General features: G+C 64.9%; 39 protein-coding genes and 6 pseudogenes. 14 read left to right on the forward strand and 31 right to left on the reverse strand.

The window, feature by feature from the left end:
• Positions 1–123: 123 nt before the first annotated feature.
• Positions 124–426, forward strand: a pseudogene (locus H0X91_RS28350) (IS3 family transposase); the annotation flags it as partial.
• 1 nt (position 427) lies between these two features.
• On the opposite strand, the gene H0X91_RS28355 reads toward H0X91_RS28350, so the two are convergent.
• Both H0X91_RS28355 and H0X91_RS28360 read right to left on the reverse strand, forming a co-directional pair.
• Complete coding sequence (locus tag H0X91_RS28355) at positions 428–1054, reverse strand: hypothetical protein (RefSeq protein ID WP_154817459.1); 627 nt, start codon at positions 1052–1054, stop codon at positions 428–430.
• A complete protein-coding gene (locus tag H0X91_RS28360) occupies positions 1042–1731 on the reverse strand; it encodes a hypothetical protein (RefSeq protein WP_062885747.1) in 690 nt (229 codons plus the stop codon). The genes H0X91_RS28355 and H0X91_RS28360 overlap by 13 nt, the downstream gene beginning before the upstream one ends.
• Before the next feature lie 327 nt (positions 1732–2058).
• Between H0X91_RS28360 and H0X91_RS28365 the strand changes: the two genes are divergently transcribed.
• Entirely contained in the window at positions 2059–2580 is a 522-nt protein-coding gene (locus tag H0X91_RS28365) for a fasciclin domain-containing protein (RefSeq protein WP_376698123.1), read from the forward strand.
• A 164-nt stretch (positions 2581–2744) separates the two neighbouring features.
• Here the strand turns inward: H0X91_RS28365 and H0X91_RS28370 are convergent, their stop codons facing one another.
• Positions 2745–4265, reverse strand: a complete 1521-nt coding sequence (locus H0X91_RS28370) for a cryptochrome/photolyase family protein (RefSeq protein WP_062885745.1) — start codon at positions 4263–4265, stop codon at positions 2745–2747.
• A gap of 74 nt (positions 4266–4339) precedes the next feature.
• On the reverse strand, positions 4340–4900 hold the full coding sequence (locus H0X91_RS28375; protein WP_063625718.1) for a DUF2878 domain-containing protein: 561 nt from the start codon (positions 4898–4900) through the stop codon (positions 4340–4342).
• A 412-nt stretch (positions 4901–5312) separates the two neighbouring features.
• Here H0X91_RS28375 and H0X91_RS28380 point away from each other — a divergent pair, with 412 nt between their 5' ends.
• Entirely contained in the window at positions 5313–6272 is a 960-nt protein-coding gene (locus H0X91_RS28380) for an alpha/beta hydrolase (protein WP_042973677.1), read from the forward strand.
• A gap of 85 nt (positions 6273–6357) precedes the next feature.
• Here H0X91_RS28380 and H0X91_RS28385 read toward each other — a convergent pair whose 3' ends face one another.
• Positions 6358–7329, reverse strand: a complete 972-nt coding sequence (locus tag H0X91_RS28385; protein WP_009687760.1) for a MerR family transcriptional regulator — start codon at positions 7327–7329, stop codon at positions 6358–6360.
• Positions 7330–7603: 274 nt separating this feature from the next.
• Here H0X91_RS28385 and H0X91_RS28390 point away from each other — a divergent pair, with 274 nt between their 5' ends.
• Positions 7604–9133, forward strand: a complete 1530-nt coding sequence (locus H0X91_RS28390; RefSeq protein WP_196433557.1) for a cryptochrome/photolyase family protein — start codon at positions 7604–7606, stop codon at positions 9131–9133.
• 125 nt (positions 9134–9258) lie between these two features.
• Here H0X91_RS28390 and H0X91_RS28395 read toward each other — a convergent pair whose 3' ends face one another.
• From H0X91_RS28395 to H0X91_RS28455, 13 genes are all read right to left on the reverse strand, one after another.
• Positions 9259–9963, reverse strand: coding sequence for a sigma-70 family RNA polymerase sigma factor (locus H0X91_RS28395; RefSeq protein WP_062886088.1), 705 nt, complete (start codon positions 9961–9963; stop codon positions 9259–9261).
• A 116-nt stretch (positions 9964–10079) separates the two neighbouring features.
• Entirely contained in the window at positions 10080–10811 is a 732-nt protein-coding gene (gene folE, locus H0X91_RS28400) for a GTP cyclohydrolase I (protein WP_021157777.1), read from the reverse strand.
• Between the two features lie 99 nt (positions 10812–10910).
• Positions 10911–11807: a hypothetical protein gene (locus H0X91_RS28405; protein ID WP_230391146.1), complete on the reverse strand. Its 897-nt coding sequence runs from the start codon at positions 11805–11807 to the stop codon at positions 10911–10913.
• A gap of 518 nt (positions 11808–12325) precedes the next feature.
• A complete protein-coding gene (locus H0X91_RS28410; RefSeq protein ID WP_080465583.1) occupies positions 12326–12496 on the reverse strand; it encodes a DUF2256 domain-containing protein in 171 nt (56 codons plus the stop codon).
• A 102-nt stretch (positions 12497–12598) separates the two neighbouring features.
• Positions 12599–13132 carry a chalcone isomerase family protein gene (locus H0X91_RS28415; protein WP_046546927.1) on the reverse strand — a complete coding sequence of 178 codons (534 nt, stop codon included), beginning with the start codon at positions 13130–13132 and terminating at the stop codon, positions 12599–12601.
• A gap of 1 nt (position 13133) precedes the next feature.
• On the reverse strand, positions 13134–14351 hold the full coding sequence (locus H0X91_RS28420) for an SAM-dependent methyltransferase (protein WP_062885741.1): 1218 nt from the start codon (positions 14349–14351) through the stop codon (positions 13134–13136).
• Entirely contained in the window at positions 14348–15202 is an 855-nt protein-coding gene (locus H0X91_RS28425; RefSeq protein ID WP_196433552.1) for a DUF1365 domain-containing protein, read from the reverse strand. Before H0X91_RS28425 ends, H0X91_RS28420 begins: the two co-directional genes overlap by 4 nt.
• Positions 15199–16503, reverse strand: a complete 1305-nt coding sequence (locus tag H0X91_RS28430; RefSeq protein ID WP_059698581.1) for an NAD(P)/FAD-dependent oxidoreductase — start codon at positions 16501–16503, stop codon at positions 15199–15201. Before H0X91_RS28430 ends, H0X91_RS28425 begins: the two co-directional genes overlap by 4 nt.
• A gap of 92 nt (positions 16504–16595) precedes the next feature.
• Positions 16596–17216, reverse strand: a complete 621-nt coding sequence (locus tag H0X91_RS28435) for a lipocalin family protein (RefSeq protein ID WP_009687747.1) — start codon at positions 17214–17216, stop codon at positions 16596–16598.
• Complete coding sequence (locus H0X91_RS28440) at positions 17213–18313, reverse strand: SAM-dependent methyltransferase (RefSeq protein ID WP_059698585.1); 1101 nt, start codon at positions 18311–18313, stop codon at positions 17213–17215. Before H0X91_RS28440 ends, H0X91_RS28435 begins: the two co-directional genes overlap by 4 nt.
• Complete coding sequence (locus H0X91_RS28445) at positions 18310–19143, reverse strand: DUF1295 domain-containing protein (protein ID WP_196433553.1); 834 nt, start codon at positions 19141–19143, stop codon at positions 18310–18312. Before H0X91_RS28445 ends, H0X91_RS28440 begins: the two co-directional genes overlap by 4 nt.
• A gap of 154 nt (positions 19144–19297) precedes the next feature.
• Positions 19298–20032 carry an anti-sigma factor gene (locus H0X91_RS28450; RefSeq protein WP_021157767.1) on the reverse strand — a complete coding sequence of 245 codons (735 nt, stop codon included), beginning with the start codon at positions 20030–20032 and terminating at the stop codon, positions 19298–19300.
• Complete coding sequence (locus H0X91_RS28455; protein WP_062911597.1) at positions 20029–20640, reverse strand: sigma-70 family RNA polymerase sigma factor; 612 nt, start codon at positions 20638–20640, stop codon at positions 20029–20031. The genes H0X91_RS28450 and H0X91_RS28455 overlap by 4 nt, the downstream gene beginning before the upstream one ends.
• Before the next feature lie 250 nt (positions 20641–20890).
• Between H0X91_RS28455 and H0X91_RS28460 the strand changes: the two genes are divergently transcribed.
• Entirely contained in the window at positions 20891–21460 is a 570-nt protein-coding gene (locus H0X91_RS28460; protein WP_062885734.1) for a lipocalin family protein, read from the forward strand.
• Between the two features lie 290 nt (positions 21461–21750).
• On the opposite strand, the gene H0X91_RS28465 is transcribed toward H0X91_RS28460, so the two are convergent.
• The 3 genes from H0X91_RS28465 to H0X91_RS28475 all read right to left on the reverse strand — a co-directional run bounded on the left by H0X91_RS28465 (position 21751) and on the right by H0X91_RS28475 (position 23600).
• Complete coding sequence (locus H0X91_RS28465) at positions 21751–22410, reverse strand: carbonic anhydrase (protein ID WP_062885733.1); 660 nt, start codon at positions 22408–22410, stop codon at positions 21751–21753.
• A gap of 207 nt (positions 22411–22617) precedes the next feature.
• Complete coding sequence (locus H0X91_RS28470; protein WP_006482390.1) at positions 22618–23103, reverse strand: hypothetical protein; 486 nt, start codon at positions 23101–23103, stop codon at positions 22618–22620.
• Positions 23104–23225: 122 nt separating this feature from the next.
• Entirely contained in the window at positions 23226–23600 is a 375-nt protein-coding gene (locus H0X91_RS28475; protein WP_125333444.1) for a hypothetical protein, read from the reverse strand.
• Positions 23601–23743: 143 nt separating this feature from the next.
• On the opposite strand from H0X91_RS28475, the gene H0X91_RS28480 reads away from it, so the two are divergent.
• Complete coding sequence (locus H0X91_RS28480) at positions 23744–24094, forward strand: helix-turn-helix domain-containing protein (protein ID WP_012493794.1); 351 nt, start codon at positions 23744–23746, stop codon at positions 24092–24094.
• A 1378-nt stretch (positions 24095–25472) separates the two neighbouring features.
• On the opposite strand, the gene H0X91_RS35050 is transcribed toward H0X91_RS28480, so the two are convergent.
• The 3 genes and pseudogenes from H0X91_RS35050 to H0X91_RS35060 all read right to left on the reverse strand — a co-directional run.
• Positions 25473–25919, reverse strand: a complete 447-nt coding sequence (locus tag H0X91_RS35050) for a LysR substrate-binding domain-containing protein (RefSeq protein ID WP_230391147.1) — start codon at positions 25917–25919, stop codon at positions 25473–25475.
• A gap of 1 nt (position 25920) precedes the next feature.
• Positions 25921–26391, reverse strand: a pseudogene (locus H0X91_RS35055) (LysR family transcriptional regulator); the annotation flags it as partial.
• Positions 26392–26398: 7 nt separating this feature from the next.
• Positions 26399–26799: pseudogene (locus tag H0X91_RS35060) on the reverse strand (3-hydroxybutyrate oligomer hydrolase family protein); the annotation flags it as partial.
• 307 nt (positions 26800–27106) lie between these two features.
• Between H0X91_RS35060 and H0X91_RS28500 the strand changes: the two are divergent.
• A pseudogene (locus tag H0X91_RS28500) lies at positions 27107–29069 on the forward strand (phosphatase PAP2 family protein).
• Positions 29070–29297: 228 nt separating this feature from the next.
• On the opposite strand, the gene H0X91_RS28505 reads toward H0X91_RS28500, so the two are convergent.
• Together H0X91_RS28505 and H0X91_RS28510 are read right to left on the reverse strand one after the other, a co-directional pair.
• The gene (locus H0X91_RS28505) at positions 29298–29576 is read right to left on the reverse strand and encodes a hypothetical protein (protein ID WP_062885731.1); all 279 of its coding nucleotides are present in this window, start codon (positions 29574–29576) and stop codon (positions 29298–29300) included.
• Positions 29570–30058: a hypothetical protein gene (locus H0X91_RS28510; protein WP_230391313.1), complete on the reverse strand. Its 489-nt coding sequence runs from the start codon at positions 30056–30058 to the stop codon at positions 29570–29572. The genes H0X91_RS28505 and H0X91_RS28510 overlap by 7 nt, the downstream gene beginning before the upstream one ends.
• A 278-nt stretch (positions 30059–30336) precedes the next feature.
• Between H0X91_RS28510 and H0X91_RS28515 the strand changes: the two genes are divergently transcribed.
• The 3 genes from H0X91_RS28515 (at position 30337) to H0X91_RS28525 (ending at position 32763) form a co-directional block, all read left to right on the forward strand.
• Positions 30337–30654, forward strand: a complete 318-nt coding sequence (locus tag H0X91_RS28515) for a co-chaperone GroES (protein ID WP_006482399.1) — start codon at positions 30337–30339, stop codon at positions 30652–30654.
• Positions 30655–30734: 80 nt separating this feature from the next.
• Complete coding sequence (gene groL, locus H0X91_RS28520) at positions 30735–32357, forward strand: chaperonin GroEL (protein WP_006482400.1); 1623 nt, start codon at positions 30735–30737, stop codon at positions 32355–32357.
• A gap of 118 nt (positions 32358–32475) precedes the next feature.
• A complete protein-coding gene (locus tag H0X91_RS28525) occupies positions 32476–32763 on the forward strand; it encodes a hypothetical protein (RefSeq protein ID WP_043205962.1) in 288 nt (95 codons plus the stop codon).
• A gap of 94 nt (positions 32764–32857) precedes the next feature.
• On the opposite strand, the gene H0X91_RS28530 is transcribed toward H0X91_RS28525, so the two are convergent.
• Positions 32858–33763, reverse strand: a complete 906-nt coding sequence (locus H0X91_RS28530) for a manganese catalase family protein (protein WP_006491398.1) — start codon at positions 33761–33763, stop codon at positions 32858–32860.
• 486 nt (positions 33764–34249) lie between these two features.
• Between H0X91_RS28530 and H0X91_RS28535 the strand changes: the two genes are divergently transcribed.
• Positions 34250–35557: an Nramp family divalent metal transporter gene (locus tag H0X91_RS28535; RefSeq protein ID WP_196433554.1), complete on the forward strand. Its 1308-nt coding sequence runs from the start codon at positions 34250–34252 to the stop codon at positions 35555–35557.
• 95 nt (positions 35558–35652) lie between these two features.
• Here the strand turns inward: H0X91_RS28535 and H0X91_RS35350 are convergent, their stop codons facing one another.
• Positions 35653–35934, reverse strand: a complete 282-nt coding sequence (locus H0X91_RS35350; RefSeq protein ID WP_006485830.1) for a hypothetical protein — start codon at positions 35932–35934, stop codon at positions 35653–35655.
• A gap of 629 nt (positions 35935–36563) precedes the next feature.
• Between H0X91_RS35350 and H0X91_RS28545 the strand changes: the two are divergent.
• Both H0X91_RS28545 and H0X91_RS28550 read left to right on the forward strand, forming a co-directional pair.
• Positions 36564–40707, forward strand: a pseudogene (locus H0X91_RS28545) (CheR family methyltransferase).
• A gap of 181 nt (positions 40708–40888) precedes the next feature.
• Positions 40889–41893 (forward strand): chemotaxis protein CheB, encoded by a 1005-nt coding sequence (locus tag H0X91_RS28550; RefSeq protein ID WP_196433555.1) that lies wholly within the window; start codon positions 40889–40891, stop codon positions 41891–41893.
• A gap of 30 nt (positions 41894–41923) precedes the next feature.
• On the opposite strand, the gene H0X91_RS28555 is transcribed toward H0X91_RS28550, so the two are convergent.
• From H0X91_RS28555 to H0X91_RS28565, 3 genes are all read right to left on the reverse strand, one after another.
• Complete coding sequence (locus H0X91_RS28555; protein ID WP_196433556.1) at positions 41924–43216, reverse strand: Nramp family divalent metal transporter; 1293 nt, start codon at positions 43214–43216, stop codon at positions 41924–41926.
• 82 nt (positions 43217–43298) lie between these two features.
• Positions 43299–43814, reverse strand: coding sequence for a hypothetical protein (locus tag H0X91_RS28560; RefSeq protein WP_058903748.1), 516 nt, complete (start codon positions 43812–43814; stop codon positions 43299–43301).
• A 63-nt stretch (positions 43815–43877) separates the two neighbouring features.
• On the reverse strand, positions 43878–44480 hold the full coding sequence (locus tag H0X91_RS28565) for a TetR/AcrR family transcriptional regulator (RefSeq protein ID WP_006485824.1): 603 nt from the start codon (positions 44478–44480) through the stop codon (positions 43878–43880).
• 418 nt (positions 44481–44898) lie between these two features.
• Between H0X91_RS28565 and H0X91_RS28570 the strand changes: the two are divergent.
• A pseudogene (locus H0X91_RS28570) lies at positions 44899–45056 on the forward strand (sel1 repeat family protein); the annotation flags it as partial.

The raw sequence follows: 45056 nt of genomic DNA on the forward strand, positions 1-45056 counted from the left end.
CCGTTGCAAATACATTGAATACCAGGCCCCGGAAAGCGCTCGGCTGGAAGACGCCGGCCGAAGCTCTCGACGAGTACCTGAAATCTGTTCAACAATTTAGTGTTGCGACGACCGGTTGAATCCGCCCAATACGCGAGTCACGAGTTCCAGCGCAAGCTGAGCGCCTACGGCATGCGCTGCTCAATGAGTCGCAAGGGAAGCTGTTGGGACAATGCCCCAACGGAAAGCTTCTTCAACAGCTTGAAGAACGAACGGGTTCACGCCACGCGCTACCGGACGCATCAGGACGCGAAGGCCGATCTGTTCGAATACATCGAAGTGTTTTACAACCGCACTCGTCGTCATTCGTCGCTCGGCTTTGTGTCTCCGGAAAGGTATCTTCAGGACTGGATCAACGCTCAGCAGACCAAGAATGCGGCTGCATAACTCAGGACCGTTGGAAGGCGAAAAACCGAGGGAAGCTCACCCGTGCAACCGCCACGGGTTTGCCTATAAGCGTTTCCAGCGTCGTATCTCCAGACACAGATGTTGGCGCTCCGAGCACATTGTGCAGATTCCGGACGGCGATCTGCCAGCTCCGTCGTGTTTCATCTGCGGACATGTCGCGACGGTACACATTGATGGCCATCAACGTGTGATCCGGCGCGAAACTGAACCATATTTCGCTCACGGGTGGTCCATTCGAGCCGAGCGTTTCTGCAGGCACGCCTCGACAGCGCAGGTAGCGCAAGCCTCGGGACAATTCGAGGCACTGCGCCTTGTATCGCGACATTCTTTCCAGCACTTCTGCTTCCGTACTGCGATCGAGCTGCAGGCCAAACGCAGGACGGTGGGCGGCCGCTGATACACCTCTCTCCTGCAAAATCGCTTTGTTGCGAATCGACAGCACCGTTCGGGAATCGACGGAATCAACTGGACACTTCACGCCAAGCTCGGTGAGGAGCCGTCGCCCTTGCGTCGTGTGCAACCAGCCGATCCCGGCAACACTCACGGAGAGTGCCGCAGCGACCCACGCGATCACGTGGGTCCTTCGCACCGCCGTCAGCCCGTACATGATGATGCAACCGTCGGGGGAAGATACACGGGGCCGCCGGGTGTGGCGCTGATGATGGTATTACGCAGGTTGAAGAGGGTGGGTACCGCACTGAACTGGAATTTTGTGCCGACCGGGATGCCGGCTGAGTTTTTCTCGGTAAGCGTGTACGTTCCATTCGTCGTCGACGTCAGTGCGGCAAAGTCCGCGGCCGAGAGCTTGCTTTGCAGCGTCGCGACGAGATCCACCATGAACTGGTCGAACACGCAGCCTGGAACGCCGACGTCGTTATGGGCAGTCGTCATGTCTTGGCACATCTCCGGTTGGGAGTCGATGTCTCCGGCGACCTTGACGGGGCCAGGGTAGGTGTACGGACCGCCGAGGAGCGATTCAAACTGCAACGTGAGACATGCTTCAAGCCGTGCGGGGGTGTCATGGGCTGCACTGCTGTGGCTCGCATTACCTGATACGGCCGCAAAATAGGGCGCTTCGACCGGGTCCGCCAAAAGGCCTGCGACAGCCGCATTGACCACGCCGGCCACTACGCCGGGGGCAGCCGAATCACCGCCGAGCGCGGTCCAGATGGCCAGATTCTCCGGATGTTGTGCTGCCACGGGAGCAATGTCATCTCCGCCTCCGCAAGCGCTGAGCGCGAACGGCGCCGCTGCGGCAACGACGATACCGATGAAAAGCTTCATGAGTTGTCTCCTCTGAATGCCATCGCGACGCCATTTCCCGAGGTGGGACACCGAGCACCTTGGCTGGATGACATACGCAGATACGGTGGCCGAGCGAGAACGGATGCAGTGGCGATTGAAGATGGGCAAGGTTTTCGACACCCTTGAGATGCCCTGGATCGCAGATCTGTCCGCGATGAAGTGTTCGACCTTGCATCCGCTGCGCGGCTCGACTCGTATCTCCGATTGCTTCCAACCACGGCGGCAATTTTGCGGAGTACTAAAATGAAATCTTTCAGCAAAGCAAAACTGGGTGGCGTGGCGCTCGCCCTTGCATTCGCAACGTGCATGTACGCGCCGGCCACCGAGGCAGGATCCATGTCGATGGAGCAGACGGTCGAGGTGGGTGGCGCCGCGATGTACCCGTCGAGGAACATCGTCGAAAACGCGATGAATTCTCATGACCACACGACGCTGGTCGCAGCGGTCAAGGCGGGCGGGCTGGTCGACACATTGTCGAGCAAGGGGCCCTTCACGGTATTTGCACCGACCAACGAAGCATTCGCCGCGTTGCCGGCCGGCACGGTGCAGACGTTATTGAAGCCGGAGAACAAGGCTGTGCTCGTCAAGGTGTTGACGTATCACGTCGTATCCGGACGACTCACGGCATTCGACCTTGCCAGGGCGGTCGAGCAAGGCGGCGGCAAGGCAACGCTGAAGACGGTCGAAGGCGATTCCCTGATCGTCAGCCATGGCCCGAACGGACTAGCCGTCACCGACGACAAGGGCAATGTCGCGCACGTCACGATCGGCGATGTCATGCAGTCCAATGGCGTGATTCACGTGGTCGACTCCGTGCTGATGCCCTGATACTTCAGCCTGTACCTGGAGGAAGGCGTGATGTGCGGAAGCAGGCCGGGCGCGCTCGCACGTCACGTCGTTCTCGGTATGTCGTCGGGGCGCCCCCGTCGCACGGTCGAGCCCGAACGTTTCAATCGGCGATTCGTGATTCGATTCCGGATGGCAATCGAGGGTCACTTCATTTGGTTCTGTGTATTCAGGATATCTACCGAACTGAGGGCTCGCGCGCGTGCATCCTGGTGATCCACGATCGGAAAGGGATAACTTGCGCCGAGCGCGATGGATGCTTCTTGCAGCGCTTCAGCGGAAGCGGTCCATGGGCTGTGGACCGTTTCGGCGGGGAGTGCAGATAGTTCGGGCACCCACCGCCGCGTGTATTCGCCTCTCGGGTCGAACTTTTTCCCCTGCAAAACAGGATTGAAGATTCGAAAATACGGGGCTGCGTCGGCGCCGCTTCCTGACACCCATTGCCACCCGGCGGGATTGCTTGCCTCGTCCGCATCAACCAGCGTATCCCAGAACCATGCTTCGCCCTCGCGCCAGTCGATCAGCAAGTGCTTGGTGAGAAATGACGCTGTCACCATGCGCACGCGGTTGTGCATCCAGCCCGTGTACCAAAGCTCGCGCATGCCGGCGTCTACCAGCGGATATCCTGTTTTCCCCGTTTGCCACGCGCGAAGCGCCTTGGCATCGGTGCGCCACGGCATGGCGTCAAACTGACGCCGAAAATTGAACTGATGAAGGGGTTTGCAGTGATAGAGCAGGTAATACGAGAATTCTCTCCATCCGAGTTCACTGAAGAACTTGCTCAACGACTCATTTTTGGCATCGTCAATGCGAACAACTCGCCTGCTTCGCAGGGTGTCTACCGCTGATAACGTTGCGTACCACACCTGCCGGGCCGAGATATTTCCAAAGCGAAGATAGGGAGAAAGCCGGCTCGTCGCTCGAGCGGCCGGAAAATCTCGAGCGCCGGCATAATCGGAAAACGAGTTTTCAATGAAGGCCTCGAGTTGATGCCCGGCCGCTTCCTCGCCGCATCGCCAGGTCGCACGCAGACCCTCCGCCCAGTCTGGCGTCGAGGGCTGCAGTGCAAGTTCAGGAAGCGTACGGACGTGTGCGCTGATGTTCTTGGAGACGGGAAAGAACGTGACCCGAGCCGGCGCCGACAGCGGGCACGGCGGGAAAAAATTGTCGCGGCGAGCGGCTTTCCAGTAAGCGCTGAATACCTGGAACGGCAAGCCTTCGCGCGTGGCCACTGTCCAGGGTTCCCGCAAAAGGTGGCCATTGAATGTCGACACGTCGATGCCGCGCGCGATCAGGTCTTTCTTGATCGATGCATCCATTTCCGTTTGCGCTTTCGAGTAGCGGCGATTCCAGCAAACCATCGCCGCCCGGGTTTCGACGGCGAGGTGCCTGATGGCTTCGTGTTCGTTACCGCGAAGCACGAGCAGCGAGCCGCCGAGAGCGGAAAGCGAGCCGTCGAGTTTTTTCAACGACTCGTGCAGCCACCACTTTTGCGCGCCTCCCATGGGACGCCCGAGCGTCGGGGCAGGGTCGTAGACGTAGACGCAAACAACAGGATGGCCGGTGCTGACCGCATGAGAGAGTGCGGGATTGTCGCTGAGTCGTTGGTCATCCCGAAACCATACGATAACGGGGCGGGATTCATAAGGCAGTTCGGAGCTTGTCATGTGTGGTGCCCGAGAAGGTACGTTGGCAATTTGAACGGGATCGGAGATAAAGCTGGCTTGCGACGCTTCCGGCTCTATCCGGCGCGGGCGTCATTCATGTCGCCTGCGCCGATTGGCGGAGGAGAAGGGGGCGTTACGCCATCCCAATGGCTTGCAATCGCAAGCGCGGCCGGCAAGATGAACGCCCAGCCGGTTGCGAGAACGGCGAGCGCTGCAGCCGGATCGGTGAAATGAACGGCCCCCAGCGCCGCACCTGCGCGAAAGGATGCGGGGCCTGCGAATGCACCGACGAGCGCCGAGATGAGCGGTCGCGCCCGAAGCCAGTGCAGCAAGGTATTGAGTTGAATCGCGAACAGCGCCCACAGCCCCGCGAGCCAGTACGGCGCTGTGCCTTTGAGAAGAACGCCGTTCGGGTACACGAGCAGGCCGGAATGTGCAACGGTGCTGTCCCATAACCATCCGGACACCGTGACCGTGATGACAATCCGCGCCTCGGATGCTGGCCGACGCGCGAAGAGAAGATGGCCGGCTGTCGCGATCAGCGCGTAGGTGACGCCCCACGCCGCGTGATGCGATGCGGCAGTCATCACGCATACCAGCCATCCTGTCTGGGTCGTCGCGAGATAGACGTACACGCGAGCGGTACCGGACTTTCGCGTGCTCGACGTCAGTTGATTCGGCGCGCTTCTCATGATCGCTCGCGCGGGATCGGTAACGGCATGCTCGCCGCGCCGCCATGTCGACGTTGCATCTCGGGGTAAGTGGCAGGTAGAACGTTCATGGCAGTCGGCTCTCACTATCGTCGACTAGCGGACTCGCCACCGGACGTTTGCTTGGCAGCGAGCGGTGGTCGGCATTCCGCGTTGTTCACAACTCCCTTCCACATACGACTCTCCGTTGCGGACGGATGCACGCGCGTACGGAAGACCTGGATGCCGTTAAGGGGGAGCGGCTGCCATGCGATGCATGCATCCGCTTGCGCGCAAGCGCCGTAAACCACATACCAGGCGGCGGATGCGGCCGGAATCGTCAGGTATGGGGATCTCCATGAACATGAAAGCCGGACTCGTCGTCCTGTCGGTGCTGCTCGCGGCCGGTCTCCTCTCCGCGTGCAGCCCGGTGCGGCTCCTGAATGCGCTGACGCCGAGCTACACGTTCAGTCTTTTCGCAGGTATCCCGTACGGATCCGGCGAACGCCAGGTGCTCGACGTCTACTTGCCCACGCGCGTCTTGCATCACTGGCCGGCCGATGCGAGCGCGGGCGCCCCTGTGGTCGTGTTCCTTTACGGCGGAAGCTGGCAGTCCGGCGAGCGCAAGGACTATCTGTTCGTGGGCGAGGCGCTCGCGTCGAGGGGTTTTGTTGCCGTCTTACCCGACTACAGGACGTATCCGGCGACTACCTTTCCCGGTTTCGTCGACGATGCGGCGCAGGCGGTCGCGTGGGCACGCGAGCACGCGGTTGCGTTCGGCGGCGATCCACGTCGCCTGTTTCTGATGGGGCATTCCGCGGGTGCGCAGATTGCCGCATTGCTTGCGACCGACGGCCGCTATCTGGCGGCACAGGCGATGCGGAAGAGCGATATCGCCGGCGTGATTGGCCTGGCCGGGGCTTATGATTTCCTGCCGCTGCGCGATACCACGCTTGAAAGGATATTCCCGCAGGAAGTGCGTGCCGTGAGCCAGCCAATTCGGTTCATTCAGGGTACGGAGCCGCCGATGTGGCTGGCCACCGCGGAGAACGACACCGTGGTCGAGCCCGGCAACACGACCCGCTTCGCGCGAGCATTGCAAGAGATGGGCGACACCGTCGTGGTCATGCGTTACGGGAACGTGAGCCATGCATCGATCGTCGGTGTTCTGGGCGCGCCGTTGCGAGGGATGGCGTCAGTGCTCGACGATCTCTCCGCGTTCGTGGATGGCGTCGCGAAGGCGTCCAATGGTGGAACCACGGGCAGGCCGCCGACGTCGCCTGCCGCAGCGCCTCGTTCTTCGGTTTCGGCTCAGTGATCGATGCAAGCCCTGCATTGCACGCGAAAGAGCATCGCCACCTGCCGTCGTGGGCAGGTCGGAACAGCCGGCGGCGTGTGCCGCGCTACAGCGCCTTCAGTTCCGGCGTCGTCCCGCCCAATCCCTCTTCGCGAAGAATGACGGCAAGCGCCGTCTCGAGCAATTCGGCTGCCCGGTTCGCTGCGTCTCCAAGGTGGCGGTGCAGCAGCGCATCGGCCGGCGATCGAGACACGCATTCGTCGCTGTATCGCTCGAACGCACTGAGCTGCATGATCAATTCGGAGAGATGACGCGGACACTCGCATTTGACGGTGGTGGACAGGCCGCTGAGCGACGCGAGCGTCGCCTCGTCGAAGCGTCGCCGCGTGCGCAGCCAGAGCCCGCGATCCGCGTCATTCGACTGGCGCGACTTGACGACGGCTTGCGCCAGTTTCGAAATGATCGATATCGGGTTGGTCTGGCCTTCCGTCGACCGGAACAGCTCGAACCCCGACAGACGCGCCAGCTCGACCGCCTCTGCCGTGCCGAACCCGTATACGACGGCCACGGCGTGCGCGTTGAGCTGTTGCGCCACGGCAGCGAGCTGCGAAACGACATCCTCATGGAGCGACGTGGTCGTCGCGATGAGGGCATCGACTGACGTACCCGCATGCGCGCTCGTGTCGTCGAGCGAGTCGATTCGCGCGGCGATCCGGATTCCCATTCGCTCTATCGCGGATTCCGGAATCGAAAGCGCGCCGACGACCGCGAGGCTCACACTTGCCTCGTGAAACACCGGGTCACGCGTATTCGTCAACGACAACGCCTCGAGTTCCTCGCGGCTCAGGCTGGCGATCGAGCCGATCGCGTGGCCCTGATTGACGAGCGTTTTCAGCAATCGAATTCGCTGGACGTCGTCGTCCGAGTACAGTCGTTGTCCGGACGGCGTTTTGGGCGGCGCAACCACGCCATAGCGCCTTTCCCAGATTCTCAGCGTGGCTGCCGGCATGCGCGCCAGGCGCGCGGCCTCGCCGCTGCGATAGCGATGGGGCGTATCGCGATCCTTGCGAGGGGGCATCGTTGCTCTCCTGAAGTTGACGTACTGTTGTCTCAGGATTGTACGCAGTTTGCGTGAAATACGAAGCAGGAAAGTGATTCAATATACGTATTTTCGTCCGAAAAGGTGGTTCGCGAAGCGCGAGCCGGCTAAAATGCTGGGAAGCGGTACCGCTCCGTGTTGCGAGGTCGGTCAGGACGCGCGCGGTGCCGCGCGTACGGAGGGGCAAGGTGTTTCGTTCGACGCGCGGGTGTCTCGACAACCCAGGCGGCGATCATCAATCGCGAAGCGTCCCATGAAGACTTTAAGGCTTGTCCTCGGCGATCAGCTGGACCCGAATCATCATTGGTTTTCCGATGTCCGGGCCGAAACGATCTACGTGCTGATGGAAGTTCGGCAGGAAACCGACTACACGCTCCATCACGCTCAGAAGCTGATTGCGATCTTTGCGGCGATGCGCCGCTTCGCGAGGCTGTTGCGCGATGCGGGCCATCGCGTGCACTACATCGAGATCGACGACCCGCTCAATCGTCAGGCCATTCCCGCCAACCTGGACAGTGTCGCCGAGCTTCACGGCGCGGCGTGCATCGAGTATCTGCTGCCGGACGAATGGCGGGTCGACCAGCAGCTGAGCGCCTATGCGGCAGCGGCGAGCGTGCCGGTTCGCGCGGTCGATACCGGTCATTTCCATACGACGCGCGACGAAGTCGCGCAAGTGCTCGGAGCCGGCCGATCATGGATCATGGATCGCTTCTACCGGAGCATGCGCGTGCGGCATCGCGTCTTGCTCGACGGGGAAGGGCGGCCTGCAGGCGGGCAGTGGAACTACGATGCCGAGAACCGCCAGGCGTGGTCCGGCTCGCCCGCGGAACCGGCCGACTGGCGTCCGCATCACGATCATCGCGCGCTGTGGCAACAGATCGTTGCGGCGGGCGTGCGCAGCTTCGGGGAGCCGTCGGCCGGCGACTTCCGCTGGCCCGTCGATCGCGCCGAAGCGCTCGCCTGCCTCGACGCCTTCATCCGGGATGCGCTACCGTTTTTCGGGCAGTTCCAGGACGCGATGCACGGGAGCGCGCGGCGCCTGTTCCACTCGATGCTGTCGTTCGCGCTCAATGTGAAAATGTTGAATCCGCGCGAAGTCGTCGCGCGGGCCGAGCAAGCGTATCGCAGCGGCGCGGCGCCGCTTGCCGCGGTCGAAGGGTTCATCCGGCAGATACTGGGCTGGCGCGAGTTCGTGCGAGGCGTGTACTGGGCACGCATGCCGGGCTATGAAAACAGCAATGCGTTCGGTCATCGCCGCCCGTTGCCGCATTGGTTCTGGGATGGCCGCACGCGAATGGCCTGCATGTCGCATGCGCTGCGGCAGTCGCTCGAAGACGCGCATGCGCATCACATCCTGCGGCTGATGGTGATCGGCAACTTTGCGCTGCTGGCCGGGCTGGATCCGCACGACGTGCATGAGTGGTACCTCGGTGTCTATATCGATGCGTTCGAATGGGTCGAGATGCCGAACACGCTCGGCATGAGTCAATACGCCGACGGCGGGGCAATGGCGACCAAGCCCTACGTTTCCAGCGCCGCGTACATCCATCGGATGAGCAATTACTGCAAGGGCTGCGCGTACGACCGCAATGCTCGAACCGGCGCGCGCGCATGCCCGTTCAACGCGCTGTACTGGGACTTTTTCGACCGGCACCGCGGCGCGCTGCAGCACAACAATCGGATTGGAATGGTCTATCGGCAGCTCGCGCGCTTTGATGACGAGGCGCTCGAAGCGATTCGCATGCAGGCGGACAGCGTGGTGCGGAATATCGAATCGCTGTAGGCCGTTCCGTCATCTGCCGCCGCCGTCGAAAACGGAGCGTGCGAAGCATGCATGTGCGGTGTGGATGCACCCTTCGCTTCGGATCGCCAATGATCTCTGCTCGAACCGCGAAGCGATTCGCGTGCTCATTGCTCGAGATACATCCTGAGTCGCATCAGGCTGCGGCGAATCCAGCTCTTCATCGTGCCGAGCGGCACCTGCATGCGTTCGGCCAGCTCCGCATACGACGCGCCGCCATGAAACGCTTCCCGCAGCACATACGCCTGCCGTTCGCACAGATGCGCGAGCCCGCGCTCCAGACGCAGGCGCTCCTGGCTCGCCTGAGCGCCGAGGTCGGGTGTCGGGTTTTCGTCGGGGATCGACAGCGCCAGTTCGTCGTCGAGCGGAAGCTCGCGGTGTTGCCTGATCCGGTCGATGGTCCGATTGCGTGCGAGCGTCATCAGCCATGTCATTGCCGTGCCGCGTCCGGCGTCGAATGAATCGGCGCGACGCCACGCCGTCGTGAACACGTCCTGAAGCAGGTCTTCCGCTTCGTGGCCGTCGCGGATCATCCGGACGATCACGCCGTACAGCCGCGCCGCCGTCAATCGATACAGCTGCGCGAACGCGTGCTCGTCGCCGGCGGCGACGCGAGACAGCAATTGGTCGAGTTCCGCATGCGCGTCAGGTGCTTCGTCGGGCTGAACGACCGCATCTGCGGTGAATTCGGTTCTGCCGCCCGGGCGCGACCTCGCGCGAGACGCGTCCCGGCGTTGCTGCCTGCCTGAATGCGGCTTCGTCGATCGACCCTGGCCGGACGACGGGCGGAGCGAATCGTGCGAGCAGTTCATCGGGAACTCCGTATGGCTTTGCGCTTCCTGCTGTTGCGCGCCCGCGGTGACGAGCAGGCGCGGCTCATGGCCGGGCACGGTGCCGTCGCATTCGTCGCGAATGCCTGTCGCGCGCATTACGCATTCTTTCCGGACAACAAGGCGAGAAACTCTCGGCGAAGCGATGCGTCCGCGAGAAATTTCCCGCGCATCACGCTGTTGGTCATTCTTGCCTGGTCGTCCTTGGTGCCGCGCCAATGCATGCAGAAGTGCTCGGCCTCGAGTACGACGGCAAGCCCGTCGGGCGAGATGCGCGATTCGAGGAGATCGGCGATCTGCTTGACCGCTTCTTCCTGGATCTGCGGGCGCGTCATGACCCAGTTCACGAGCCTTCCGTACTTCGACAGGCCGATCAGATTCGACGCGGCGCTCGGCAGCACGCCGATCCAGATGCGGCCCATGATCGGGCAGAGATGATGCGAGCAGGCGCTGCGCACGCGCAGCGGCCCGACGATCAGCAGCTCGTCCAGCCGCTCGACGTTCGGAAATTCGGTGACCGACGGCGCCGCGTCGTAGCGGCCCGCGAACACCTCGCGGATGAACATCTTCGCGACGCGCCGCGAGGTTTCCCGGGTGTTGTGGTCGTTGTCGACGTCGATCACGAGCGAGCGAAGCACCGCTTCCATTCCCTGCGCAACTTCGTTCTGCAACGCCTCCAGTTCGCCGTCGCGCAGGTGCGCGGCGATGTTGTCGTTTGCATGGAAGCGCACGCCCGCGTTCTCGAGCCGACGACGGATGATGTGCGACAGAGGAATGCCCTCGTCGATCGCAGTCAAGGTGTGCTCGGGAGCGTCGATCAGATTGCCCATTTCGGTTCGTTTCTCGAGGTTAGGGGGTCATGCGATGGATCGCGACAGAGGTGATGATTTGCCTGTGTTTCCTGGATAAAAACCGGGCGAACGCCGTCGCTATTTCGACGACGCGCCGACGGGGTGGCGCTCACCTGGCGTGCGCGGGCGTGCATGGCGGCCCGGCAGCGTCACCGGAGATCCGGTCCTGATCGCGCACGACGGACCCATTGGCGTTGCCGGGGCCCAGCCGCCGACGTTCCGGCGGAACCGCAACATCGGGTCGTTCGCCGTCGGCTTCGCCGCGAGCATGACGGCGGCGGACTGTTGCAACCTGGCCAGGACGAACGCCTGGTCGACGCGGCCGCCGACCGAGTGAAACAGATGGAACCCTGCAAGGCGGATCAACGCGAGGGCCTGCACGCTGCCGTACTCATAGATGATCGCGGCCGCGCGGACACGGCGCGCCTGTGCCAGCAACACGAATTGAATCGCCAGAGCCATATGCAACGACGAGACCTCGGCGATCAGGGCGTCGACAGCCGGGCCCGGCTGTCGTAGCGCGCGCGGCACCGACTCGACGCGCTCGCTGACGTGCAGGCCGGCTTGCTCGATCGTTTCGTCGGATACAGTCAGCCAGCCCGTGACGAGTAGCGTGGGACACACGCGAGCCGCAACGGTGTTCGATCGCCGTTCGGGCAGTGCGCCGTGCAGGCTGGCGCTTGCACACCGGTCGGTCACCTGTGGCGAGCGGTGCCGGCAGCGTTGGCCGCGCTGCAGCGCAGCGACTCGCAAGCGCGCTGCAATCGGCCGGTCGGGCGCCGCACCGGCGTAGTGTGACGGTCTGCGTGCCGGGGCGACGGACACGCGCACCACCATTGAAGCCGGACACGCCGGAAGCCGGCGCGGCTTGATGTCGTGATTGCGTGTTGGCACGGGGCCTCCCTCGGTCGATTCATGCGTCACAGCTGGATTGTATGCAAATTTTCCGGAAAGTGAAGCGGAAAAGTGATTCATTAAATAATTTGTACCGAAAGTTTGTGCGTTAGGTCCTACGTCAGCATCGGGAAATTGCGTTTTCACCACGTGAACGCTCATTTTTATAAGCGTATTGCGTGTCTGTAGTGCATACGAAACGACTTTCGGGGTCAATGGGATGCTGACCAAGATTGGTCAAGATGGACCAGGAAGTACGCAGGAAGGCAGGCGATTTCGATGCAAGAATCGATCGTGTCTCACATTTGTGAGTCGATACTACGGGATCCGGCCTGCGGCCGCTCGCGCCAACGAACATGACCGGGCGTTCACGCAAGCGTCGGGCAACGGGGACAGGCCGGAGTGAATAGTCTGAAGGCAACCGGGCATGCAGCAATCCAGACGGCCGCGAGGAAGTGGGGCGCTCTCGCGAGCGCGCCTGCGCGCACCGGTGCCGATCGATGCCGGTTGCCCGAAACAGGGGCGAGCATTCCGTCTCGGCTCAAGCGAAGCGCTATCCAGGCCCGCGCGCTGCTCGCGACCGGCTCATCAACGCGAAGTCACCGACGTGCAGCGTTTGTTTTCATGCTGGAACGCGGCCGCCGATTCCGACGGCAACGCTCGGAGCAATATCGGACTTCGTCCCACGCGGCTTTCCATTTCTTTCTCCAGCTGAAAGGCAAGCCGCAGGTCTCGCATGTCTTCTCAGGCAAGTGCATCTTGTTGACCATGGCGAATCACGCGTCGAGAAGGATCCTGGCGAACTGTCCGGTCGAGCAGCGCTGCCGGCGTCGATACGTCGATACATCGGACCATCGCCGCTCACCGTCGAATCAGCGCGCATCGTCGCCCAGCAACTGACGGCGCAACGACTTTGCCCGCGTGCGTGGGTCGAGCCAGATCGAGAAGAATGCGCGCGCGAACGCCGGGTCGGTCACGTCGGCCGTGAGGCGGCCGTTGGTGTAGAAGCGTGCACCGCGCTCGGGCACATACACGCCGCACAGCACGTCGCCGCGTGATACGTCGGTGAAAGCCCGTTCGATATCGCGGCGCCAAGCATCGAGCGTCGTCGCCGGCAACGGCGCGGGTGCGAGTCTCTCGATTTCGTCCATGCCCGTCGAGACGAGCCGCTCGCCTTTCACGTCGTGACGGTAGGCCAGCGACAACGCAAACGGCGTGTCGAACGCGCCGGGGGGCCGGGGCGCCCACAGCTGGGCGTCGTACAGGCAGATGCCCAGTATGCAGAACCGGCCGGATCCGATTAGTCGCGCCGATGCGATGTCGTCGACACAGCTCGCGCCGGCGAACAAGGGGGCAGCCAGCGCCGCGGCCGCGACTGCGGCGAGCATCGCAAGCCGGCGCCGCATGTCAGCCGCCCGACGACACGATGAAATGCATCACGTCGGTCCGCCGCTCGGCAAATCCCGCTTCGCAATAGGCGAGATAGAGCCGCCAGGTGCGAATGAACGTCTCGTCGAACCGTTGCGCGCGCACCGAGTCGATGCGCGCCTCGAACGCGGCCCGCCAGGTGCGCAGCGTGCGCGCGTAGTCGTCGCCGAACCCGAGCACCGGTTCGGCGGCCAGGCCGGCCCGCCGCGCGGCATCGATGAAACGCTCCGGGCTCGGCAGCATCCCGCCGGGAAAGATGAACTCGCGAATGAAGTCGCTTGACGTGCGGTACGCGTCGAATAGCGACTCGATGATCGTGATCGATTGAATCAGCGCGCGAGCACCGGGCTTCAGGCGCTGCCTGAGCGTGTCGAAATACACCGGCCAGAACGTTTCGCCCACGGCCTCGAACATCTCGATCGACACGATCGCATCGTATTGGCCGTCGACGTCGCGATAGTCGCGCAATTCGAGCGTGACCCGATCGGACAGCCCGGCGCGCGCGATGCGCTCGCGGGCCAGTGTGTATTGCGCCTGCGAGATGGTGACGCCATGCACGCGTATGCCTTGCCGTGCGGCATGCACGGCGAAGCCGCCCCAGCCGCACCCGATCTCGAGCACGCGCATGCCCGCGCGCAGGCCGAGCGAATCGACGATGCGCTGATACTTCGCCGTTTGCGCGTCGGCGAGCGAACGCTGCGTGTCGCCGTCGAAGCATGCGCTCGAATACGTCCACGTGTCGTCGAGCCACAACCCGTAAAAGTCGTTGCCGAGATCGTAGTGCGCGTGGATGTTGCGGCGGCTGCCGGCCCGCGTATTCATCCTCAGCCGGTGACGCAGCGCGTACCAGACGCGTGCCAGGCGGCCACCGGTCACCGTCTTCGCGATCACCGGCTGATTGCGGATCGCGAGGCGCAGCAGCGCGACGAGTTCGGGCGTGTCGATCCAGCCGGCGCGATACGCTTCCGCGAATCCGATGTCGCCCGCGCGCAGGATCGCACGGCACGCCCGCCAGTCGCGGACCTGCAGCGTCGCGGCCGGCTGGCAGTGCGGATCGCCGAACACATGCTGCGCGCCTTCGGGCGTTACAAGCGTCAGGTGGCCGTCGCGGATTTGTCGTAGAAGCGCGATGAACAACCGGGCCGAGAGCGGCATCGCCGGTTGCGATGCGGGAGACAGCAGGCGCAGCAAGGTCATGGACGAGCCTCGTGATCGGACATCGCCGAGCGGCCGCGTGGCGACGCGCCCGGCGAACGGGACAATGGCGAATCGGCAGCGGCAGAACGGCCGGGGGGCGTCTTGCCATAGAACGGCACGCGCGCGAGCCACAGCCGCAGCGCTTGCCAATGAATGCGAATGACGACGTTGATCGCGTTCAGCGGCTGCCGGGCCAGCGCGCGCCATGCGCGTGCCGCCGTCAGCGGCGCAGACCGCATGCCGATTGCCGTGCGCAGCAGCAGACCGTCGTCGTCGCGATAGTCGATCGCCACGCTCAGATGGTCGCCGCACTGACGCACGCGAAACGCGTAATCGCCGACGATGTCGCAAAACGGCGAGACATGAAACGTCTTGCGGCAGACGAGCACGGTGTCGGCGTCGATCGGTGCGTGACGCATCGCACTCAGCAGGTAGCCGTGGTGCGCACCGAACGTGTTGCGCACATCGGCGTACAGCGCGCGCAGCCGGCCCGCGCGGTCGTAGCAGTACCAGAAGCTCACCGGATTGAATGCGTAGCCGAAGATGCGCGGGATCGTCTGCAGCCAGATCGGGCCGTCGGCGGGAATGCCGGCGCGCGCGAGGACATCGCGCATCCACGGGCCGAGCGCGCGGCCGTCGCGCGGGCCGTAGTCGCGGGAAGCGAGCGCAAGCGGGGCCCGGCGATCGATGCCGAACCAGCCGACGTCGATCTCGTCCAGCCGCTCGACGTCGCAGCAGACCTGGAATATCGGGTACGCGAACGCATGGCGCACCGGCCGCAGCCGTTCATGCATCACGGTGCCGACGAGCAGCCGGGCGGCCGTGCCGTCGCGGGCAAAGGGCGCGTTCATGGGCGAGCCCAGGACGGCGCGATGCCGAAGCTGCGGGCGACGCGCAACGCCGATTTCAGTCCATCCTCATGGAACCCGTAGCCCGTCCACGCTCCCGCAAACCACGTATTGCGCCGCCCTTGCAGCATCGGCAGGCGATGCTGCGCATCCACGGCCGCGAGATCGAGCAGCGGGTGTTCGTAATCGTAGCGGCCGAGCTGGGTGTCGGGCGCGGGCTCGTCGACCGGATTCAACGTGACGACGACCGGCGAGCGGAACGGCAACGGCTGCAACTGGTTGAGCAGGTAGCTCACGCACACCGGCGATTCGCCGCCCGTGCGCCTCGGCCGGCCGCCCAGATAGTTCCATGCCGACCACACGCGCCGTCGGCGCGGCAGCAACGCGGTATCGGTATGAAGCACCGCGACGTTGTGCTGGTAACGCACGGCGCCGAGCACGTCGCGCTCGGCCTTGCTCGCATCCGCGAGCAGCCGCAGGCTGGTCGGCGCATGGCACGCGAGCACGATCGCGTCGAAACGCTCGTGACCGGCCGTATCGGTCGCCACCGTCACGCCCGCGTCGTCGCGCCGTATCGCGCGGACCGGCGTATTCACGCGCACGTCGTCGAGCGTCGCGGCGATGCGCTCGACGTACTGCCGCGCGCCGCCCGCGACGGTGCGCCAGGTCGGCCGGTTGTTGACCTGCAACAACGCGTGATTCAGGCAGAAGCGCAGGAACGTCGCCGCCGGAAACCGCAGGATGTCGTTGGCCGCGCTCGACCAGATGGCGGCCGCCATCGGCAGCAGGTAGTGATGCTGGAACGATGCGCCGTAACCGCCGGCCGTGAGCAGTTCCCCGACCGAAAGACGCTGCCGGCTCGCCGATTCGAGGTGATCTTGCGCGGACGCGTTGAAGCGCAGGATGTCGCGCAACATGCCGAGAAAGGTCGGCGAGAACAGGTTGCGGCGTTGTGCGAACACCGTGTTCAGGTTGCTGCCGGCCCATTCGAGCCGGCCGCCGTCGACCGAAACCGAAAACGACATGTCGGTCGAATGGGCGGCCACGCCCAGTTCGTCGAACAGCGCGATCAGGTTCGGATAGGTCCGGTCGTTGAACACGAGGAATCCCGTGTCGACGGGGTGGCGTGCGCCGTCGAGGTCGACGTCGACCGTGTGCGTGTGACCGCCGAGATAGTCGGCGGCCTCGAACAGCGTCACACGGTGACGGCGGGCCAGCAAGTACGCGCTGGCCAGGCCCGCGATGCCCGCGCCGACGACGGCAATCCGCCGGCCGGGCAGCGACATTGTAAGTTCCGGGTGCATCGCGAATGGTCTCCGTCAGTCACAAGTGCAGGTTCGGGAATCACATGTGCTCATATACGTCGCACCGCACGCGGCGGATGCAGGCGCGGTTGTCATTCGCGATCGCCGGGCGACGCGAAGCCCGGCTTGCCGATCTGGTCGGGTGTTTGCGGCACTCGCCTGAAGCGCGACGTGTCGTAACCCATCGCATCGAGCCGGGCGAGCAGCGAGCGATAGGTGGCCTCGTCCATCGTCGGCTCGCGCGAGAAGATCCAGCCGAGCGTCTTGCCCGGGTAGCCGAGGATCGTGTACCGGTAGTCGGGGTCGACGTAGAGCGTCAGTTGCGTGACATACACCGGCCAGAACAGCCGCACGCGCCATTCGCCGCCGCCGCTGCCGGGCTTGACGGCGTCGACGAACCGGTAGTGCTTCTCGGGCTGGTCGAAGCCGCCTTTGCGGCCGACGAATGCGTCGTCGATCCGGCCGTCGTCGCGCAGGCGCCACTCGGCCCGGCTGCCGACGAAGCGGCGTTCCGCGAAATACGGGATGTTCGCGATCACGTACCAGCGGCCCATGTAGCGCGGCAGGTCGACGGGTACGGTCGACAGCGGGACGGCGGCGCGCGGATTCGGGTTCGGCGGGCTGCCCGAGCACCCGGCGGCCCCGATCGCGAGCGCCGTCACGACCGTGACGGCGATGCGGCGGACGACCCGGTATGAGATTTCGGCCCTCATGCGAGAACCCGGCGCTTGTCGAACAGATAGTGGGCGACGCCCCATTCCTGCCCGTCGGCATAGCCGAACAGCTCGGCGACCGCCATGTAGAACATCCGCCAGCGCTGGAACCAGATGCGGGCGTCGGCGCCGTAGACCGTCTCGAAAATCGGCATGATCCGGGGGCGCGCCGCATCGAGCGACGCGAGCCACTGATTGGCCGTGCGGGCGTAGTGAGTCCCGTCGAGCCACCATTGGCGGGCGATGCGCACGTCGTCCTGGAACCGCAGCAGCAGGTCGGCCGACGGCATCGTCCCGCCCGTGAAGAAATGGCGCGACATCCAGTCGGTGTCGTCGTGCACCGCGAAGTGATAGGCGAGCAGCTTGTGCGCGAAGATGTGCACGAAGAGCTTGCCGTCGTCGTGCATCCAGCGCGCGATTTTGGCGAGCAGTTGCCCGTAGTTCTTCATGTGCTCGAACATCTCGATCGAGAGCACGCGGTCGAAACCGGCATCCTCGGGATCGAAGTCGAACTCCACCACGTTGCCGGTCACGATGCGCAGATTCGTCAGCCCGCGCTGCGCCGCGCACCGCTCGATGAAGTGGCGTTGACCGTGCGAATTCGACAGGCCGACGATCTGCGCGGCCGGGTAGCGCTCGGCGAGCCAGAGCGACAGCGAACCCCAGCCGCATCCGAGGTCGAGAATGCGCTGGCCGTCCTCCAGCCTGGCGCGCTGCGCGTACAACGCCAGCATGGCTTCTTCTGCTTGCGACAGCGTTTCGTCGCCGCACGGGTAATAGCCGCACGAATATTTGAGCCGCGGGCCGAGATGGGCCTTGAAGAAGCTGCCGGGCACTTCGTAATGCTGCGTGTTCGCCGCGAGCGTTTCGATTGCGATCGGACTCGCGCCCAGTTCACGCACCAGCGTGTCGTAGGCCGCCGCGCGCCGTTCGCCGTCATACGCGTGTTCGTCGCGCAGGCGTTGCCGCATGAGCGAGCGCATGCCGGCCCGGATCAGCCGGTCCGGCAGCCAGCCGCGCTCGCAGCAGCGGATCAGCCAGGCGTCGTTGGGTGCCGCCGCCGAGGCCGGCGACGGTTGCGAGGTGGTAGCGGTCATGATCGCGTGCTCCGGTCTTCAGGGTGATCGGATCGAGTGGGGAAAGGGCCGGGCGCCGGCCTCGGAGGCCACGGAACGATGGCGCTGGTCGTGCGCATGTACTCGCGGTAGCCCGGCCGGCTTTGCACCAGACGCGCTTCGAGCAGCGGCAAGCCGGATACCTTGAGCAGCAGCCATGCCATCAGGAGTGGCGGGAACAGCGTCAGCCAGCCCCACGGCATGCCGATCGCCAGCGCCGTGTAGGCGAGCCAGTGCACGCACTCGAAAAAATAGTTGGGGTGCCGCGAATAGCGCCACCAGCCGGCGCGACAGACCTGGCCGCCGTGGTCGGGATCCGCGAGAAACCGCTTGAGTTGCCGGTCGGAGGCCGTCTCTCCGGCGACGGCGGCGATCCAGATCGCCACTGCCGCGGCAATCGCGAACCGGGACGGGGTTGCCGCGCTGTATGCGGGGATAAAGAACGCGATGGACAGCAGCATCGAGATCAGCGCCTGCAACTGGAACAGCCAGAACATGTTGCGCGGCGCGGCGTCGCCCCACTGCAGGCGGAACTGTCGATAGCGCGGGTCTTCCGGCTGCCCGCGATTGCGCCGCCACAGGTGTCGCGCGAGTCGCAGCCCCCAGATGCCGCCGCCGGCGGCGACGAGCGCACGATTCAATTCCGGGCCGGAAGCCAGCACGGCGACGAACACGGCTACGCCGCCGAGCGTCGCGGCCCAGACAGGATCGATCATCCCGGCGTTCCGGGAATGCAATTGGGCAATCCATACCGCCGTGAAGGACAGGATCAGTCCGACGAAGGCGAGGAGGGCAACGACGACGGCGGGCATACGGGCTCCGAGGGCGCGATATCCCTCTATACGGAGCGGTCGACCGATCGGATGCAGACGGATGCGACGAGATGCGCGATCTCGTCGATAGAGACGGCAGCGGGCGGCACGCCGCCTCCCTTTACGTTTGCGGGTTGAGCGCGCGTTGCGCGCGTCAAGTGGTGTGCATCGCGCCGGTGGCGAGCACCGGCCCGGTGGGTTGGCCGCTCGGCGAGCCGCCGCGAGGCTCGAGCGATACGGCGAGCACCGCGCGTGCATCGAGTCGCGCGACGATCGCTTGCGGCAGCGTCATCGACGCCGGTGCGTTCGACGAGAATACGCCGAGCGAGATCGGCTTCGCATTTGGCGGAATCAGCCAGAGCTCCGTCGAGCGGTCAGCGGCGATCGGTGGCGTGTTCGCGGGCACCACGACCATCCGGGCACGCTGCAAGTCGACCGTGGCGGTCCACCGTGCGACGCCATCCGCTTGTGCCAGCGTGGCCGCCATGTAGTGGCTGTCTTCGGCAGCGGGGCGCGGCGGCGCTTCGCCCACCCGGATCACGTTGACCGTGAGCAGTCCGAGCGCCGCCACGCTCGCGCCCATGCCGACCCAGCGCCACAGTCGCAGGCTGTTCCACCATCCGTCGGATGGCGCAGCGCTGCGCGGGCGCGGCGGCGGAATGAAGCCCAGTTGGTGCTGGATCCTCGTCCAGGTTCGCGCGGGCGGGTCGACGGGCGTGACGTCGTCCGCGAGCGGGGCGAGGTGGCGCTGCCAGCGCTCGAGTGTGGCTTGCAACGCCGGGTCGCGCGCGGCGGCCTGCTCCAGCTCGCGGCGCGCGTCTGCGTCGAGCACGCCGAGCGCGTATTCCGCGCAGCGCAATTCGGGATTGTGATCGGCCGGCGTATTCATTGCTCCAGGCACACCTTCAGCTGCATCAGGCTGCGCCGGATCCAGCTCTTCATGGTTCCGAGCGGCACACGCAGTCGCGCTGCCAGCTCACTGTAGGTCGCGCCGCTGAAGAAGGCCTCGCGCACCGCGCGGCCCTGCTGCGAATCGAGTTGCGCGAGGCATCGCTCGAGGCGCAGGCGCTCCTGCGAGGCCTCCGCCAGCGCGGCGGGCGTCGGATCTTCGGCGGGAAGCTCCAGCGCCTGTTCGTCGTCGAGTTGCGCGTCGCGATGCTGCCGCAAGCGGTCGATCGTCTTGTTGCGCGCTAGCGTGATTAGCCACGTCATCGCGCCGCCGCGCGCCGGGTCGAACGCGTCGATGCGTCGCCATGCGGTCGTGTAGACCTCCTGGAGGAGATCCTCGGCTTCCCCATGATCGTGAAGCATGCGCACGATTGTCCCGAACACCCGCGACGCGGTCAGCCGGTACAACTCCGCGAAAGCCGCCTGGTCGCCGGTTGCTGCCTGAAGCATCACCCGGTTCAGATGTTCGCGGCGCGCGACATCCGCATCGGCATCGCGCGAAGGGGCTGTCTGATCGAAGCCGCTGGCACCGCTTGGCGTGTCGCTCATGCAAAGTGGATGGCGCGGACCGCCATGATGTGAATGTCGAGCGAAATATAGCACTCTCGGATGCATGTGATTGAACGATCGGTGGCGCGCCCGCTGCACGTTGTGCAGCGCAGCGCCCGCTGTGATCTCTTCAACCAGATACGAGCGACGCGTCCGCGCGGATGCAGGCAGCCGCAACGTGCGGCGAATGCGGCCGACTACCGTCGGTTGCGTGCACAATGACCGGGTTTCGTGTCTGGAGAGTCATTCAATGAAGCGAAGTATCGTTGGCCGAACGGTGTGGGCGGCGGGAGTGATCGTGGCGGGCGCCGCCCTGGTGCTGGCGGGATGTGCAGGCCTCGCCGGCGGGCCCAGCGGGAATGCACACGTTCCGCAACCCGCGAAATCCGTCGATCTCGATCGCTACGTCGGCAGATGGTACGAGTTCGCGCGGTATGAAAACCGCTTCGAGCGCGGATGCGACGGCGTGACGGCCGAGTATGCGAAGCGGGAAGACGGTCTCATCGGCGTGCGCAATACCTGCCACGAAGGCGGGCCGGACGGCCGCGCGCGAAGCTCCGACGGGCGCGCAAAGATCGTGGCCGACAGCGGCGGCGCAAAGCTGAAAGTGTCGTTCTTCGGGCCGTTCTTCTTCGGCGATTACTGGGTGCTCGATCGCGCCGACGACTACTCATGGTCGATCGTCGGTGAACCGTCGGGTCGGTTCCTGTGGATCCTGACGCGCGATGCGAAGCCCTCCGCTGAACAGGCCGCGGCGCTTGTCGAACGGGTTCGGACGCTCGGTTACGACACGACGATGTTGCGGCGCACTGCGCATTAGGGCGACCGCACACAACACGCGTGCACGGCGCCATCGGGCCGGGAACAACGCCGAGCTCCGCGTATGCCCGCAGCCGTGGCCGATGGCGACGGCGAAAGGCGGGATATCGCCGATGGAGTACACGTGATGGTGTCGATACCCGTCAACGTGGAAGGCGTCTGCATTGACGCCGTTAGACTCGCGCGTGGGGAGGGGCGATACAAACCGGCGTGCGCGCTCCCGCTCTCGCTCCGAGAGGCGGATCGTTGTGCACGCCCGATGCCAGGCATCGGGCGCGAACAGTCGGTGGACTAGATCTGAGCGCGGTCGCGCGAGTTCACGGCGACCACCGTGGGCGATTCGGCTAGCGGGACGAAACGTCGGGCGGTGCCGTCCAGCGCATCGATGCCGCCCGTCTCGATGTCGTAGACCCAGCCGTGCAGGTTTAGGCGTCCTCGCTCCAGTGCAAGCGCGACTGAAGGGTGGGTGCGCAGGTTCGCCAGTTGCGCGATGACGTTTTCGCGCACGAGCCCGTCGAGTTTTGCGCGCGGCGTGTCGTATTCGTGCGCGGCGTTGATGACTCGCGCGGAATCGGCATGACGCAGCCAGTTCGCGACGGCCGGCAGATGGTCGAGGCAGGTGCAGCGCGAAATCGCGCCCATCGCGCCGCAATCGGAGTGGCCGCAGATCACGATATCCCGAACGCCGAGAACGGCGACCGCGTATTCCACGGTGGCGGAAACACCGCCGGGTTCCGGGCCGTACGACGGCACGATATTGCCCGCATTGCGGATCACGAACAGTTCGCCCGGCTCACGCTGAGTGAGCAGCTCAGGTACGACACGGCTGTCGGAGCACGTGACGAATAGCGCCTTGGGGTTCTGTGACGTGGCGAGTTGCTTGAAAAGCGCCTCACGTTGCGGGTAGATGTCGCGTTGAAAACGCAAAAAACCATCGATGATGTCTCGCATGCTCGCTCCAAAACTTCAGACGTATGATCAGCGCAGTTGCAAGCAGGGGTCGCCTGGTATCCGACCCAGGAGAACGAATATTCGTTCAATTTGACATAATTAACACTCTCGTCGGAAGCGCTTGTAGTGGCTAAGTTGAAACGTCCACTTCTCGTTTATCAGGGACGGACCGGCTTCGCCGCCGGCGTAGAACCGGTCCGTCACTCGTCACTCTCGTCTTTCTGTCTTAATTGAAAGGCGGCCGACCCGGTTGCCACGTTTGGTGTGATCGCCGTGGGCTGTCGCATCTAGATGGACCCAGAAAATGTAATCAAAGCCCCGTTCCTCGAGGCGCTCGAACTGTTCCTCAGCTGCGGCAAGCTTCAGCAGGCATTGGGCTTGCCAATCCAACCCGACCACGAACCATTTCCACGAATTGTTCCACCCGCGCCACAGGATGGCGCCGGCGCTGCAATGATCGTGTGCAAACTTCTGGATCCGTCTGTCGACCACTTTTGCATCGTCACGCGAAATGGAGCCAGATAGGCGGATCGAGACTGTGCTCGCCGCATCGTCACGCGCGAGATAAACGTCGGCAATGCCGCCCAAGTGCCGGCGAACGCTTTCGAGATGTTCGAGCTCCATATCTGCATCCACTGGCATCGCGCCGCACAATACATATTCGCCCTTGTCTAGGGCATCTTCGATCTCCATGATTGTCACTCCATTGATGTTTCGCCGGACAGGTCAAGCGGCTGGCTCGATGCTCCGGCGTGGGACACTCGGCCAGCGGCCACGCAACGGCGTGCTGCCGTGCTGGGCATTCGGCAGAAAAGTCAGGAGTCGCCATCCCCTGTCGATGCGCAACGTTCTAGTCTGCGTGTCCAGTTGAGCGAATCTCGGGAGAGGTCGATATGGCGGTCAAGGCCGAGCGGCAAGAATGAAACGTCGCCGGCCCAGTTCCTTGTGAAAATTGCAGCGGCGCTCGCATGTTTCTGCGCAAAGTCGGCAAGCACTTGCTCGACTGCAAACCATTCGTTCGGTAATAGTGCGCCGGCGAGGCAGATGACTAGACAGCGCGCCACGGTGTCGGTGGCAAAATAAAAGTCAGCATCAACGTGTTCGGTCAACTTGTTGGCGAGGTTCTCGGCGTGCGCATGGCGAAATTGGGCACGGACCGGTAGCGCGCCACGGAGTATGTAGTTGACCATGATTTCCTCCGGACCGATTCTCCGCTCGCGTGAGTAGAGCGCAGTGGCGCCTCGCTCGACAGCGTGCGGTAACATCGAGAAGCCAAATGGTATGACGAGATTAGTACTCGTTTGTACCTCTGTCAACCAGAAAAACATGACAAATGGATGATTTTCCGACACGCCTCAAGCAGGAACGCAAGCGCATGCGCTTGACTCAGCCCGAATTCGCAGAGCTGGGTGGGGTTCATAAGCAGGCCCAGTTTCATTACGAGCGAGGGACCCGCCGACCGAACTCCAATTACCTCGTCGGGCTGGCGTCTGCCGGCGTGGATGTGTACTACCTGCTTACTGGGCGGGTTGCGACGCTTGCATCGACCGTCGAGGAACAGCAGATCTTGTCTCGATACAGGGCTCTCGACGCAGATCAGCGCATTGCAGTGCTGGCGCTTATAGACACCATGGGTGTATCAACACACCGTACGAAACAGAACGGTGAGTCGAAGGGCGGCTAAGAGGGCCGTACGACGAGACGCGCGACCTGTAGACGAGATCGGGCCCCACGTAAGGCCGATGACTCTCCTGCTGAAGCAAGCCGCGTCAACGGTCCTCCCTAGCAACGACGACTGGCTTTTTTGACGCAACCGTCCGCCACCGCGCACCACTATGATGGTGGCGGGTCTCGTTGGATGTAGACGCCTTCGGTGGCGGTACTTCATGCGATGGCGCGGGCCCGATGTATTTCCTAATGTGTGCCGCTGGCCATTGACATACGTTATCAGAGGGGTGATCCGGCTATTGCAAGACTGAGGTACAGCCGGACGGTAGCGGAACTTCCACTGGTCGCGGTGCAGCTTTCCGTCGCTCGAACTCTTATTCCGGGCAGTTCAGACGTGCATGGTGCCCAAAACCGACGCGAACCTATCCTGCTATCACTTTTGCAATGCCGTTTTTCCAGCTATCACTTTTGCAATGCCGTTTTTCCAGTGCTTCGACCGATGCTTTCGTGAGGTCCGCGCGTGGAGTCTGCGAGGTCGTCCATGCCATTTCGTTAGCCACCGGCAGAACGTCTGCTCGCGTCTTCGGTCGGTGCAGACGCTTGGTCGAGTTAAATTTGCGAGGTCGGCACTGCTAGTTCGTTCCCTTTGGCGCTACGGTTCATGCGTTCCAGGCCACGAGTCTCAGAAGGGCGCTTCCTTGCGTCGCTTCCATCCGCAGTCACAGTTGGGCCGATCGCAGCCAGATGTCGACTCACTCCCGCACCTCGGTTTGCGATGAACGGTTGATCGGTCGGTGGTCGTAAAGTTAGCCGGTGTTAGCTGAGCAGTTGGGCGGCGCGGACCAGCGCCTGCATTGCGCACACGAGGCGGCTGGCGCCAAGGAGTAGCGAGCTTTGCCCGAAGTAGTCCTGATGCGCCACGGGACCGACGTACCGGTTGACGATCCCGTTTTGAGCGAGGAAATGCGATGTATCCAAGAGCAATCCCCAGCCGTTGCCCGTATTGCGGCCGCCCCGCATTGTGCAATGCGAGCAAAGGCATGTGACGTGGACACTGCAAGAACGGCACGGTGCGATAGAAGGGCGGACGGTGATTCTCGCGTGCGCGAAATCGGGAAGCGACATGTGGAGCAACCGTAGCCCATTGTGTCGCGAGGCGGAGGCTCAGGCTCTCGAATTAGTCTGGGCGAAGTGCCAACGCGCTGCGTCGGCGTATGTCGACGACGGTGCGATCGTTTATGACGAAGCCACTGGAACAATATTTGGCGCATGCTTGCGCCGGGGATTGGGCCGTCGAAGCTGCGTGGCAAGACGCGGCTTTGAAGGTGCCGTGTGTAGATTATTGGGGCTATCCTGACGACCATCGCGGGAGCGTCCGCGTTACGCGGCACGCGTCAACCGCAAGCAGCGGACGGCGCCTGCCATTGCCGCACATAATCGATCAACGCACGCAGCTTCGGCACCATGTTGCGCCGCTGCGGAAAGCAGAGAAAGAAGCCTGAAAACGGTGGCAGGAATGCCTCCAGCAGCGGCACGAGCGAGCCGTCGTCGAAATGTGCGCGCAGGCAATCCTCGGGCGCGAACGTGATGCCGGCGCCCGCCAGCGCAAGACGCAGCATCAGGCGCAAATCGTTCGTCGTCAGTTGCGGCTCGACCGCGACGTCGAACGGGCAGCCGTCTTCCACGAACTCCCAGCGGTAAGGCGTCAGCTCTGGCGACAGCCGCCAGCTGATACAGCAGTGCCGGACGAGCTCGTCGGGGTGACCGGGCGCGCCGTACTTTTCGACGTAACCGGGCGGCCGCCGCGCGTTCGCGTTGCTCGCCGCCCAGCGGCACGGCAATCATGTCCTTCTCGATGACCTGTCCCAACCGGATCCCAGCATCGAATCCGCGCTCGACGATATCGAATTCTTCGCCCGTGACGGTCACGTCGGGATAACGCTCCGCAAAGCTCGCCAGCAACGGGCCCAACAGGAAGGGCTCGGCAATCGACGTGGCCGTGAGCCGAAGGTGGCCGCGCGGCGCGTCGCTCGTGTCCGTTGCATCGAGCGCGCTGCTGATGTCGACGAGCGGCCCCTCCAGCGACTGCACCAACTGCGTACCCGCGTCGGTCAGTTGAACCGACCGCGTGGTGCGCACCACCAGCGCGACGCCGAGCGTGTCCTTGAGCCGCCGGATATCCTGGCTGACTGCGGAACGGGTGACGCCCATCCGGTCGGCCGCCGCGCGGAACTTCCGTTCCTTGGCGACGGCGAGGAGCAGCGGCGGAAGATTCAGGTCCATATCATTGTCCAGTGATGCTAACGAGCCCATTCAGTATTCACCATCTACAAGCGACAGAGAAGTGGCGATATCGTCCTGTCATCGAAACAGGAGGTGTCATGGACAAAGTCATTCTCATCAAGGGCGCATTCGCGGCGGGCGCGCTTGCGATCGGCGGAGGATTCGCCACGGTGAGTTGCGGCATCTGCCCGGCCACACCACCACGCGGCGCAGTCCAGACCACCTGCGACGGCGGCAACGGCTTCACGCGCGTCAGGTGATCCTCCGGTCGAGCGCCTGCAGATAGTAGTAGCGAACCGGTATGAAGCGTGTATCGAAACCGGCCACGGACAGGAATGCATCGAAGTGCTGACCATTCGTGATTTCGTAGAACGACAACTGGCTGCGTGCGCGGTCGGCGAGGCTGTTCTGCGCGAGGTAGGCGCGCGACGCACGCGAACGGAGCGAACCAGAGCATAGGAGTGAATAACGTCTTTTATTCGAACACGCTGGCGCGGACGTCGGCCCGGTATTACGTGATCGACAACTGTCCGTGATGCGGGACGGGCAGGCAGGTTTTCCGTGCCGACGAATGCGTCGGCGTCGTGTGAAGCGCCGATGCAGGACAGGACCGCATCGCGTCTCGACGAGCGGGACGGTGGCGCGACATCGCCTTCCCCCGAACTTTCTCGGCTCTTTCTCATATCTTTCACAAACTAACTATATCGTACGCGCTTTCTCGACACTCCACGGGAACCGCCCAGTCATGTCAGCGCATCGCCGGATTGCCTTGCACACCTTCGCTATCGCCGTTTCGGCAGCCTTCGTTGTCGCGGCTTGCGGCGGAGACGACGTCGACAGCAACCAGCCGCCGTCGGTTGTCGCGCAACTGCCGGCAGCACCCGCGGACCCCGATTTCGTGGACAGCGCCCCGGTTCAGGCATCGGTGCCGGCGTTCGTCGACAACACGGCGACCAACCAGCGCGGCGATGCGCGTTACGCCACAATGAGCATGAACGCCGGCGTGCGCGTCTTGAACGGCTTCCGTGCGCTGTGGCAGCCGCTGACCGACCTCGTCGATGCCGGGACGAGCGCACCTGCGGCCGGCGGTTTTCCGGCGGTGGCGCCGTCGCTGTGGACTGGTCTTCCGAACGACGGTACGCCGGGCGGGACGGCGCTGAACCAGGCCGTGCTGAACGCGAATGTCCAGTATGTGGTCGACGCGACGTCGCAGCGTACCGCCGCGCAGGCCGAGGCCGCGTACTACGACGACCGCCGCGGCAAGGGCTATAGCGTGTCGGACGGCATGGGGCCGCTCACCGACGCGTGGCGCGGCGCAGCAGACGACGAGCATCACGTCGGTGCCGGCCGACGCGACGACGAAGCTCTACAACGATACGGGCAACAACACCGGCGTCGGCGGCAGCGCGAATACCGGGTTCGGTTCCGTCGTCGATTTCATCAATACGATGGGAAACAACGGCTCGACGGAGCCGGCGAAACGCTTCTACAAATATGCGCGTCCGTATCGGTGGAGCACGAGCGTCGTCGTCGCGCCGACGCTCGTACCGGCAGAAAGCACCACGCCGGCCACGGACGGCGGTTTTCCGAGCGGGCATTCCGCGGAAGGCATGCGTGACGCGCTCGCGATGGCGTACGTGATTCCCGAGCGTTTCCAGGAAATGATCAGCCGCGGGCTCGAACTCGGCGAGAACCGCATCCTCGCCGGCATGCATTCGCCGCTCGACGTGATCGGCGGCCGGATACTTGCCCAGGCGGTGGTGGCGGCGAACCTCGTCGATCCGGCCAACGCGACGCTCAAGCAGACGGCCTTCCAGCAGGCGCATGCAACGCTGTATTCGCTGACCCGCACCACGCCGGCCACGTTCCTGGCCGCCGCGCATGCCGGTACGGCGTCGAGCGACCGCTTTGCCGACCCGGCCGCCAATCGGGCCAATTACGCGCGCCGACTCACGTTCGGCTTCGCGCCGATCGGCACCACCACCAACGGCGCAGTCGTGCCGAAGGGGGCCGAAGTGCTGCTCGAGACGCGTCTGCCGTATCTAAGCGCCGACCAGCGACGCGTCGTGCTGAAGACGACGGCGCTGGCGTCCGGTTATCCGCTGCTCGACGACGCCGAGGGATGGGGCCGGCTCAACCTGTTCGCCGCCGCGGACGGGTACGCGAATTTTGCCGGCAACGTCAGTGTGACGATGGATGCTTCGCTCGGCGGATTCAATGCAGCCGATACCTGGCGCAACGATATCGGCGGCGACGGCAAGCTGACGTTCGCCGGCACGGGCGCGCTGACGCTTGCCGGCGCGAACACCTATCGCGGCGGCACGGAAGTGCGGGGCGGAACGCTCGCGGCGGGATCGCCGCAGGCGTTCGGTGCCGGCGACGTCTATGTCGGCGGCGGCACGGTGGCGATCAAGGCCGCGGCGCGCGTGAACATCAACGGCCGCTACACGCAGTTGAAGGGCGGTACGCTGGAACTCGACCGTGGCGCCGGCGACGCCGGACGACTCGCTGTGGCAGGGATGACGACGCTTGCCGGCGGCACGCTGCACGTCCGGTTCGCCGCGGGTCTCGCGCCGCAGGTCGGTGACGTCGTTTCGCTCGTCGACAGCAGCCAACTTCAGGGGCGCTTCGATTCGGTGGTCGTGGACGGGTACAACGCCACCGCGCTTTACAGCGCATCGGGCATATCGGTTCGTATCGACAAGTAGGGGCGGGCGGCGCATCGATGCAGTGATCCGGACGGCGGTTGCCCGCCGGAGCATGCATCGCGCCTTCGTCGTTGGCCGCGGCTGTCGGCTGCGGGTTCGACGACCGCCGCCAGGGTCATCGACGAAACGCGAGCTTCAGTATTGGCGGCGCGCTTGCGCGGATACCGCGTGCATCGAGCATGATCGCGCACGCACGTCGGTAGCCGCGCCACTGATTCGAACGCCGGGTCACCCGGCGTCGTCCGACAGCGCGACGGGCGCGTCGTATGGATGGTCGCGCGCTGCCGCGGCCTCGTGACGCCCGCGGGAAGCGACGTCGGCCCCGAGCGCGTGGAGAATCGATCGGCCCTTCTTCGTCAGGTACGCGCGCTGGCGGCCGGGCGCGCGATGTTCGAGCATGACGAGTTGCCGTTCGAGCAACGCATCGAGTTCGGCGCGGTTCATGTCGAGCTGATCCGGCGCCTGGCACACCAGCATCAGCGTCGCGAATTCATGCGGGCTTAGCATGGCCGCCTCCCGTCGCGCACGAAACCGCCACCCGCGGGCGCAACGCCGAAAAATGAAATGTGGTGCAGCATCCGTCCTGGCGTGGCGACGCGGCGGCGCGGCGGCTTCGGTCGGCCGATCACGGCGGGTTGGGCCGCGCGACGCAACGCGAATGGCTTGCGCGCGCCGCGTACCCACGCGCCGATCGACGCGAAGCGACCGGTGTCGTTGCGCGCTATCCGCAGGCCGGTCGGCAAACCCTTGACGACGCGGGCGACGCGTCGTGGTCGGCGGCCGACCTCCGGCAGCCGATCGAAGATGAAGAAAGGATCGTTCATGATTCGCTCCCGGTTGGACCTCGCACGGAGGACGAACCGGACCACGCGCTCCAGTTCGTCGATCCGCGAAAGACCTCGCTGACAAACAAATCGAAACACGCAGCGCGTAAGCCGCGGCTGCTTGAGCGATACCAAAATAGGATGGGACGCGCGGATTTCAAGCATCGTTGCACGACGATTCGCGCGGCCCGGAGCGGCGGTCGTCGAGGTCGTGTTGCCGCTCGCGACGGAGCGTCGGGAGACAGCCGCCGGTCGTGCGCGCGCCGTTTTCGCGATGAAACATTTTGTTACATATTGGGCGCGCGTCACCCTCTTGAAGCGTGCCTGCCCGCCACTATTTCGCTTTTCGCCAATCGATGGCACGCCGGCGCATCGCGGTCTTTGCGCGTGCAGGCGCCGGCGGATTCCCTTTTCCAGGTGATCTCATCGCTCAGGAGATGAAAATGCAGATTCGTCCCCTCTACGACCGGGTTATCGTCAAGCGAATCGAACAGCAGCGGACGACGGCCTCCGGCATCGTGATTCCCGATTCGGCCGCCGAACGGCCCGAGCAGGGTGAAGTGATTGCAGTCGGCAGCGGCCGGCTGCTGCAGGACGGCTCGCAGCGCCCGCTGCAGCTCCAGGTCGGCGACCAGGTTCTCTTCGGCAAATATGCAGGCCAGACCGTGAAGGTGAACGGCGAGGAACTGCTCGTGATGCGCGAAGAGGACGTCATGGGCGTACTCGAACCCGAATCGCCGGCCGCCAGGAAAGCGGCCTGAATGCCGATTCGACCGCGTCGCACGGGTGTGTACCCGGTGCGCGCGGCATCCCGTTCAACGACTGTATCCGGAGCAAGAAAATGACTGCAAAAGACGTGAAATTCCGCGATGGCGCGCGCCAGCAGATCGTCAAGGGCGTGAACGTGCTGGCCGATGCGGTGAAGGTGACGCTCGGTCCGAAGGGCCGCAACGTCGTGATCGAGCGCGGCTTCGGCGCGCCCGTGATCACGAAGGACGGCGTGTCGGTCGCGAAGGAAATCGAACTGAAGGACCGCTTCGAGAACATGGGCGCGCAGATCGTCAAGCAGGTCGCGTCGAAGACGGCCGACGTGGCCGGCGACGGGACCACCACCGCCACCGTGCTCGCGCAGGCGATCGTGCAGGAAGGCATGAAGCACGTCGCGGCCGGCATGAACCCGATGGATCTGAAGCGCGGCATCGACAAGGCCGTCGGCGCGGTACTCGACGAGTTGCGCAAGCTGTCCCGACCGATTTCGACCCACAAGGAAATCGCGCAGGTCGGCGCGATTTCCGCGAACTCGGACGACGCGATCGGCAAGATCATCGCCGATGCGATGGAGAAGGTCGGCAAGGACGGCGTGATCACCGTCGAGGACGGCAAGTCGATGGAGAACGAACTCGACGTGGTCGAGGGCATGCAGTTCGATCGCGGTTACGTGAGCCCGTATTTCATCAACGATCCCGCCAAGCAGGCGGCCTATCTCGACGATGCGCTGATTCTGCTGCACGACAAGAAGATCTCCAGTGTCCGCGATCTGCTGCCGATCCTCGAAGCGGCGTCCAAGGCCGGCAAGCCGCTGCTGATCGTCGCCGAGGACGTCGAGGCCGAAGCGCTCGCGACACTCGTCGTGAATTCGATGCGCGGCATCCTGAAGGTCGCCGCCGTCAAGGCGCCGGGCTTCGGCGACCGGCGCAAGGCGATGCTGGAAGATCTCGCGATCCTGACCGGCGCGACGGTCATCTCGGAGGAAACCGGCAAGCAGCTCGACAAGGCCACGCTGGAGGATCTTGGCAGTGCGAAGCGCGTCGAGGTGCGCAAGGACGATACGATCATCATTGATGGCGCGGGCGATGCGGCGCGCATCGACGCGCGCGTGAAGGCGATTCGCGCGCAGATCGACGAAGCGACGAGCGACTACGATCGCGAGAAGCTGCAGGAGCGTGTCGCGAAGCTCGCGGGCGGCGTGGCGGTGATCAAGGTCGGCGCGGTCACCGAAGTGGAAATGAAGGAGAAGAAGGACCGCGTCGACGATGCGCTGCATGCGACGCGCGCCGCGGTCGAGGAGGGCATCGTGCCGGGCGGTGGCGTCGCGCTGCTGCGTGCGCGCGCGGCGCTGTCCGACATCCGGGGCGCGAATGCGGACCAGGATGCCGGCATCCGGATCGTGCTGCGTGCGCTGGAAGCGCCGCTGCGCGTCATCGCGGCCAACGCGGGCGACGAACCGTCGGTCGTGATCTCGAAGGTGCTCGAAGGCAAAGGGAACTTCGGCTACAACGCGGCGACCGGCGAGTACGGCGATCTGGTCGATGCGGGCGTGGTCGATCCGACCAAGGTCACGCGGACCGCGCTGCAGAACGCGGCATCGATCGCGAGCCTGGTACTGACGACCGATGCGACCGTCGCGCAAGCGCCGAAAGAGGACGGCGCCGAGCCGGCCGCCGCGCCCGACCTCGGCTACTGACCTGCGTCGCGGGCTCGCCTGCGATCGTCGAACAGCCGCTGGCCGGAGCGGCTTTGCCCGGCGCGCGCGACAGCGGGGGGCGCGTCGCGCCGCTTTTTTCGTGTTTGCGAGACCGACCATGAAACTCGAACTTTCGATCGATTCCAGGCCGCTGCACGTCGAACTCGACGACGTCATCGCCGGCCTGCTCGCCGCGCGGCTCGGCCTGCCGCTCGACGGCGACAATCGCGGCGCGATCGGCCGCTACCTCGGCGACGCGGCCGGGCCGTGGACGCTGGATGACGACCATATGCGCAAGCGCGTGATGCGCCGCCTGATCCTCGACATTGCCGATCCGACGCTGGTCATCCAGTACCTGATGGCCGATCAGAGCGACCAGACCGAGCCCGACGAAGCCGGCGCCTGACGCGCGGCCGCACGTGCGGCGATGCATCCGGCGCGCGCGTCATGTCGCTTCGCCGGCGCGCCGGAATCCCGATCGCGCGCCAGCGCGCCCCTGCTCACGCGCCGTCCGGCTTGCCCGGCTTGCGGCCCTGAGGCGCCGGCGGCCCCGCGCCGAGTTCGGCGCCCGTCACCGGGTCGCTGTTCGGATCGGAGGCGAGTCGCTGCGCCATGGCTTCGATGGCGTCCGCCTGCTGCGCGTCGAGCATGCCTTCCGGAATACCGCTGCCGCCATCGACCGCCGGCTCGCCGGGCCGGATCTCGAGTTCGCCGCCGTGGTTCCACGGTCCGACCAGCGGCGCCGCGTCCGGCTGCATCCGGAAGTACACGTGGTCATACGGCGTCTTGGGCGGCAGCTTGCCCGGCGGGAAATTCGCGGTGATCGCATACAGCGCCTTCTCGAACGACATCTGGTGTGACACCTCGCGCGTCATCAGGAAGCCGAGCGCGTCGCGAATGTCCGGATCGTCGGTGACGTTGATCAGCCGTTCATAGATGATCTTCGCGCGTGCTTCGGCCGCGATGTTCGAGCGCAGGTCGGCGGTCGGCTCGCCGATCGTGTCGATGTACGCGGCCGACCACGGCACGCCGCCCGAATTGGTCAATGGCGCGCCCGCGCCGTACAGCACCTGCGTCACGTGGCTGTCGTTGCCGGCGCCGTGCAGCTTGCGGTACAGCTCCGCCTGTTCGTCGACCGCTTCGGCCAGTTCGCCCTTGGCGCCGCGGTTGAGCATCGCGGCCATCGAGCCGATCACTTCGAGATGGCTCAGTTCCTCGGTGGCGATGTCGAGGAGCATGTCCTTGCGGCCCGGATCTTCCTCGGTGATCGCCTGCGTGAAATAGCGCATCGCGGCGGCAAGTTCGCCCTGCGGGCCGCCGAACTGCTCGAGCAGCAGGTTGGCGAGCCCGGGATTCGGCGCGCCCACGCGCACCGTGTACTGAAGCCGTGTGTTGTGGATGAACATGGCATCTCCGTGGAAAAGGGTTGCGCGACATTCGCCGGCTCGAATCAGCACGATTCGATCCCACGGCCGACGATCCCGGGCATGCGCGATGCTGTCCGGTGCGGGCTGTGCGCGAGCGGCATGCCGTGGATGACGGCATCGTTCGCTGCACGACACGCGTGCGTCGGGCAACGGGTATCGGTCTGTCCGGCGTCGGCCGGCGCGGCGCGACGGAACCGCGATCGGCTCGCGGCGGGGCTGCTTTCCGCGGGCGCAGCGGCCGGCCGGCGACGCAACGGCGCGACATGCGACAAGGGCCGAGACGGCGGCGGCGCGAGCACGCGTCGCGTAGCCCGCCCCCCTCGTCGCCGGATTTTCAAGCGGTTGTCATTTCGGCTGCATAGCCCGTGTCGCGCCGGCACGGAGGCGGTGCGGCACGGTGTGTCGGCGGTACGCGGGATGGATCGCGCGGGGGGCGCACGATGCCGCTTTCGTGAAGGAGTACGGATGGCGACGCTCGACAGGAACGCGGCGACGGAGCGCACCGCGACGGACATGCGCGAGGGGTTGGCCGGCCGGCGGCGCGGGCCGCTGGCGGCGCTGTCGTTCGCGGGGCCGGCGATCGTCGCGTCGGTCGCGTATATGGACCCCGGCAATTTCGCGACGAACATCCGGGCCGGCGCGCAGTTCGGTTACACGCTGCTCTGGGTCGTGCTGATGGCGAACGGCATCGCGATGTTGTTCCAGTCGCTGTCCGCGAGGCTCGGCATCGTCACCGGCCGCAATCTCGCGGAGCTCTGCCGCCCGCATTTCCCGCGGCCGGTGGTCGTCGGCATGTGGGTCGCGAGCGAGCTGGCCGCGATGGCGACCGAGCTGGCCGAATTTCTCGGCGGCGCGATCGCGCTGTCGCTGCTGTTCGACCTGCCGACCTTCGCCGGAATGTTCGTGATGGCGCTCGCGACCTACGCCATCCTGCTGGCCGACCGGAACGGGTTCCGGCCGATGGAAATCGCCGTGGGCGTGTTCGTCGGCGTGACCGGTCTCTGCTATCTCGCCGAGATGTTCATTGCGCCGGTCGCGTGGGCCGAAGTCGGCTGGCATGCCGTCGTGCCGGAATGGCCGCGCGGCGACGCGTTGACGGTGTCGGTCGGCATCGTCGGCGCGACGATCATGCCGCATGCGCTGTTTCTGCACTCCGGGCTCACGCAGCGACGCGCGTCGGGGCTCGATCGCGCGCGGCGCCGGATGATGGTGCGGTTCTCGGATCGGGAGGTGGTCGTCGCGCTGTCCGTCGCCGGCGCGATCAACATGGCGATGATCGTGATGGCGAGCGCGGCGTTTCATGCCGGCCATCGCGATGTCGCGGAGATCGAAACCGCGTACCGGATGCTGACGCCGTTGCTCGGCCCGGCCGCCGCGACCTGTTTCCTCGTGTCGCTGATGAGCGCCGGCATCTCGAGTTCCGTCGTCGGCACGATGGCCGGACAGATGATCATGCAGGGCTTCGTGGGGTTCCGGATTCCGGTCTGGCTGCGCCGGCTCGTCACGATGGCGCCCGCGTTCGTCGTCGTCGGGATGGGCGTGGATTCGATGCAGGCGCTCGTGATCAGCCAGGTCGTGCTGTCCGTCGTGTTGCCGGTACCGATGCTGGCGCTGGTGTACTTCTGCGGCCGACGTGACGTCATGGGCGCGTTCACGAGCGGGCGCATCGCGCGCTGCGCAGCGCGCGGCGCGACTGCCGTCGTCGTCGTGCTGAATGTCGTTCTGCTGGCGCGGCCGGTCGGCGCAATCGTTGCACGGTTGGGCGGCAACTGAACGGCCGGTGCGTTAGCGCCCGGGCAAATGTGGCGGCCCAGGTTGCCCGCGACGCCGCGCGAGCCGGATGACGGCCGGCGCGCCGGCGTGCGGGTTCAGCGCGCTTTCAGCATTTCGTCGGCGAGCCGGTAGGCGCTGACCGCGCGCTTCGATTCGTAGTCGGCGATCGTCGACACGTTGCGCCCGGCGTCGCGCGACAGCAAGCCCTGCAGCGCGGCGGCGGCAAAGAAATCGCGCAGGTCCGGGGTCGTCGATTTCGGCTCGGGCGGAACGGCTTCGACGAGCGGCCCAGCCTTCCAGAAAACGGGCGATGGAGTGGCTGCTCTGGCTACGGCGGCAGTTTGCTTGATGCTCACATCCTGCGAAAACGGCGTCATTTCTTCCCCTTCGATCCAGTATCTGTTGGCGAAGCAGCGTAATGTCCCCGACTGCATGAGCGAGCATCGTGTCGTTGTGTTGTGAGCGGTACTAACCGCTTGATCGACGCGAATATTCGCTGGTAATACGGAATTCGTCAAAGAAAATAAATTAGGTCCGCGCCGTCGACGGATGAGCACGATTCGTTCCCGCTCGCGGTCGTGGAGCGGCATCGCGTCTTGCGGACCGATGGGGATGGTATGTCGGCACGAATGACGTTCCGGTGACACGCCTGCGCGCAGGCGCGGCGGTCCTGCACGGCATCCTGACGGCGGTGTAGGCGACATCGCAGGCGAGATGAAAGCGGGCGAGGCATCGTTGCGGGACGGAGCCGAGCAGGTGCAGTCGTTTCATCGCTCGGGTTCCCGCTGTCCCGCGCGCACACGCCGTCGGTGATCCGCCGCATGGGGGATCGCAAGCCCTTGGTCAGCGGCGGTCCGGCGCTTGCCGGTGCCGTACAATGCGCACGGAGGCGCAGGGGAAGCATCACGGAGGAGCGTGGGACGCCCCGACCCGGACGAGGGCGATGCGACCCGGTATCGATCGGCGGTCGGCACACGATGCCCCACAACACCATCAGGAGAATTCAATGGCACGGCAAGCGCCTGCGCGCAAGGAGCGGCTTTCATCGCCCGCCACGTTGAAGAGCGATCTGTCGTTTCCGGTCGTGGGCATCGGCGCATCGGCAGGCGGTACGACGGCCTTGCAGACCTTTTTCGAGAGCGCGCCGACGGGCATGGACATGGCGTTCGTCGTCGTCGTCCATCTCGCGCCGGAACAGGTCAGCCACATGGACAGCGTCCTGCAGCGCACGACGGGCATGCCGGTGCATCAGGTGACGTCCACGGTGCCGATCGAAAAGAACCACATCTACGTGATCGCGCCGGGCATGCAACTCGAGATGTCGGACGGCTGCCTTCGCTGTCATAGCCGGGGCCAGTCCGATGATGCCCCATTCACGATCGACCACTTCTTTCGGACGCTGGCGGACGCGCACGACTGGCGCGCGATCGGCATCGTGATGTCCGGGCACCGGCTCCGACGGCGCGGCGGGCTTGAGCCGCATCAAGGAGGCGGGCGGCATCACGCTTGCGCAGACACCGGATGACGCCGAGTATGCGGAGATGCCGCAGCACGCGATTGCCATGGCGCGCGTCGATATCGTGCTGCCGGCGGCCGACATGCCGCAACGGTGGCTCGAACTCTGGTCGAATGCGCGCCGCATCGAGCAGCAAAGCGTCGAATTCGCGCAATCGCTGCACCACGTCGATCGGCCGACGGTCAACGATCCGGAGCGGGCGCTTTCCGACATTCTGATGCACCTGCGGGTACGCACCGGCCACGATTTCCGGCTGTACAAGCGGGCGACCGTGCTGCGGCGTATCGAACGGCGCATGCAGGTCAACGGCCAGCGCGATCTCCTCGCGTACCGGGATTTCCTGCGTGCCGCGCCGGAGGAAGCAAACGCGCTGCTGGCGGACATGCTGATCGGCGTGACCCAGTTCTTCCGCGATCGCGAAGCGTTCGATTTCCTCGAACAGGAAGTGATCGGCTCGTTGTTCGCGTCGGAATCCGGCGAGGAGCAGGTGCGCGTGTGGGTAGCCGGATGCGCGACCGGGGAAGAGGCGTACTCGATCTCGCTGTTGCTGGCGCGGGCGCGCGAGGCCGCGATGTCGAGCCAGGCCATCCAGGTATTCGCGACCGATATCGATGAGGCGGCGATCGTCCGCGCGCGCACCGGCTCCTACCCGCTTTCGATCGCGAGCGACGTGCCCGCCGCGCTGCTGCAGCGGTATTTCACGCGGGACGGCGCACATTACGTGATCGCCAAGGCGGTGCGCGAGCGCATTCTGTTCGCCGCGCACAGCCTGCTGCGCGATCCGCCGTTCTCGCATCTCGACCTGATCTCGTGCCGCAACGTGCTGATCTATCTGGAGCGGGCGGTGCAGCGGCAAATCCTCGAGCTGTTTCATTTCGCGCTGCGTCCGAACGGCTACCTGTTCCTCGGCACCGCGGAATCGGCCGACGCGGCGGACGATCTGTTTGCCGTCGTGGACAAGAAGCGCCGGATTTACCGCGCCCGCGTCGTCACGCATCGCGCGAAGCCGGTCACGGGCTTTCCGCCGCTGTTCCAGGCCGAGTCCGGTGCATCCGACGAGCGGGCCGCGCCGCAGCCCCCGCTGCGGGTGCCGACCAGCCCGGCACAGCGCAATTTCTCCTATGCGGAACTGCACCAGCGCGCGCTCGAAACGTATTCGCCGCCGAGCGTCATCATCGACAAGGAATCAAACGTCGTTCATCTGTCGGATAACGCCGGCCGGTTCCTCAGGCATGTCGGCGGCGAGCTGTCCAGCAACATCATGACGCTGGTGCTGCCGGATCTGCGGCTCGATTTGCGCACCGCGATTTTTCGCGCGCTACAAACGGGCACGAGCGTGGAAGCGCGCCGGGTCAAGTGGGCGCACGACACGCGCGTATCGTGGATCAACATGACGGTCCGGCCGTTCCACGACAAGGTCGCGAATGCGGAATTCCTCCTCGTCGTGTTCGACGAGGTGGCCGGCCGCATGACCGAGGAGGATCAGGCCGAGACGAGCGGGCAGGATCCGGTGCTGGCTCAGCTCGAACAGGAGCTGCAGCACAGCCGCGAGCAACTGGCGACGATCATCGAGCAGTACGAAACGTCGGTCGAGGAACTGAAGGCGTCGAACGAGGAGCTGCAGGCGATCAACGAAGAATTGCGCTCCACGAGCGAGGAGCTCGAAAGCAGCAAGGAGGAACTGCAATCGGTCAACGAGGAGTTGACCACGGCCAACGCCGAAATGCAGGCAAGGATCGAAGACACCGCGAAGGCGAACGACGACCTCCACAACATCATCGCGTCGAGCGAGATCGCGACCGTGTTCGTCGACAAGGAAATCCGCGTCAAGCGGTTTACGCCGAACGCGACGGCCATTTTCAATCTGATCGATACGGACCTGGGCCGGTCGCTGTTCCACATTACCCACGCGTTGCGGTATCCGACGCTGGCCGACGATGTCCGGCAGTCGTTTCAGTCGCTGCGGTTGATCGAGCGCGAGATCGAGAGCGAGGCCGGCCGGTGGTATCTGATGCGGTTGCTGCCCTACCGCACGGCGGACGACCACATCGACGGCGCGGTGATCACGCTGATCGACATCACCGACCGGCATCATGCGGAAGAGGCGGCTCGCGCGGGCGAGCAGCGCCTGCGCCTGGTCGCGCAGTCGACCAAGGACTACGCGATCATCATCCAGGACGGCAACGGCGCGATCGTGAGCTGGAACGCCGGGGCGGAACGCATCTTCGGCTATACGGAAGAAGAGATGATCGGCCAGGACGTGGAGTTGATCTACGAACCCAACGATCGACAGGCGCTCGTGCCGATGCGCGAGCGCGAAGTTGCGACCCGGGAAGGCCGCGCGGACGACGAGCGCTGGCACCGGACCAAGGACGGGCGCCGGATTTTCTGCAGCGGCGTCGTTACGCCGATTTCCGATACGTCGTTCAACGGATTCGCGAAGATCGTGCGCGACATGACGCTGCGCAAGCAGAGCGACGACGCGAACCGCGAAGCGCTCGCGCGGGAGCAGGCGGCCCGCGAGCAGGCGCTCAGTTCGAATCAGCTAAAGGACGAGTTCATCGCCGTGCTGTCGCACGAGCTGCGGCATCCGCTCAACCTGATCGGCGTCAAGTCGGAAATGCTGCCGCGCCTGCCGGAGACGCGCGACATTCCCGCCGTGCGCGAAGCCGCGGATTCGATTCGGCAGGCCGTGCGCGCCCAGGCGCAGATCATCGACGACCTGCTCGATCTGTCGCGCATCCAGACCGGCAAGCTCGCGCTCGAGCTGGGCCGCGTCGACCTGACGGCGATGTTGCGCGGTATCGCCGATACCTGCGAGCGCGAGGTGCACGCGCGCGGCCTGGTCCTGAAAACGGAGTTGCCGACGGAGCCGGCCATCGCGCTCGCCTATCCGGTGCGTTGCGAGCAGATCTTCTGGAACCTGATGTCCAACGCGCTCAAGTTCACGCAATCGCATGGCGAGATCGTCGTGCGTCTCGCGCATGAAGGGCGGATGCTGCGTGTCGACGTGATCGACGACGGGCAGGGGATCGACGGCGATACGCTGCCGCATGTGTTCGACATGTTCCGGCAGGCGCCGCGCGACCGGACCCGCGGCGGGCTCGGAATCGGGCTGGCGCTCGTTCGGCAACTCGTGGAAATGCACGGCGGCCGGATCGCCGCGGCATCCGACGGCCAGGGAAGGGGGACCACGATGACGGTATGGCTGCCGGCCGCATCCGACGAGCGCGTCGTGTCTTCCGGCAACGGCGCGGCGGAGGGGAGTATCGCGGGCCTTCGCGTGCTGCTGGTCGAGGACGATCAGGAGACGGCGCTGTCGCTCACGGCGCTGCTGGAACTCGCGGGGGCAACGGTCACGGCCGCGAAAAGCGGGGCCGAGGCACTGGAGAGGTTGCCGGAGACGCCTGTCGACGCCATCGTGTCCGACATCGGGCTGCCCGACATGGACGGCTATGAGTTGATTCGCCACATCAAGGCCGATCCCCGCTGGGCCACGCTCCGGACCGTTGCGCTGACGGGCCGTAATCGCCAGGACGATGTCCGGGCCGCGGCGGAGGCCGGCTTCGACACTCACCTGTCCAAACCGCTGGATTTCGGGATGTTGCTCGCGGCGCTCGGCGACACGCATTAAGCCTGCCCGGTGACGACCCGCGCGTGCGTCGCGGGTCGTTTGCGCCGCGGTTCGCGCCGCGCGTTCCCGTCGGCGGGTTGCATCAACCGCCATCCGACCCGCATTGCCTCGTCTGCTACCGCCCGTGACGGAATTTCGGCTCAGGAACCCGATTTGCGGCGCTATCCGCAAAGGGGGCGCTATGGATCGTCGAGATATCGTGGTAATTGCGTCGTCCCGAGGCGGTCTCCCGGTCCTCCGGACGTTGGTGGCCGGCATTGCCGCGGATTTTCCGGTGCCGATTTGCATCGTGCAGCACATTGGTCGACATCGGACGATCCTGCCCGAGTTGTTGTCGCGATGGGGCAGGCTCGATGCAAGCGAGGCGCTACACGGGGAATCGCCGGAGGCGGGCAGAATTTACGTGGCGCCGCCCGACCGGCACATGATCGTGCGCGGCGGCGACCTGTGGCTGCTCGATACGGCCGCCGAGAACTTCGCCCGCCCGGCCGCCGACCCGCTGTTTCGCTCCGCCGCACGCGAATATGGCGCCGGTGCGATCGGCGTGGTGCTCAGCGGCGACCTCGATGACGGCGCGGCCGGCCTGGCGGCGATTCGCGCACGGGGCGGCTACGGCATCGTTCAGGACCCCGATGAATGCGAAGCGCCGTCGATGCCGCGCAGCGCACTGGCCGCGGCGGGAGCCGATGCGGTCGCGACGGCGGAAGAACTGCCGCGGACCCTTCATGCAGCGGTCTACGGCGCACGTGCGAAGGAGCAGCGAAAAATGGCAGATTTGCGCGACCTCGACCATGAGAGCCGGATTGCCGAGGGCGGCCTCGTCGATCCGGGACTGCTTGACAAAATCGGCACGCGTTCCGCCCTCACGTGCCCCAGTTGCAACGGCGTGCTCTGGCGCATGCGCGACGATCGTCCGTTGCGATACCGTTGCCATACCGGGCATGCGTTCTCCGCGCTTTCCCTCGACGACGCGGAAGCCCAGAAAGCGGAGGATGCGATATGGGGGGCGATCCGCGCGGTTCACGAGCGCATGATTTTTGCGCGTGAGCGTCAGGAATGGGCGCGCCGCACGGGCAACGCCGAGGACGTCGCGATCGAACAGGCCCGCATCGACGAAACCCAGCGGCTCGCGGACGTGCTGCGCCGTGCGGTCGGCGCCGCACTGAGTACGGGCGAACTGGAGTGAGCGCGAGCCGCGGCATTCGCGCTGCCGGTTTCATCCCGGCACGAACACGCCCATCGCCGCGATCGCCATCGCGAGCGTCGCGATCCATCCGCCCCATGCAAGCGCGCCTCTGACGGCAAACTCGCCCATGACCCGTTTGCTTCTCGCCATCAGCATCATCACGGCCATGATCGGAACGGCGCTCACGCCGTTGATGACGGCGCTCCAGTAAAGCGCGCGGATCGGGTCGAAATGCATGAACGTGAACGCGATCCCGCCGACGATCGCCAAGACGATCACCGCATAGAACTCGGGCGCGACGCCCAACTGCAGCGCGAGGCTGTTGCGCCAGCGGAACGTGCCCGCGGCCGCATAGGCGGCCGATCCCGCGAGCACCGGCAGCGCCAGCAGGCCGGTGCCGACGATGCCGAGCGCGAACAGCACGTATGCGAAGTGACCGGCAAGCGGCTCGAGCGCCCGCGCGGCATCGGCCGACGTCTTGACGTCGATGTGATGCGCGTTGAGCGTGGCCGCCGCCGTCAGCACGATGAAGAAGGCGATCACGTTCGACACGCCCATGCCGAACCACGTGTCGAAGCTGATCCGGCGCAACTGGGCGGGTGCCTGATGCGGTACGCGCTGCAGCGGCCGCTGGTTCGGCACGGAGCGCAACTCTTCGACTTCCTGGGACGCCTGCCAGAAAAACAGATACGGGCTGATGGTCGTGCCGAGCACGGCGACGACCGTGGTCAGGTAGGCGGCGCTCAGTTGCGCATGGGGCCGCACGATCGCGCGGCCGACGTCGGCCCAGTCGACCGGCACGATGACGGCGACCGCGACATAGGCGAGCAGCGTCAACGCCGTCCATTTCAGCAATCGTGAATAGCGGTCGTACGGGACGAAAACCTGCAGTACGACCGATACGCCGCCGAGGCACACGATGTAGAGCTGTTGCGGGCCGGGCAGCAGCAAATTGACGGCCGCGCCCATGGCCGACAGATCGGCCGCGATGTTGATCACGTTGGCCGTGATCAGCAGTACGACCGTTCCGTACAGCAGCCATGGCGGGTAGTGCTTGCGCATGTTCGACGCGAGGCCCTTGCCCGTCACGCGGCCGATTCGCGCGCTGACCAGCTGGATCGCCGTCATCAGCGGATACGTGAGCAGCAGCGACCACAGCAGTTCGAAGCCGAATTGCGCCCCCGCCTGCGAGTATGTCCCGATGCCGGAAGGATCGTCGTCGGCGGCGCCGGTGATCAGGCCGGGGCCGAGACGCCGGACCCACGTGACCGCGTTCGGGTCCGGTTCCGTCGGCTCGGGCTGGAGCAAATCGTTGTCGTTCATGATCGCGGGCCTCCCGGGGTCCGGCAGGCGCAATGGCCGTGCCCGCCCGGGCGGTTTCCCGCGCCGGCAGCCGGGGCGGGCCTCACGGTCCGGTCGGCTTCGCCCTGTCGCCCACGTCGACGTCGATCGCGTGTTCCTTCGATACCAGCCGGGCCCCGACCATGCTCCCGCCGCCGATGCGCAACGTCAGGCGCGCGGGTTCGTTGGCATCGAGCCCCGACACATAGTCCAGGCCGTGCAGCCCCGCGCGATCGTGGAACGGAATGAACCAGGACGAACAGAAGTCCGACGTGGGGACCGGACACGGGGCGCGGATGGCGAGCCGCCGCGCAGCAAACGGATAGTCGTCGAGCGCGGGTTCACCCGTATCGAATCGCTTGCGGATGGTGAGCGGCGTGACGGTGTAGCGGAGGTAGACGTGGTCGGCCCACAGCGTTCGGTCGAGCGATGCCAGGTCTTCCGTGGTGAACGCAACGATCGTGAGACCGTTTCGATCGCGGTTCTGGATTTCATATCGGCTGACATTCACCGATTTGCAGCCGGTACACGCGATCGCCAGACCCATCGCGAAACCGATCCAGCGCATCCGGTCATGCATGTCGTCCTCCCCGGCACCCTCCGACCTCGGTTTGCTTGCAATACGACGGCGCGCGACGTTGCGTTACGTCGGGCGACCGGCACCTTCGGCAGGCGAGACCGGCGCGTGCATCGCCTGTTCGAGCAGCGCATGCGCGGCTTGCCATGCGCGCTGGGCCGCCGCGGAATCGTTGAACGCCCGCGCTTCGACCGTGGCGCCGTCCAACAGCATCATGAAGACGGTCGCCAGCCGGTTGGCGGTTTCGGCCGGCACGACGGCTTCGATCAGTTCGGCCATCCATTCGACCATCTTGCGGCGATAGCGGATCGCGACATCCGAGATCGGCGCATAAGCGGTGCCGAATTCGGCCAGCGCACGCTCGAACAGGCAGCCGGCAAATTCGGGTGTGCGGAACCACGCTTCATACCAGTCGAAGACGGTCTTGACGCGCTCGACCGGATCGACGACGTGCTGCAACTGCGCGTCGATGCTGCCGACGATCAGGTCGTAGCGCTGGACCAGCACTTCGCGGATGAGCTCGTCCTTGCTCGCAAAATGCCGGTACAGCGTCATTCGCGCGACACCGGAATCGTCGATGATCCAGTCGACGCCCACCGGGTGAAATCCATGCCTGGAGAACAGTTCGGTCGCTTTGTCTACCACCAGCTGGCGTTTGTTGGCTCGCACGAACGGCTTCCTCCTCGATATTTCAACAGCATAGACCGATTATTCTAGCATCATGCCGGTCGATGAAATCGGCCTCCTGGCGCTGTCTGACGGCCGTTCCGCCCCGACAATCTTCGCTTGTCGAGCCGGTTATCAAGTCATCTTGACTATTAGATAGACCGATATGTATCATTTGAAGCCAGTAAGCAGCGATCGATATTGCGTGGATTAAAGAGACAGAACAAGAGCGGGTTTACCGCGTGCCGTTTTCTGCCGTGTCAGACGCTGCAACGATGTTTCAAGCCGAAAAGAGGACCTGAGAGAGCCTTGGCACGCGGGCCCGCGGACGATGTTCGCCGCGCCCCGCACCGGCCGGGGGCATGCTCGCGGGCGAGCGCGCGAAGCAATACGGCGCCAATGAAACGTGAGGAAAATACCCATGTATCGCCGTTTACTCGCACCGGGGCTGCTGTTGCTGTTGGCCGCGTGCGCGCAGGATCCGTCCGTCACCGGGAACACGGTACGGATCTGCGACGACACAGGTTGTTCCGATCGCCCTAAAGATCAGGTCTCCTATCAAAAAAGGGACGAGGCGGA

The organism is Burkholderia sp. 9777_1386 (assembly GCF_015712265.1).
Classification (GTDB): Bacteria; Pseudomonadota; Gammaproteobacteria; order Burkholderiales; family Burkholderiaceae; genus Burkholderia; species Burkholderia cenocepacia.

Coding starts and splice junctions, on each gene's coding strand:
- H0X91_RS28355 (WP_154817459.1), bottom strand. CDS start 1,054: ATGTACGGGCTGACGGCGGTGCGAAGGACCCACGTGATCGCGTGGGTC.
- H0X91_RS28360 (WP_062885747.1), bottom strand. CDS start 1,731: ATGAAGCTTTTCATCGGTATCGTCGTTGCCGCAGCGGCGCCGTTCGCG.
- H0X91_RS28365 (WP_376698123.1), top strand. CDS start 2,059: ATGTACGCGCCGGCCACCGAGGCAGGATCCATGTCGATGGAGCAGACG.
- H0X91_RS28370 (WP_062885745.1), bottom strand. CDS start 4,265: ATGACAAGCTCCGAACTGCCTTATGAATCCCGCCCCGTTATCGTATGG.
- H0X91_RS28380 (WP_042973677.1), top strand. CDS start 5,313: ATGAACATGAAAGCCGGACTCGTCGTCCTGTCGGTGCTGCTCGCGGCC.
- H0X91_RS28385 (WP_009687760.1), bottom strand. CDS start 7,329: ATGCCCCCTCGCAAGGATCGCGATACGCCCCATCGCTATCGCAGCGGC.
- H0X91_RS28390 (WP_196433557.1), top strand. CDS start 7,604: ATGAAGACTTTAAGGCTTGTCCTCGGCGATCAGCTGGACCCGAATCAT.
- H0X91_RS28395 (WP_062886088.1), bottom strand. CDS start 9,963: ATGAACTGCTCGCACGATTCGCTCCGCCCGTCGTCCGGCCAGGGTCGA.
- folE (WP_021157777.1), bottom strand. CDS start 10,811: ATGGGCAATCTGATCGACGCTCCCGAGCACACCTTGACTGCGATCGAC.
- H0X91_RS28405 (WP_230391146.1), bottom strand. CDS start 11,807: ATGAATCACTTTTCCGCTTCACTTTCCGGAAAATTTGCATACAATCCA.
- H0X91_RS28410 (WP_080465583.1), bottom strand. CDS start 12,496: ATGGTCAACAAGATGCACTTGCCTGAGAAGACATGCGAGACCTGCGGC.
- H0X91_RS28415 (WP_046546927.1), bottom strand. CDS start 13,132: ATGCGGCGCCGGCTTGCGATGCTCGCCGCAGTCGCGGCCGCGGCGCTG.
- H0X91_RS28420 (WP_062885741.1), bottom strand. CDS start 14,351: ATGACCTTGCTGCGCCTGCTGTCTCCCGCATCGCAACCGGCGATGCCG.
- H0X91_RS28425 (WP_196433552.1), bottom strand. CDS start 15,202: ATGAACGCGCCCTTTGCCCGCGACGGCACGGCCGCCCGGCTGCTCGTC.
- H0X91_RS28430 (WP_059698581.1), bottom strand. CDS start 16,503: ATGCACCCGGAACTTACAATGTCGCTGCCCGGCCGGCGGATTGCCGTC.
- H0X91_RS28435 (WP_009687747.1), bottom strand. CDS start 17,216: ATGAGGGCCGAAATCTCATACCGGGTCGTCCGCCGCATCGCCGTCACG.
- H0X91_RS28440 (WP_059698585.1), bottom strand. CDS start 18,313: ATGACCGCTACCACCTCGCAACCGTCGCCGGCCTCGGCGGCGGCACCC.
- H0X91_RS28445 (WP_196433553.1), bottom strand. CDS start 19,143: ATGCCCGCCGTCGTCGTTGCCCTCCTCGCCTTCGTCGGACTGATCCTG.
- H0X91_RS28450 (WP_021157767.1), bottom strand. CDS start 20,032: ATGAATACGCCGGCCGATCACAATCCCGAATTGCGCTGCGCGGAATAC.
- H0X91_RS28455 (WP_062911597.1), bottom strand. CDS start 20,640: ATGAGCGACACGCCAAGCGGTGCCAGCGGCTTCGATCAGACAGCCCCT.
- H0X91_RS28460 (WP_062885734.1), top strand. CDS start 20,891: ATGAAGCGAAGTATCGTTGGCCGAACGGTGTGGGCGGCGGGAGTGATC.
- H0X91_RS28465 (WP_062885733.1), bottom strand. CDS start 22,410: ATGCGAGACATCATCGATGGTTTTTTGCGTTTTCAACGCGACATCTAC.
- H0X91_RS28470 (WP_006482390.1), bottom strand. CDS start 23,103: ATGGAGATCGAAGATGCCCTAGACAAGGGCGAATATGTATTGTGCGGC.
- H0X91_RS28475 (WP_125333444.1), bottom strand. CDS start 23,600: ATGGTCAACTACATACTCCGTGGCGCGCTACCGGTCCGTGCCCAATTT.
- H0X91_RS28480 (WP_012493794.1), top strand. CDS start 23,744: ATGGATGATTTTCCGACACGCCTCAAGCAGGAACGCAAGCGCATGCGC.
- H0X91_RS28505 (WP_062885731.1), bottom strand. CDS start 29,576: ATGCTAAGCCCGCATGAATTCGCGACGCTGATGCTGGTGTGCCAGGCG.
- H0X91_RS28510 (WP_230391313.1), bottom strand. CDS start 30,058: ATGCTTGAAATCCGCGCGTCCCATCCTATTTTGGTATCGCTCAAGCAG.
- H0X91_RS28515 (WP_006482399.1), top strand. CDS start 30,337: ATGCAGATTCGTCCCCTCTACGACCGGGTTATCGTCAAGCGAATCGAA.
- groL (WP_006482400.1), top strand. CDS start 30,735: ATGACTGCAAAAGACGTGAAATTCCGCGATGGCGCGCGCCAGCAGATC.
- H0X91_RS28525 (WP_043205962.1), top strand. CDS start 32,476: ATGAAACTCGAACTTTCGATCGATTCCAGGCCGCTGCACGTCGAACTC.
- H0X91_RS28530 (WP_006491398.1), bottom strand. CDS start 33,763: ATGTTCATCCACAACACACGGCTTCAGTACACGGTGCGCGTGGGCGCG.
- H0X91_RS28535 (WP_196433554.1), top strand. CDS start 34,250: ATGGCGACGCTCGACAGGAACGCGGCGACGGAGCGCACCGCGACGGAC.
- H0X91_RS35350 (WP_006485830.1), bottom strand. CDS start 35,934: ATGACGCCGTTTTCGCAGGATGTGAGCATCAAGCAAACTGCCGCCGTA.
- H0X91_RS28550 (WP_196433555.1), top strand. CDS start 40,889: ATGGATCGTCGAGATATCGTGGTAATTGCGTCGTCCCGAGGCGGTCTC.
- H0X91_RS28555 (WP_196433556.1), bottom strand. CDS start 43,216: ATGAACGACAACGATTTGCTCCAGCCCGAGCCGACGGAACCGGACCCG.
- H0X91_RS28560 (WP_058903748.1), bottom strand. CDS start 43,814: ATGCATGACCGGATGCGCTGGATCGGTTTCGCGATGGGTCTGGCGATC.